The 57671-nt window shown below is 64.6% G+C and carries 47 protein-coding genes (2 of these 47 running past the window's edge); 24 read left to right on the forward strand and 23 right to left on the reverse strand.

Annotated elements, in window-relative coordinates; genetic code table 11:
- A protein-coding gene (locus AC3RCG_RS04060) for an autotransporter assembly complex protein TamA (protein WP_492404130.1) crosses the window boundary here: on the reverse strand, window positions 1–607 show its 5' portion. Its footprint begins 1301 nt before the window's first position; the window shows 607 of its 1908 coding nt (coding positions 1–607); its start codon is at window positions 605–607; its stop codon lies off the left edge, out of view.
- 223 nt (window positions 608–830) lie between these two features.
- On the opposite strand from AC3RCG_RS04060, the gene queC reads away from it, so the two are divergent.
- Together queC and AC3RCG_RS04070 are read left to right on the forward strand one after the other, a co-directional pair.
- Window positions 831–1556 (forward strand): 7-cyano-7-deazaguanine synthase QueC, encoded by a 726-nt coding sequence (queC, locus tag AC3RCG_RS04065; RefSeq protein WP_492404128.1) that lies wholly within the window; start codon window positions 831–833, stop codon window positions 1554–1556.
- Between the two features lie 78 nt (window positions 1557–1634).
- On the forward strand, window positions 1635–2528 hold the full coding sequence (locus AC3RCG_RS04070; protein ID WP_492404126.1) for a sterol desaturase family protein: 894 nt from the start codon (window positions 1635–1637) through the stop codon (window positions 2526–2528).
- An 8-nt stretch (window positions 2529–2536) separates the two neighbouring features.
- Here AC3RCG_RS04070 and AC3RCG_RS04075 read toward each other — a convergent pair whose 3' ends face one another.
- Window positions 2537–3220 (reverse strand): helix-turn-helix domain-containing protein, encoded by a 684-nt coding sequence (locus AC3RCG_RS04075; RefSeq protein ID WP_492404124.1) that lies wholly within the window; start codon window positions 3218–3220, stop codon window positions 2537–2539.
- A gap of 259 nt (window positions 3221–3479) precedes the next feature.
- Here AC3RCG_RS04075 and AC3RCG_RS04080 point away from each other — a divergent pair, with 259 nt between their 5' ends.
- Window positions 3480–6518 carry a sensor domain-containing diguanylate cyclase gene (locus AC3RCG_RS04080; protein WP_070312565.1) on the forward strand — a complete coding sequence of 1013 codons (3039 nt, stop codon included), beginning with the start codon at window positions 3480–3482 and terminating at the stop codon, window positions 6516–6518.
- On the opposite strand, the gene AC3RCG_RS04085 is transcribed toward AC3RCG_RS04080, so the two are convergent.
- Window positions 6519–6893 carry a hypothetical protein gene (locus tag AC3RCG_RS04085; protein WP_099409218.1) on the reverse strand — a complete coding sequence of 125 codons (375 nt, stop codon included), beginning with the start codon at window positions 6891–6893 and terminating at the stop codon, window positions 6519–6521.
- Window positions 6894–7104: 211 nt separating this feature from the next.
- On the opposite strand from AC3RCG_RS04085, the gene AC3RCG_RS04090 reads away from it, so the two are divergent.
- Window positions 7105–7341, forward strand: a complete 237-nt coding sequence (locus AC3RCG_RS04090; protein ID WP_143449926.1) for a hypothetical protein — start codon at window positions 7105–7107, stop codon at window positions 7339–7341.
- 121 nt (window positions 7342–7462) lie between these two features.
- On the forward strand, window positions 7463–7972 hold the full coding sequence (locus AC3RCG_RS04095) for a hypothetical protein (RefSeq protein ID WP_492404121.1): 510 nt from the start codon (window positions 7463–7465) through the stop codon (window positions 7970–7972).
- Between the two features lie 543 nt (window positions 7973–8515).
- Here the strand turns inward: AC3RCG_RS04095 and AC3RCG_RS04100 are convergent.
- The 5 genes from AC3RCG_RS04100 to AC3RCG_RS04120 all read right to left on the reverse strand — a co-directional run bounded on the left by AC3RCG_RS04100 (window position 8516) and on the right by AC3RCG_RS04120 (window position 16189).
- Entirely contained in the window at window positions 8516–11656 is a 3141-nt protein-coding gene (locus AC3RCG_RS04100) for an efflux RND transporter permease subunit (protein ID WP_492404119.1), read from the reverse strand.
- A gap of 25 nt (window positions 11657–11681) precedes the next feature.
- Entirely contained in the window at window positions 11682–12899 is a 1218-nt protein-coding gene (locus AC3RCG_RS04105; protein WP_492404117.1) for an efflux RND transporter periplasmic adaptor subunit, read from the reverse strand.
- 12 nt (window positions 12900–12911) lie between these two features.
- Window positions 12912–14144: a TolC family protein gene (locus tag AC3RCG_RS04110; RefSeq protein ID WP_139143870.1), complete on the reverse strand. Its 1233-nt coding sequence runs from the start codon at window positions 14142–14144 to the stop codon at window positions 12912–12914.
- Window positions 14145–14249: 105 nt separating this feature from the next.
- Window positions 14250–14612, reverse strand: a complete 363-nt coding sequence (czcI, locus tag AC3RCG_RS04115; protein WP_070217748.1) for a cation efflux protein, CzcI family — start codon at window positions 14610–14612, stop codon at window positions 14250–14252.
- A gap of 29 nt (window positions 14613–14641) precedes the next feature.
- Window positions 14642–16189, reverse strand: a complete 1548-nt coding sequence (locus AC3RCG_RS04120; protein WP_070217746.1) for a C13 family peptidase — start codon at window positions 16187–16189, stop codon at window positions 14642–14644.
- A gap of 185 nt (window positions 16190–16374) precedes the next feature.
- On the opposite strand from AC3RCG_RS04120, the gene AC3RCG_RS04125 reads away from it, so the two are divergent.
- Window positions 16375–18321: a GAF domain-containing sensor histidine kinase gene (locus AC3RCG_RS04125; RefSeq protein WP_070217744.1), complete on the forward strand. Its 1947-nt coding sequence runs from the start codon at window positions 16375–16377 to the stop codon at window positions 18319–18321.
- A 522-nt stretch (window positions 18322–18843) separates the two neighbouring features.
- Here AC3RCG_RS04125 and AC3RCG_RS04130 read toward each other — a convergent pair.
- Window positions 18844–20355: a DUF3369 domain-containing protein gene (locus AC3RCG_RS04130; RefSeq protein WP_070292411.1), complete on the reverse strand. Its 1512-nt coding sequence runs from the start codon at window positions 20353–20355 to the stop codon at window positions 18844–18846.
- Between the two features lie 434 nt (window positions 20356–20789).
- Here AC3RCG_RS04130 and AC3RCG_RS04135 point away from each other — a divergent pair, with 434 nt between their 5' ends.
- Window positions 20790–21293, forward strand: coding sequence for a DUF3016 domain-containing protein (locus tag AC3RCG_RS04135; protein ID WP_070217741.1), 504 nt, complete (start codon window positions 20790–20792; stop codon window positions 21291–21293).
- Window positions 21294–21431: 138 nt separating this feature from the next.
- Window positions 21432–21974, forward strand: a complete 543-nt coding sequence (locus tag AC3RCG_RS04140; RefSeq protein ID WP_070217739.1) for a DUF3016 domain-containing protein — start codon at window positions 21432–21434, stop codon at window positions 21972–21974.
- On the opposite strand, the gene AC3RCG_RS04145 is transcribed toward AC3RCG_RS04140, so the two are convergent.
- From AC3RCG_RS04145 to AC3RCG_RS04155, 3 genes are all read right to left on the reverse strand, one after another.
- Entirely contained in the window at window positions 21975–22760 is a 786-nt protein-coding gene (locus AC3RCG_RS04145; protein ID WP_083287435.1) for a substrate-binding periplasmic protein, read from the reverse strand. It lies immediately after the preceding gene.
- 71 nt (window positions 22761–22831) lie between these two features.
- Complete coding sequence (locus AC3RCG_RS04150) at window positions 22832–23275, reverse strand: thioesterase family protein (RefSeq protein WP_070217768.1); 444 nt, start codon at window positions 23273–23275, stop codon at window positions 22832–22834.
- 132 nt (window positions 23276–23407) lie between these two features.
- A complete protein-coding gene (locus tag AC3RCG_RS04155; protein ID WP_070217737.1) occupies window positions 23408–24859 on the reverse strand; it encodes a PQQ-dependent sugar dehydrogenase in 1452 nt (483 codons plus the stop codon).
- A 216-nt stretch (window positions 24860–25075) separates the two neighbouring features.
- Between AC3RCG_RS04155 and AC3RCG_RS04160 the strand changes: the two genes are divergently transcribed.
- Window positions 25076–26182: an S-(hydroxymethyl)glutathione dehydrogenase/class III alcohol dehydrogenase gene (locus tag AC3RCG_RS04160; protein ID WP_070217735.1), complete on the forward strand. Its 1107-nt coding sequence runs from the start codon at window positions 25076–25078 to the stop codon at window positions 26180–26182.
- A 116-nt stretch (window positions 26183–26298) separates the two neighbouring features.
- Window positions 26299–26532: a hypothetical protein gene (locus tag AC3RCG_RS04165; RefSeq protein ID WP_070217733.1), complete on the forward strand. Its 234-nt coding sequence runs from the start codon at window positions 26299–26301 to the stop codon at window positions 26530–26532.
- Between the two features lie 12 nt (window positions 26533–26544).
- On the opposite strand, the gene AC3RCG_RS04170 is transcribed toward AC3RCG_RS04165, so the two are convergent.
- Window positions 26545–27549, reverse strand: a complete 1005-nt coding sequence (locus tag AC3RCG_RS04170; protein WP_070312576.1) for a GlxA family transcriptional regulator — start codon at window positions 27547–27549, stop codon at window positions 26545–26547.
- Window positions 27550–27664: 115 nt separating this feature from the next.
- On the opposite strand from AC3RCG_RS04170, the gene AC3RCG_RS04175 reads away from it, so the two are divergent.
- From AC3RCG_RS04175 to AC3RCG_RS04185, 3 genes are all read left to right on the forward strand, one after another.
- Window positions 27665–30607 (forward strand): DUF6701 domain-containing protein, encoded by a 2943-nt coding sequence (locus AC3RCG_RS04175; RefSeq protein WP_492404112.1) that lies wholly within the window; start codon window positions 27665–27667, stop codon window positions 30605–30607.
- An 89-nt stretch (window positions 30608–30696) separates the two neighbouring features.
- On the forward strand, window positions 30697–31395 hold the full coding sequence (locus AC3RCG_RS04180) for a dienelactone hydrolase family protein (protein WP_492404110.1): 699 nt from the start codon (window positions 30697–30699) through the stop codon (window positions 31393–31395).
- Window positions 31396–31535: 140 nt separating this feature from the next.
- Window positions 31536–31952, forward strand: coding sequence for an SRPBCC family protein (locus tag AC3RCG_RS04185; protein WP_492404108.1), 417 nt, complete (start codon window positions 31536–31538; stop codon window positions 31950–31952).
- A 118-nt stretch (window positions 31953–32070) separates the two neighbouring features.
- On the opposite strand, the gene AC3RCG_RS04190 is transcribed toward AC3RCG_RS04185, so the two are convergent.
- Complete coding sequence (locus AC3RCG_RS04190) at window positions 32071–33687, reverse strand: M28 family peptidase (protein WP_492404106.1); 1617 nt, start codon at window positions 33685–33687, stop codon at window positions 32071–32073.
- 135 nt (window positions 33688–33822) lie between these two features.
- On the opposite strand from AC3RCG_RS04190, the gene AC3RCG_RS04195 reads away from it, so the two are divergent.
- The 3 genes from AC3RCG_RS04195 to AC3RCG_RS04205 all read left to right on the forward strand — a co-directional run bounded on the left by AC3RCG_RS04195 (window position 33823) and on the right by AC3RCG_RS04205 (window position 39155).
- Complete coding sequence (locus AC3RCG_RS04195) at window positions 33823–34704, forward strand: alpha/beta fold hydrolase (protein WP_492404104.1); 882 nt, start codon at window positions 33823–33825, stop codon at window positions 34702–34704.
- Between the two features lie 200 nt (window positions 34705–34904).
- Entirely contained in the window at window positions 34905–37058 is a 2154-nt protein-coding gene (locus AC3RCG_RS04200) for a DEAD/DEAH box helicase (protein ID WP_070217721.1), read from the forward strand.
- 441 nt (window positions 37059–37499) lie between these two features.
- Complete coding sequence (locus AC3RCG_RS04205) at window positions 37500–39155, forward strand: methyl-accepting chemotaxis protein (RefSeq protein WP_492404101.1); 1656 nt, start codon at window positions 37500–37502, stop codon at window positions 39153–39155.
- Window positions 39156–39250: 95 nt separating this feature from the next.
- Here AC3RCG_RS04205 and bamE read toward each other — a convergent pair whose 3' ends face one another.
- The 5 genes from bamE to AC3RCG_RS04230 are packed head-to-tail and all read right to left on the reverse strand — an operon-like array spanning window position 39251 to window position 42695.
- Window positions 39251–39559: an outer membrane protein assembly factor BamE domain-containing protein gene (gene bamE / locus AC3RCG_RS04210; protein WP_230506525.1), complete on the reverse strand. Its 309-nt coding sequence runs from the start codon at window positions 39557–39559 to the stop codon at window positions 39251–39253.
- Window positions 39556–40353, reverse strand: coding sequence for a hypothetical protein (locus AC3RCG_RS04215; protein WP_492404099.1), 798 nt, complete (start codon window positions 40351–40353; stop codon window positions 39556–39558). Before AC3RCG_RS04215 ends, bamE begins: the two co-directional genes overlap by 4 nt.
- Window positions 40354–40402: 49 nt before the next feature.
- Window positions 40403–40762 (reverse strand): nucleotide pyrophosphohydrolase, encoded by a 360-nt coding sequence (locus AC3RCG_RS04220; protein WP_492404097.1) that lies wholly within the window; start codon window positions 40760–40762, stop codon window positions 40403–40405.
- Window positions 40759–41220, reverse strand: coding sequence for a GNAT family N-acetyltransferase (locus AC3RCG_RS04225; protein WP_492404095.1), 462 nt, complete (start codon window positions 41218–41220; stop codon window positions 40759–40761). The genes AC3RCG_RS04220 and AC3RCG_RS04225 overlap by 4 nt, the downstream gene beginning before the upstream one ends.
- A gap of 35 nt (window positions 41221–41255) precedes the next feature.
- The gene (locus AC3RCG_RS04230; protein WP_492404093.1) at window positions 41256–42695 is read right to left on the reverse strand and encodes a cytochrome P450; all 1440 of its coding nucleotides are present in this window, start codon (window positions 42693–42695) and stop codon (window positions 41256–41258) included.
- Between the two features lie 135 nt (window positions 42696–42830).
- On the opposite strand from AC3RCG_RS04230, the gene AC3RCG_RS04235 reads away from it, so the two are divergent.
- Window positions 42831–43688, forward strand: a complete 858-nt coding sequence (locus AC3RCG_RS04235) for a helix-turn-helix domain-containing protein (protein WP_492404091.1) — start codon at window positions 42831–42833, stop codon at window positions 43686–43688.
- Window positions 43689–43955: 267 nt separating this feature from the next.
- Here the strand turns inward: AC3RCG_RS04235 and ilvB are convergent, their stop codons facing one another.
- The gene (ilvB, locus tag AC3RCG_RS04240; protein WP_492404089.1) at window positions 43956–45704 is read right to left on the reverse strand and encodes a biosynthetic-type acetolactate synthase large subunit; all 1749 of its coding nucleotides are present in this window, start codon (window positions 45702–45704) and stop codon (window positions 43956–43958) included.
- 99 nt (window positions 45705–45803) lie between these two features.
- On the opposite strand from ilvB, the gene AC3RCG_RS04245 reads away from it, so the two are divergent.
- Window positions 45804–46265, forward strand: coding sequence for an Lrp/AsnC family transcriptional regulator (locus AC3RCG_RS04245; RefSeq protein ID WP_492404087.1), 462 nt, complete (start codon window positions 45804–45806; stop codon window positions 46263–46265).
- 106 nt (window positions 46266–46371) lie between these two features.
- Complete coding sequence (locus AC3RCG_RS04250; RefSeq protein WP_492404085.1) at window positions 46372–48861, forward strand: TonB-dependent receptor; 2490 nt, start codon at window positions 46372–46374, stop codon at window positions 48859–48861.
- On the opposite strand, the gene AC3RCG_RS04255 is transcribed toward AC3RCG_RS04250, so the two are convergent.
- Both AC3RCG_RS04255 and AC3RCG_RS04260 read right to left on the reverse strand, forming a co-directional pair.
- Window positions 48858–49505: a response regulator gene (locus AC3RCG_RS04255; protein WP_492404083.1), complete on the reverse strand. Its 648-nt coding sequence runs from the start codon at window positions 49503–49505 to the stop codon at window positions 48858–48860. The genes AC3RCG_RS04250 and AC3RCG_RS04255 overlap by 4 nt on opposite strands.
- An 8-nt stretch (window positions 49506–49513) precedes the next feature.
- Window positions 49514–50425, reverse strand: a complete 912-nt coding sequence (locus AC3RCG_RS04260) for a histidine kinase (RefSeq protein WP_492404081.1) — start codon at window positions 50423–50425, stop codon at window positions 49514–49516.
- A gap of 441 nt (window positions 50426–50866) precedes the next feature.
- On the opposite strand from AC3RCG_RS04260, the gene AC3RCG_RS04265 reads away from it, so the two are divergent.
- The 5 genes from AC3RCG_RS04265 to AC3RCG_RS04285 all read left to right on the forward strand — a co-directional run bounded on the left by AC3RCG_RS04265 (window position 50867) and on the right by AC3RCG_RS04285 (window position 57022).
- Window positions 50867–51682 (forward strand): NF038120 family PEP-CTERM protein, encoded by an 816-nt coding sequence (locus AC3RCG_RS04265; RefSeq protein WP_409027315.1) that lies wholly within the window; start codon window positions 50867–50869, stop codon window positions 51680–51682.
- A gap of 1 nt (window position 51683) precedes the next feature.
- Complete coding sequence (locus AC3RCG_RS04270; protein ID WP_492404079.1) at window positions 51684–54848, forward strand: S8 family serine peptidase; 3165 nt, start codon at window positions 51684–51686, stop codon at window positions 54846–54848.
- Between the two features lie 156 nt (window positions 54849–55004).
- Window positions 55005–55622, forward strand: a complete 618-nt coding sequence (locus AC3RCG_RS04275; protein WP_070217680.1) for an AIM24 family protein — start codon at window positions 55005–55007, stop codon at window positions 55620–55622.
- Between the two features lie 17 nt (window positions 55623–55639).
- Window positions 55640–56281, forward strand: a complete 642-nt coding sequence (locus AC3RCG_RS04280; RefSeq protein ID WP_034784288.1) for an AIM24 family protein — start codon at window positions 55640–55642, stop codon at window positions 56279–56281.
- A gap of 3 nt (window positions 56282–56284) precedes the next feature.
- Window positions 56285–57022: an AIM24 family protein gene (locus AC3RCG_RS04285; protein WP_070312592.1), complete on the forward strand. Its 738-nt coding sequence runs from the start codon at window positions 56285–56287 to the stop codon at window positions 57020–57022.
- 135 nt (window positions 57023–57157) lie between these two features.
- Here the strand turns inward: AC3RCG_RS04285 and AC3RCG_RS04290 are convergent, their stop codons facing one another.
- On the reverse strand, window positions 57158–57671 hold the 3' portion of the coding sequence (locus AC3RCG_RS04290) for an enoyl-CoA hydratase (RefSeq protein ID WP_492404076.1). Its footprint extends 284 nt past the window's final position; the window shows 514 of its 798 coding nt (coding positions 285–798); its start codon lies off the right edge, out of view — the gene reads right to left on this strand; it ends in the stop codon at window positions 57158–57160.

Raw genomic sequence — 57671 nt, forward strand, 5'->3', positions numbered from 1 at the left:
GCGTATCGACCAGCTGGGCGCGCGGGTAGCGCGTCTGCACCACTTCGCGCAGCAGTGCGCGCTTGGCCGCTTCCCATTCCGCCTGGCGGAACACGCTGCCCGTCTTCAGGGCCCAGCTGCGCTTCAGTGCTTCCGTATCGTAGGGTTCGGAAGCGGCCAGCGGCGGCGTGGGATCGAAGCCGCGCAATTCCAGCTCGACCTTGTCGATGGTCACCGGCTGGCCCGGGTCGACGTCGACGATGACGACGGGTTTGGCGCCCGTCGTGTCGACGCGCACCGTGACGACGGGCGTGTAGTAGCCGGCCGTGGCGATGAGGTTTTTGGCTTGCTCGGGCGTATCGCGCACGAGGCGCTGCAATTGCTCGCGGTCCATGCGCGGGTTGCCGCGGAAGCGTTCCAGGTCCAGGTTTTTTTCCAGCAACTCATCGAGGTCGCCGGGCGCGTTGACCTTGACCTCGTACTGCAGCGGGGCGGGCGCCGTTTCCGTGGTGGGGCTGTCCGCAACGGCATCTTGCGTGCGTTCCTGCGTACCCTCCTGCGCGCCGGCATGGGCGATGGGAAACAGCGAGATGACACTGCCGGCGGCCGCCAGTGTCAGTTGACCCATTGCTTTTGTCACTACTTGTGCCAAAATTCGTGGTCGTATCGCCTTGCCGGCAGCCGTATGCCGTATGGGTCGTGCAGAAAACATGGTGCTCCAGATGAGTAAATGCTGACTGCATGTTACCGGAATAGGTAAACTGATGGCGGACGAATAAGTATTTTTTGCGCTGGGAATCATGTTTCTCCGCGCACAATTGGAACAGAATCAAACTGAAAAGAAAGAAATTATGCTAGCAACGGACTCCGCACTGGTGCTCTTTAGCGGTGGACAAGATTCCACCACCTGCCTGGCCTGGGCTCTCAAGCACTATAGCCGCGTCGAAACCATCGGTTTTGACTATGGACAGCGCCATGCGATCGAGCTGACCGTGCGTCCCGGCGTGCTCGAGCAGATGCGCCGGCAGTCGCCCGAGTGGGACAGCCGCCTGGGCCAGGACCACATGATCGATTTGTCCCTGATTTCCGCCATTTCCGATACGGCCATGACGCAGAACGTCGAGATCGTCATGCAGGAAAACGGCTTGCCGAACACCTTCGTGCCCGGCCGCAACTTGCTGTTCATGACGGTGGCCGCCACCGTGGCCTACCGCCGCGGCTTGACGGTGCTGGTGGGTGGCATGTGCGAGACGGATTTTTCCGGCTACCCGGATTGCCGCGACGACACAATGAAGGCGCTGCAAGTGGCCCTGAACCTGGGCATGAATACGCGCCTGAAGCTGGAAACGCCGCTGATGTGGCTGGACAAGGCGCAAAGCTGGGACCTGGCGGAAGACCTGGGCGGCCAGCCGCTGGTCGACCTGATCCGCAGCGGCACGCACACCTGCTACCTGGGCGAGCGGGGCGAATTGCACGACTGGGGCTACGGCTGCGGCACTTGCCCCGCCTGCGCCCTGCGCGCGAACGGTTACCAGCAATATGCGGCGAGGAAGGCGGCGAAACCGGCCCTGAAATAATCAGTTTGCGCCGTTTCTTCAAGCGGCGCGGCAGGGGGACAAGCCATGCTGTGGTTTTTGCCACAGGAGCGCCTTGCCATGACATCCCTCTTTGCCGCGCTGTACGGCCCCGTCTTCTGGGCCGGCTTCATCGGCGCCGCCGCTTGCCTGATCGCGGTGTGCCACTATTCCCTCTGGGTCTTGCCGCCCTTGCTGCTGCTGGCCCTGCTCACGTCCTTTCTTGCCGAACGCTACCTGCCGTATGACGGCGCGTGGAACCATGCGCACGGCGACGGCTGGCGCGATGTCGTGCATGCGCTCGTCAACGAGGCGCTGTACCTGCTGGGCCTGGCTGCCTTTCCCTTGCTGGCAGGGCACCTGGCGCTGGGCGCATTCTGGCCAGTCCAGCTGCCGTTCTGGGCGCAACTGCTGCTGGCCATCCTCATCGCCGACTGCGGCATTACCCTGGTGCATTACCTGAGTCATCATTATTACTTTCTGTGGAAACTGCATGCCGTGCACCACAGCGTGCAGCGCCTGTATGGTTTCAATGGCTGGATGAAACACCCGCTGCATCTGCTGCTGGAAGCGGCGGGCGGCATGCTGCCCTTATTGCTGCTGGGCATACCTGAGCGTGTCATGGCCGTGCTGGCGTTTGCCGTAGCGATCCAGCTGTTGCTGCAGCACGCGAATGTCGACATGCGCATGGGGCCGCTGCGCCACGTGTTTGCCTGGGCGCCGCTGCACCGTTTTCATCACATGAAATACGGCACGGCCGGCGACGTGAATTTCGGCCTGTTTTTTACGTGCTGGGACCGCCTGCTGGGCACCTGTTTCGACGCCCCGGGCTACCGCATGCGGAGCGAGGACCTGGGCATCGGCAGCCGGCCCGATTACCCCGTCGCATATGGGGCGCAATTGATCGAGCCGTTCCGCGCGGAAGAGGGCGTGCGCGCGCCCGAGCTGCCGGCCGGCTTGCGCCACGGGTCGTAGCCGGCAGGTCAATCGAGCAGCTTGACGTCGAGCTGGCGCAAGCTGCGGTCGGCGCGCACGCCGAACAGGCTGCGCATGGTGCGCGAAAAATGCGCGGCATCGGCAAAGCCGGCGCCGTGGGCCGCGTCCGTCAGAGTGCTGCCGAGCAAGATGAAACGGATGGCCAGGCGCAAGCGGCGCCACAGCACCAGCCGCCGCACGGGCAAGCCCAGCTGGGCGCTGAACAGGCGTTCCAGCTGGCTCAGCGACAAATGCGCGGCCCCGGCCACGGCGGCCGCGCTGACCTTGCCCGACAACAATATGTCGACCTGCTCCAGCGCGCGCCGCACGCGGGCGTCGGACAGGATTTCCCGGGGCTGGGCCTGCAGGGCGGCGGCGATGCCGTCCAGGGTGGGAGCGCCTGCGCCGCCGGCGGCCGCCAGCAAGGCGTCACCGCCCAGGCGCTGCGGTTCCGCATAGATGGTCAGCATGGGCGCCGGTGCGGCGACGATGGCGTGCGTGCGCAGGCTTTCGACCAGCAAGTGCCGCGCTGTGTGGACGATGCCGTCGAGCTCGACCGTGAAGGGCGCTCCCGTGCTCAGCATCAGTTGGTGCGCATAATGGGCGTGGCTGTCCGTGGCGCCCGCTGCGCCATGCAAGATGGCAAAATCCGGCGCCAGCCACAGTGTTCCCTGCCAGCTATCGTGCTGCAAACGCGGCTCCCTGATGATGGATGACGGGGCGATCATAGCAGCCGGCGGGAATGGTTTTCATGGCATTGAATTTTCCTGGAGTACACATCATTGCATCGATGAAATATGTGGTCTTTTTAATACAATATTCGGCATTGCAAGGCCGCCCGCTGTAACGTACTATCATTCTCATCGACTACCGATGGTAATCGTGCAGCCCGCTGCCAGCCATGTTGCCGGCAGTGTCGCGGTTTGATGTCGTCCTGCCTGTCAGCCTGCCATGTCTACACGCGCGTCTTCGTCGTGGTTTTCCCGGCCAGTGTCGCACTGGGTGGGGCCGCGCGCCTTGGCCACGCTGGTGCTGGCGCTGTGCCTGGGATTGACGTATGGCGCCTGGCGCAATGCCCACGACGCCAGCGAACAGCAGGTGCAGGCTGATTTCGATTTCCGCGTGCGCGAACTGGTGAACAACATCGCCGGCCGCATGCGGACCTATATCCAGGTGCTGCACGGGGTGCAGGGACTGTATGCCAGTTCGCAGGAAGTCACGCGCCGCGAATTCCATGCCTATCTGGCGGTGCAGCAGGTCGACCGAAACTTTCCCGGCATTCACGGCATCGGCTACCTGCCGCTGGTGCCCGGCGCCGCCCTGGCGCGGCACGAGGCCAGCGTACGCGCGGAAGGCTATCCCGGCTATGCCGTGCGTCCACAAGGCCAGCGGGTCTGGCATGCGCCCATCACGTATCTGGAACCTTTAAGCGACAGCAACCTGCTAGCCTTCGGCTATGACATCTGGTCCGAATCCGTGCGCCGCACCGCGCTCGAGCAGGCGCGCGACACGGGCCAGGCCGCCATGACAGGCAAGATACACCTGGTGCAGGATGGCGGCAGCGACCAGGCGCATGGTTTCCTGGTTGTGCTGCCCGTGTATGACAACGGCTTGCCGCATGCCAGCGTGGAGCAGCGGCGCGCCGCCTTGCGCGCCTGGGTGTTTGCGCCGTTCCGCATGGGCGACCTGATGGCGGGCGTGGGCGGCGAGGCGGCGCGCCAGCTGGACCTGGAAATCTATGACGGCGCGCAGCTGGCCGAGGCGGCCCTGATGTACGACAGCCTGCCGGGCGGCTTGTCCTCTGCCGCCTCGGACAGCCTGTTATCGCGGCAAGTCATCACCATCGCCGGCCGGCCGTGGACCTTGCGCGTGCGCGCCATGCCGGGCTTCGATGGCGAGCTGCTGGCGCGGCCGCGCCTGGTGGCCTGGACCGGTTTGCTGGCCAGCATCGTGCTGGCGCTGGCGGCCTGGCTGCTGGCGGCGGGCCGCGCCCGCGCCCAGGCGGCGCTGGCGCGCTCGAGCGAGCTGGCCGGCCAGCTCGAGCAGGGGCAGGCGAGCGTGCTGGCGATGGCCGAGGCGGCGCAACGGAGCCAGGCCATGCTGCGCAGCATCCTCGATTCGACCATCGACGGCATTCTGGTCGACAATATCAATGGCCGCATCTTTACCTCGAACCGGCGTTTCCGCGACCTGTGGCAAGTGCCCGACGCGCTCGACTGGCAAGCCGATGGCGCGGCGCTGGTGCGGCATGTGGAAGGCCTGCTGGAGCAGGCGGCGCCTTTCCTTGGAGCACGCGCCCATGCGCCGCACGGCCACCGCGAGCGGCGCGACGTGCTGCACCTGCGCGATGGACGGGTGGTCGAACAATATGTGCGCAGCATGCAGTTGGGCAATGAGCAGGCGCGCCTGTGGACCTTCCGCGATATCAGCGAGCGCAGCCAGATGGAGCGGCGCGAGCATACGCGGCGGCAAGTGCTGGAAATGCTGGCCACGGGCGCGCCGCTGGAACGGGTGCTGGAAAGCGTGGTGCTCAGCGTGCAAGCCGACCATCCCGCCATGCTGTGCAGCATCTTGCTGCTCGATGAAAGCCGCCACCGCCTGGTGCTGGGCGCGGCGCCGAGCTTGCCCGCGTTTTTCAACCTGTCCAGCCATGGCCACGACCTCGACACCCTGCAGGGCGTGCATGGCATCGCCGCGCAAGCCGTGCGCGACGGCCAGCGCGTGATCGTGGGCGACCTGCATGCCAATGTGCAGGAAACGATGGAACTGGCGTACCGGGCCCAGCTGCAATCATGCTGGGCCGAGCCCGTGCGTGGCGGCTCGGGCAAGCTGCTCGGCGTGCTGATGGCATATCACCGCCAGCCGACCTTGCCGGGCGCGGCGCATCTGGCGCGGCTCAGCGAGGCGGCGCACCTGGCCGGCATGGCCATCGAACAGGCGCAGGTGGCGCTGGCCCTGCGCGCCGGCGAAGCGCGTTTCCGCAGCCTGTACGACCATGCGCCCGTGGCCCTGTGGGAACAGGACTGGTCGGCCGTGCGCGCCGCGCTCGACGCGCTCGAGCAGGCGGGCGTGCGCGACCTGGGCGCCCACTTCCAGGCCAATCCGGATGCGCTGCGGAAGCTGGCGGGCCTGGTGCGCATCATCGATGCGAACGGCGCCGCGCTGGCGCAGGTACGCGCCAACGAGGACGACCAGCGCCGCGGCGCGCTGAGCCTGGCACAGAATTTCGATGACAGCGCCTTGCCCCGTTTCGGCGATGCGTTGCTGGCGCTGGCTGGCGGCGCCCACCTGTACGAGTGCGAAAGCAGCTTCGTGCGTCTCGACGGCGCGGCGCGGCAAAATGAATTGAGCCTGCTGGTGATGCCCGGGCATGCGGACAGCCTCGATTTCGTCATGGTGTCTTCGCTCGATATCACCGAGCGCAAGCGCATGAACGCGGAACTGCTGCAGCTGGCCACCACGGATTTCCTGACCGGCTTGCCGAACCGCCGCCACTTCATGGCGTCGCTGGAAAACGAACATGCCCGCTTGCAGCGCGAGCTGGCCAGCTGCGCCAGCGTGCTGATGCTCGACATCGATCACTTCAAGCGCGTCAACGACGAGCATGGCCACGCCGTGGGCGATGCCGTGCTGCGCCACCTGGGCGCGCTGATGTGCCAGGCGCTGCGCAAGGTCGACGTGCCGGGCCGCGTGGGCGGCGAGGAATTCGCCATCTTGCTGCCGGGCACGGATCTGAGCGCCGCCGCCGTGTTTGCCGAACGGCTGCGCCGGCGCGTGGCGGAAAGTTCGCTGACCATCGATGGCGGCATTGTGCTCACCATCACGGTGAGCATCGGCATGGCCGCCATGGTCGGTACCGATGCCGATTGCGACGCCGTGCTGGCGCGCGCCGACGAGGCGCTGTACCGGGCCAAGCGGGGCGGGCGCAACCGCATCGAACAGAATGACGGCGGCGGCGACGGCGTGCTCAGCAAGTTCATGGCGCAGTGATTACAGGCTGTGCTGACGCGTCTGCGCCTGCTTGCGGTTGCGGCTGACGATCAGCCAGACGATGGCGACGGGAATCAAGAGCGGCAGCAGCACGGGCGTGCTCAGCGCCAGTGCCAGCGCCACGCACAGGGCCACGACGGCGATCAGCACCACGCCCACGCCGGCCAGTACCACGCCCGTGACGACGGCGCCGCACACCAGCGCAATGGCGGCGATCAGCAAGCCGCCGCCGGCAAACACCAGGCCGAACAGCCACTCCAGCGGTCCGTCGATCTCGTCGCCGTTGAGCTGCATGTGCATGTCGCTGCCGCCGATCTTGTCGAGGAACAGGCAGGCGAGCATGACGATGAGGACGAAGGTGAGCAATTTTTTCATGGTAAGCCTCGCTGTGTGGGTGATGGGGTATTGCATGGTCACACTGTAGGCGCGCGCCCCGCTTGCCGCCAGCGGCGTGCGACAGGCCGTCATTTTCACGGTATGGAAGGCGCTGGCGGCCAGAAAACACTGATTTGGAACAAGATTTCTTTTCTTGTAATGTGCGCAAGCCGTCCTATACTGAACACCTCAGTCTCGCAAGGAGGGCAACATGCTTTTGTTTGCAGATACCGGGGATCAATCGCTATCCCTTTTTCACCATCGAACCACGCGCCAGCGTAGCGCCACGCAGTCCTGCGCCGAGCCTGTCGGCGCGCCATCGGCGATACCGCCGATCATCATCAATCCTTTTAATTATCATGCGCCGCTGCCGGCCATCGACCCGCGCTGGATACCGCCCGGCCCGCCGCTGACCTGGCCCAACCGGCCTGCCATGTCCATGTGCTGACAGTTGCCTGGGAAGATGCCGGACGGAAGCGTTGAAGGTTCACCGTTGCCGCCGGCAAGGCGGCACGGGCGGGCGTTTTCGACTATCATGCTAGCCCCGACCTTCCATCACGAGCACCGCCATGAGTACCGATTTCCCCGACTTTCCCGACGAAGCAGCCGAGCAGGACAATGACGCCCCGATCCAGGAGCCGCGCCTGTGGGTAGGCAATGGCTGGACGGCGCGCGTGATCAAGAACGAGGAAGATGAAGGCTGGGCCGTGGCCATGATCAAGGATGGCGAACCGGAGCCGGCCCTCGTGGGCCCGTGGACCATGGGCCGCGACAAGAAAAACCCGAAGCCGCTCGACGTCAACGCCTTCAACACGCTGGTCAAGACGGCGTCCGAGGTGCTGCGCCGCCACGAGCAGCAGCTGCATGCGCAACTGCACAAGAACCTGTTCGTCGCCACCGACGAGGGGCAGATCAAGGTGATGTTCGACATCGTGCCCGACGAAGACCACCCGTACGCGGAACTGAGCGCCTACGACGCCGACGGCGAACAGATCGCCAAGGTGCGCACCTCGGCCGCGTTCAAGTTCAACGCCACGTCCGCCGCGAACTGGATCGAAGGCGGCTACCGCCGGCCCTAAGCTGCATATTGTTGGCGCCGATGCTGGTGTCGGATGACGCTCCTTCGGAGCTAATCCGACCTGCGTCCGCGGAACCGACGCATGGCCAGGCGGGTCGGATCAGGCCTGCAAGGCCGTCATCCGACGTTACCGCCAGCGTCAACAATGTGTCGGATGACGCTCCTTCGGAGCTAATCCGACCTGCGTCCGCGGAACCGACGCATGGACAGGTAGGTCGGATCAGGCCTGAAAGGCCGTCATCCGACGTTACCGCCAGCGTCAACAATGTGTCGGATGACGCTCCTTCGGAGCTAATCCGACCTACGCCCGCGGAATCGACGCATGGCCAGGTAGGTCGGATCAGGCCTGCAAGGCCGTCATCCGACGTCACCAGCAGCGTCAACAATGTGTCGGATGACGCTCCTTCGGAGCTAATCCGACCTGCGTCCGCGGAACCGACGCATGGACAGGTAGGTCGGATCAGGCCTGCAAGGCCGTCATCCGACGTTACCGCCAGCGTCAACAATGTGTCGGATGACGCGCTTGCGACCTCGGCGGCCCCCGCTAATCCGACCTGCCTCTTACGGCATACACCAGCCGGTACAACAGCGGCAGCACCAGCAGCGTCAATGCCGTCGACGATAAAATGCCGCCGATCACCACGGTGGCCAGCGGACGCTGCACTTCGGCGCCCGTGCCCGTGGCAATGGCCATCGGCACGAAGCCGAGCGATGCCACCAGCGCCGTCATCAAGACGGGCCGCAAACGCGTGATGGCCCCCTCGCGTATCGCATCCTGCAAGGGCATGCCCTGTTCGCGCAGCTGGCGGATGTAGGCGATCATCACCAGGCCGTTCAGCACGGCCACGCCGGACAGGGCGATGAAACCGACAGCTGCCGAGATCGACATGGGAATGTCGCGCAGCCACAGGGCGACGATGCCGCCCGTCAAGGCGAACGGGATGCCGCTGAAGACCAATAGCCCATCCTTCACGTTGCCGAACATGGCGAACAGCAACACAAACACGAGCGCCAGCGCCACGGGCACCACCAGTTCCAGGCGTTTCGTGGCCGATTGCAGCTGCTCGAACTGGCCGCCCCAGCTGGTCCAGTAGCCTGCCGGAATAGCCACCTGCGATTGCAACTGCTGCGTGGCGTCGGCCACGAAGGAGCCGATATCGCGCCCGCGCACGTTGGCGCTGATGACGATGCGGCGCTTGCCGTCTTCGCGGCTGATCTGGTTCGGCCCCGGCGCCACTTGCAGGCTGGCCACTTCACCGAGCGGGATGAAGCGGGCACGGCCTTCCGCCGCCGCGCCCAGGGGCAGGGCGATGGGCAGGCGTTTGAGTTGCTCCAGGTCGCTGCGCAGGCTGTCGGGCAGGCGCACGACGATGTCGAAGCGGCGGTCGCCCTGGAACAGGGTGCCCGCCTCTTGCCCGCCGATGGCCGTGGCGATCGCCGCTTGCACGTCGGCAATATTGAGGCCGTAGCGGGCCGTCTGCTCGCGGTCGATCTGCACCGTCAGCATGGGCAGGCCCGTGGTCTGCTCGACTTTTACCTCTGTTGCGCCCGGTATCTTGCCCAGCACGCCCGCAATCTTCGCCGCCGTGCTGTCGAGCACGCTCATATCGTCGCCGAACAGTTTCACGGCCACGTCGCTGCGCACGCCGGAAATCAGTTCATTGAAGCGCAGCTGGATCGGCTGCGAAAACTCATAGTTATTGCCCGGCAAGCTCGTGGCCGTCGCTTCGATTTCCGCCAGCAATTGCTCGCGCGACTTCTTCGGTTCCGGCCATGCGTCGCGGGGTTTCAGCATGATGTAACCGTCGGAGATATTCGGCGGCATGGGGTCAGAGGCGATCTCGGCCGTTCCAGTGCGGGCGAACACGCGCGCGATTTCCTTGTGGTTTGCCATCAGCTTGCTTTCCAGCTGCTGCTGCATGGCCAGCGATTGCGTCAAGCTGGTGCCGGGGATGCGCAGGGCCTGGATGGCGATGTCGCCCTCGTTCAGGCTGGGCACGAATTCGCTGCCCATGCGCGTGGCCAGCAAGCCGGACAGCACGACGGCTACCGCCGCGCCCGTCAACACGACGGGCGTGTTGCGCATCACCTGGTCCAGCAGCGGCGCATACCAGCGCTTGGCGGCGCGCATGATGGCGTTTTCCTTCTCCGCCACCTTGTCGCCGATAAACAGCGCGACGGCGGCGGGAATGAAGGTGATCGACAGCAGCATGGCACCGAGCAAGGCAATCACCACCGTCAGGGCCATCGGCGTAAACATGCGGCCCTCCACGCCCGTCAGCGCGAAGATGGGCAGGTACACGACCATGATGATCAGCTGCCCGTACAGCAGGGGCCGGCGCGCCTCTTGCGATGCCGCAAACACTTCATGAAAACGTTCCTGCAAGGTCAGCGGCCGTCCCAGTTTCTGCTGCGCATGGGCCAGGCGACGCACGCAGTTTTCCACGATCACCACGGCGCCATCGATGATGATGCCGAAATCGAGCGCCCCCAGACTCATCAGGTTGGCGCTCACATGGTATTGCACCATGCCCGTAAACGTGAACAGCATGGCCAGCGGAATCACCATGGCCGTGATGACGGCCGCACGGATATTGCCGAGGAACAAAAACAGGATGGCGATCACCAGCACGGCGCCTTCGAGCAGGTTTTTCTTCACCGTATTGATGGCCTTGTCGACCAGCACCGTGCGGTCATACACGGTGACGGCGTGCACGCCTTTCGGCAGGCTGCGGTTGATCTCGATCATCTTTTTATCGACGGCTTGCGACACGGCGCGGCTGTTCTGCCCGATCAGCATGAAGACGGTGCCGAGCACCACTTCGCGGCCGTTTTCCGTGGCCGCGCCCGTGCGCAGCTCGCGCCCCAGCACCACGTCGGCCACGTCGCGGATGCGGATGGCCACGCCCTGCACATTGGCGACGACGATGTTGCCGATGTCATCCTTGGACGCCACCTGGCCCGGCGCGCGTATCAGCAACTGCTCGCCCTGCCGTTCGATGTAGCCGGCGCCCACGTTGCTGTTGTTGCGCTCGAGCGCCGTCACCACGTCTTGCAGGCTGATGCCGTAGGCGGCCAGTTTTTCCGGATACGGCGCCACCTGGTATTGCTTGGCGTAGCCGCCGATGGCGTTGATTTCCGTGACACCCGTGACATTGCGCAACTGCGGCTTGATGATCCAGTCCTGGATTTCGCGCAAGTCCGTCGGCGTGTAGGGCGTGCCGTCCGGCTTTTTCGCGCCGCTTTCCGTTTCCACCGTCCACAAATAGATTTCACCGAGGCCCGTGGAGACGGGCCCCATCTTCGGCGTGATGCCGGCCGGTAAGCTTTCCTTCGCTTCCTGCAAGCGCTCGTTGATCATCTGGCGGGCAAAATAGATGTCCGTGCCATCCTTGAAGATCACGGTCACCTGCGACAGGCCATAGCGCGACAGCGAGCGCGTCTGTTCCAGGTTCGGCAAGCCGGCCATGGCCGTCTCGATGGGGAACGTCACGCGCTGTTCGGTTTCCAGCGGCGAATAGCCGGCGGACTGGGTATTGATTTGCACCTGCACGTTGGTGATGTCGGGCACGGCGTCGATGGGCAGCTTTTGATAGCTATAGATGCCCAGGCCGGCCATCGCGGCCACGGCCAGCATCACCAGCCAGCGCTGGTCGATGGCGAAGCGGATCAAGCGTTCAAACATGATGGTTTCCTTAGCTTTGACGTGATCAATGTTCGTGGCCGGCAGAATCTTTGCCCAGCTCGGACTTCAGGACAAAACTGCCTTGCGCCGCGTACGGCGTGCCGGCGGCCAGGCCCTGCTTGATGTGCGTCAGATTGCCATCGCTGCGGCCCAGCACCACGGGCGTGGCCTGGTAGCCGTCCTTGATCTGCACGAAGACGACGGGCTTGTCTTCCACCGTCTGGATGGCCGTGCTGTGCACGGTGACGGGCGCGTCCGCTTCACCGGACACCACTTCCACCGTGACGAACAGGCCCGGGCGCCAGGCCATGTCCGGGTTCTGCAAGCTGATGCGTGCCTTGGCCGTGCGCGTCTGCTCGCCCAGCAGTGCGCCCACGTAGGTGATCGTGCCTTGCGCGCTGGCATCGAAAGCGCTGGCTTTCACCTCCGCCTTGCCTCCCATGCGCACGGTGGCCAGGTCTTTCGCCGGCACGGCGATTTCCGCCCACACGGTCGACAGGTCGGAAATAACGAAGATGTTCGCGTCTTCCTTGACGGCTTCGCCCAGGGTGATGTGTTTTTCCAGCACCATGCCGTCGAACGGCGCGCGGATCTCGTAGCGGTTCAGCGGCCCTTTGCTGGCCCCGGTCCCGGCGCCGCTGGCGCCCAGCGCGCTGAGTTTTTGCTGCGCATTCTGCACGGCGATTTCCGCCTCGCGCCACGCCTGCTGCGCCTGCAGGTAATCCTGTTCGGCCGAAATTTTCTCGCGCCACAGTTTTTCTTCGCGCTCGTATGTAGAGCGGGCCAGGGAGAGCCGCCGCTGCGCCGACAGCAGCGCGCTGCGCTGTTCCGACAGTTCCGTGCTGGCGATGACGGCCAGCACTTGCCCCTTTTTCACCAGCTGGCCCAGGTCCGCCTGCACGGCTTCCACCACGCCGGCCAGACGGGGCACGACGTGGGCCGTGCGGTCTTCATTGAAACGGATTTCGCCGGGCAGGGCGACCGTCGTCTTGATGCGGCCGGGCGCGGCCGTGGCGATGACGACGCCGGCTGCCTTGCTTTGCGCCGCCGTCAATTCCAGCCTGCCTTCCACCTCTTCGTGGCCGTGTTCGTCTTTCTTTTCAGCGTGGGCTTCCGCCTTGGCGGCGGCGGGCGGCGCGGTCCTGGAATTGCCCGTGCCCAGGATGAGGATGGCCAGCACGATGCCGGCGGCCGCGATGGAGGCGATGGCGATCGCCTGCTTTTTGTTCAGTGTGATGTTCATGGAAGGTATTCCTTACAGGGGAGCTGGTGTGCCCAGCAGGCGCTCGATCTCGGCGGCGGCGTGCTGCGCTTCCGTCAGCGCGCGCAGGTATTGGTTTTTGGCTTGCAGCAAGGTGCGCTGGGCATCGAGCACGTCGAGGAAGGCGAACTTGCCGAACTCAAAGCCCTTGCTGGCCGCGTCGTAGGCGCTTTGCGCGCCGGGCAAGATATCCAGGCGCAAGCTTTCCACGTCGAGCCGGGCCGTGGCCAGGCGTTCGCTGGCGGCGGCCACGTCCGTCTGCACGGCGATGCGGGCGGCGGCCAGCTCGTCGCTGGCCTTGTCGCTGCGGCGCAAGGCGTCGAGCTTGTTGCCGGCATTGCGGTCGAACAACGGCAGCGGCAAGGCCAGGCCGATGATGGCCTGGTTGCGGCCCAGTTCTTCCGAGCGCTTCATGCCGATGCTGAGCGTGACGTCGGGCGTGGCGCGACGCTGTTCCACGTCCAGCATGGCTTGCCGTTGCGCCAGTGCGCTGCGCGCCTGGCGCACGGCCGGCGCCTGCTCCAGCCGTGCCGCCAGTTCGCTGCGTGGCGGCAGCTCGGGCAAGGTTTCCAGCCGGCCCTCGGCTACGCTAAAGCGGGGCGCGGCATTGCCCCACAGGGCGGCCAGGCGCTTGCGGGCGCTGGTCAGCGTGCTGCGGGCCAGGTTCAGTTCCAGCCGCACGCTCGCTTCGGCAACCCTGGCGCGGGTTTCCTCGACAGGGGAGGCCTTGCCGGCCGTCACCCGGCGCGCCGTGATGTCGCTGGCGCGCGCGGCCAGGGCTTGCGCGCTGTCGGCCAGGCGCAAGCCTTCCTGCGCCGCCAGCACGTCGACAAAGGCGGTGGTCACTAGCGCGCGCGTGTCGGCTTGCTGCAGTGACAGGCCGGCCTGCGCCAGTTCCTGGCCCTGCTGCGCGACGGCGGCGCGCGCACCCCGCTTGCCGCCCAGTTCTATGAGCTGGTTCAGTTGCACGGTGGTGCTGCGCGCGCCGCGCCGCGTGTCTTCCAGCACGGTTTGCAGTTCCGGGTTGGGCAGGGCGCGCGCCTGCTGCAGGGCGCCGCCCTGGGCCGCCAGTTCATGGCGGGCGGCCGACAGGGTGGCGTTGCCGTCTTCGGCCAGCAGCAGCGCGGCGGGCAGGGTCAGGGGACCGGCGGGTTCCGCAGGTGTTTGCGCGTGCGCAAAGTTGCCGGCCAGTAGGCCAGCGGAAAGTAACAAGATGATTTGGTACATCGAATTCTCCAGGGAATGGAAAAAGAATTCGACGGGACGCGCAGGCTGGCGCCTGCTTTAGTCAGGCCCGCATATTGCGATCAGTGAAAGAAACGTCCCGTCGGCCTAGATGGCCGACGACCAGTCAGGGCGCTTGGGAGCGTCCGGGATGTGGGAAGCGTAAAAGAAGGGGGACGTGTCCGCGTTGACGGACGCCATGTCGCCGACGGGCAGGCTGGAGCCGGCCGGCAGCCATGCGTGGCCGATGCCATGGCAGACATTGCAATCGCTGTGCGGCTGGCCTTTTTTCTGCTGCTCAGCTTTATCGCCGGCGGGTTTTTTGTCCGCATCGGCCTTGTGCTGGTGGCTGTGGTGGCCCAGGTGCTGCGCCGCCTTGCCTTCCTCGTGCAGGCAATACGCGCTCGCCGCGGCCCAGGACATCTGGAGCGGAAGCACGAACAGCAGCAAAATGAGGAAGAATCGTCGCATGGTGACGCCTATTGTACAGAAAGTAGCGCTTAGCGTGGCTGGGCGCGCCACGCCTTCAGCTGCGCGGCGATGGCCTTGCCCTGGAATAGCTGCGGCTCGGAATGCTCTTCCGCCTCCATGCCGCCTTCGAGGAAATCGGCCGCCTCGCGCGCCTGCACCAGCACCTTGGCCTTGTCGAAGGCCTCGGCAAAGCCGGCGCTCTTGGGCAAGGCTTCCTTGAAATACGCTTCGCTGAAGTAAGTAAAATCGTTCTGGTCGTCGCAGCCGAACGAGGTGCGGTCGCTGCGCGCGGCCGTGATGATGAGGGTGTTGTCATCTCTCAAAGGCGCAATGAAGCCGCCCGCGTAGCAGGCCGAGATCACGATGACTTTCCAGCGGATGCCGCTGTGCTTGAGCATGCCCGCCAGCTCTTGCGCGGGCAGGCTGTGCAAGTCCATGCCGTTTTGCGCCAGCGCCAGTTCGTGCTCGGGCGAGCCGTGGCTGGTGAGGAATAAAAACAGGATGTCGTTGGCCTTGTCCATCTTCGCGCCCAGGGCGTCGAGGCTGGCGGCGATGCTGGTGCGCGTGGCCATCGGCTGCTGCGCCACCGTGTTGCGGCTATTGACGAGCATCAAGGAGCGGCCCACGGTGCCGTAATCGCGGTCGAACTGGCGCTGCACGAAGGCTGTTTCGCGGTGAAACACTTCCTGCGCGCCATCGCCGGCCACGCCCAGCAGGTACAGATTGATCTTTTTCGCCGCATCGCGCGGCGCGATCCGGGCCAGGGCGCCGTCGAGCAGGCTGCGCTGGTTGTACAGGGCCAGCTCGATATTGTCGCGCGTGAGCTTGTCTGCGGCCGGGTCGTCCAGCTGGCCTTCCGTCCAGTTGCCGCTGTCTTCGCGCCGGCCGTCCGCCTGCGCCACGGCATAGCGCAGCACGCCCTTGCCGTCGAACTGGCCATTCTTGAAGCCGCCCCGGTATTCGTCGCCGTCGGCCGTGCGCAGCACGCCTTCGCCCTCGAATTTCCAGTCTTTCAGCTCGCCTTCATAATGGATGCCGTCGCTGGTGGTGACCTTCGCCTTGCCCTGCACCTGGCCCTGGACGAATTCGCCTTCGAAGACGGTGCCGTCCGTGTCGGTCAGCTTGCCGGCGCCGTGCGGGCGCCAGTGCTTGAAATGGCCCTCGAAGGTGGCGCCGTCGGCGCCCTGGAAGCGGCCTTGCCCCTCGAAGCTGCCGTTGACGAAGCTGCCCGCATAGATTTCGCCCTTGGGCGAGGTGTAGCGGCCGATGCCGTCGAAGGCGCCCTGGCGGAAGGCGCCCGTGTATTCGACGCCGGACGCCTGGCGCAGCTTGCCCTGGCCGGAAAACACGCCGCGCGCGAAGCCCCCTTCGTAAAACGCGCCGCTCGCGTATTCGAGCCGGCCCTGGCCGTGCATCTTGCCCGCGACGAGGGGACCGAAATAGCGTCCGCCATCGGCCGTTTCCGCCGCCGGCGCCTTGGCTGGCGCGGCGCACAATGGCGGCATGCCCAGCGCGGCAAAGGCCAGCAGGCCGGCGAGGGTGTAGGGGCGAAGCGAGGCGCGTAGCGTGGCAGTCATGAGGACGGTCTGGTCTGTAGGAAGGGGCCTAGTCTGCCACTGTATCGGCCAGGTGGCAAATGCGCGCGTGGCGAGTGTTGCTATCGCTCAAGGCAAGATTCTGCGTTTTATGCCGTGCCAAGGCTGGGCTGAACTGATAATATTGATTTTCAGAACATATACTTGCACAAGGTACATAGTCACCCATGGAAAGCCGTCTCAGCCGCCTGGAAGCCGTTCAAACCGTGTTGCTGGAAATCGGGCAGCGCTCGAGCACCTGCAGCGATATCAGCGAATTCCTGCAGGCGGTGCATGCGGCGCTGGGGCGCATCATGTATGCGGCGAACTTTTACGTGGCGCTCAGCGACCGCGACGACGGCCTCGTGCGCTTCCCGTATTTTGTCGACGAATTCGACGCCGCGCCCGATCCGGACGAGGGTGTGCGCCTGGCCAGCGCCGCGCAGTCGCCCACGGCATGGGTCATCGTCAACCGCAAGCAGCTGGTGATGACGGCCGACGACGACGCCATGCGCGCCATCGGCGGCGGCGCCTGGGGCGGCGGCACGGCGGCCGAGCACTGGATAGGCTGCCCGCTGCTGGACCAGCAGCACCAGGTGCTCGGCGCCATCGTCATCCAGAGCTACGACGCCCAGCACCGCTTCAGCCTGGAAGACCAGGCCCTGTTCGCGCTGATCGCCACGCACGTGTCGAGCGCCCTGCAAGGCATGCAAAGCATGGACCGGCTGGAAAAGGCGGTGCAGGAGCGCACGGCCCTGCTGGCGCACGAGGTGGCCGAGCGCCGGCGCGCGGAAAATCTGCAGCACGCGCTGTATGAAATTGCCAACCTGTCGGCGCAGGCGGCCGACGCGACGACCCTGTATGCGCGCCTGCACGCCATCATCAGCGAACTGGTGACGGCAAAGAATTTCCTCATCGCCCTGTACCACCCGGACAACAAGGACATCACGATCCCGTATTTCGTCGACGAGAAAGATGCGCAGGCGCCCGTAAAACGCTTTCATTACGGCATCGGCATGAGTTCCTATGTGCTGGCGCGCCGGCAGGCGTGCCTGCTGGATGCGGACAGCTATGCGGCGCTGGTGGCCAGCGGCGAGATGGACGAGCCGCTGGGCAATGTGGGCATCGCCAGCTGGATGGGCGCGCCCATGCTGCTGGGCGAGAGAAAGTATGGCGTGATCATCGTGCAAAGCTACGACGAATCCGTCGTGTATGGGCAGGCGGAACTGGACGTGCTGGCCTTCATGGCCAGCCATGTGGCCGTGGCGATGGCCCGCATCCAGGCCGACAGCGCCATGCGCCAGGCCAAGGAAGCGCTGGAAGAGCAGAATGCGGCCCTGAACAGCGCCTTGAGCGCCTTGCAGGAAGCGCAGTCGGAACTGGTGCGCCAGGAAAAGCTGGCATCCCTGGGACGCCTGGTGGCGGGCGTGGCGCATGAAATCAATACGCCGCTGGGCATCTGCGTGACGGCCACCAGCCACCTGGTGCAGGAATTGAAGCTCACGCGCGAAGACCTGGACGGCGGCCAGCTCGATGAAGACGGCTTGCGGCAATTTTTCGACATCATCGACCAGACCCTGCGCATCATGACGACCAACACGCAGCGCGCCGCGGCGCTGGTGCGCAGCTTCAAGCAGGTGGCCGTGGACCAGTCCTCGGATGAGCTGCGCAGCTTTAACTTGCGCAAATACCTCGATGAAATCCTGCTGTCCTTGCAACCCAAGCTCAAGGGCAAGCCGGTCAAGGTGGAGATCGATTGCGCGCCCGAGGTGCAACTGCGCAGCTATCCGGGCGCCGTCTCGCAGATCGTCACGAACATGGTGGTCAATTCACTGGTGCACGGCTTTGCGGAAGGCGAGCCGGGCAGGATCAAGATCAGTGCCAGGACGGCTGGCGACATGCTGGAACTCGACTACAGCGACGACGGCATGGGCATGGACAGCGCCACCCTGGGCCAGTTGTTCGATCCCTTCTTCACGACCAAGCGGGGCTCGGGCGGCAGCGGCCTCGGTGCGCACATCCTGTACAACCTGGTGACGGGGCCGCTGGGCGGGACGGTGAAGGTGGTCAGTGCGCCGGGGATGGGGTTGCATTACAAGATACGCTTTCCGCTGGAGCCACGTAGGTCGGATTAGCGGCAAGGCCGCGTAATCCGACGCCGGCGGCTAGGCTAAAAACGGCGGGCCGGAGACGCGGGCCTGAGAAAATGCCGATGGCGGCGTTGCGGCTCCTTGCCGTACATGCGTACTGTCTGCGTCGCCGCGCCTTGCCCTCGACATTTTTCAGGCTCGCTTGGCCCGGAATACCTGTGTTGGGGGCTTGGGCCGAGGCGTGTTTTGCTGGTGTGCAGATCGCGTAATCCGACAACACCGTTGGCGTGGCCGGTGGTGGTGTCGGATTACGGCCTGCGGCCTAATCCGACCTACGCCAGCTTTTTATCGGGGAAGCGTTAGTTCAAGGCATGCCACGTAGGTCGGATTAGCGGCAAGGCCGCGTAATCCGACACCACCGTTGGCGTGGCCGGTGGTGGTGTCGGATTACGGCCTGCGGCCTAATCCGACCTACGCCGGCTTTTAATCAGGGAAGCGTTGATTCAACGCCAGCCAGGTAGGTCGGATTAGCGGCAAGGCCGCGTAATCCGACACCACCGCCAGCTTTTAATCGGGGAAACGTTGATTCAGCGCCAGGGCCTCGTCCAGGTTCGCAATCAGCAACTCCACATACTGCGGGTCCAAATGGCTGCCGCTCACTTCGCGCAGGTAGCTGACCACGCGTTCCAATGGCCAGGCATCCTTGTAGCAGCGCTTGTGCATGAGGGCGTCGAAGACGTCGGCGACGGCGGCGATGCGCGCGTATTTGTGGATGTTTTCGCCCACCAGGCCTTGCGGGTAGCCGCTGCCGTCGAATTTTTCATGGTGCTGGTGGGCGATCACGGCGGCCGCCTTCAAGAGCGGGCGCTGCGAGCCGTCGAGGATGGACATGCCCACCGTCGGATGCTGCTTCATGATTTCCCACTCGGCCGCGTCGAGCTTGCCAGGTTTCAGCAGCACGGCATCGGGCGTGGAAATCTTGCCGATGTCGTGCATGGGCGCCGCGTGGCGCAGCACCATGGTTTCCTCTTCCGACATGCCGGAGGCCTGCGCCAGCAGCTGGCACACTTCGGCCATGCGGCGCACGTGGTTGCCGCCTTCGTGCGAGCGCGATTCGACCACGTCGCCCAGGCGCAGGATCAGCTCGGCCTGGGTGTCGGTGATTTCCTGCGTCAGCAGGATGTTGTCGAAAGCGATCGCCACGCCGGAACAAAATACTTCCAGCAATTGCGCGTCGAGGTCGGAAATCTCTTCCACGCCCTTGAGCACCAGCAGGGAGGCCTTGCCGCTGCTGTTGGGGAAATAGCCGACATAGGTGTCGCCATGCAGGCGCGAAATTTTATTGCTCTTGGCGTCGTCCAGCTGCGACAGCAGGGACGGGCTGAGGATGCCGCCATCGGCTTCATGGTCGCCGATCTGCGCGAGGATTTCATAGTCCTGCTCGCCCGTGATGGCGCTGGCGCCGCGCAGGCGCAGCAGCATGCTCGTTTCCAGGCGCAGCAGGGCGACGACTTGCTGCAGCAGGCCGCTGGCGAAGTCGCGCAGGTTGCGCTGTTTGAAAATGTGCGCCGAGGCGGCGATGACGCGCTCGAGGCCTTCGCGGTAGTGCAGCTGGGCCTGGCGCGCCTCTTCCACCTTCATGATGTCGCGGTAGGCGCGCAGGGCGGCAAAGGTGGTGGTAAACAGCTTGGTGCGGTCGAGCTCGGTTTTTTCCTTGTAGTCGTTGATGTCGTAGTTGACGATCACCCGTTCTTCCGGCGCCTGTCCCGGCTGCCCCGTGCGCAGCACGATGCGCGTAAACTGGTTGCCCAGGTCTTCGCGCATCCAGCGCGCCACCTCCAGGCCGCTGTCTTCGCGTTCCATCACCACGTCGAGGAAGACGAGCGCGATGCCTTCTTCGCGCGCCAGCACCTGCTTGGCCTCGGCGCCGCTGTACGCATGCACAAAGCTCAGGGCGCGGCCCTCGAGACGGAAACGGCTCAGCGTGAGTTCGGTGATGTCGTGGATGTCGGGTTCATCATCGACGAGCAGGACTTTCCAGGGAGGTAACTTGGGCGATGCAGATGACAAAAATGACATAAGGGCGAGTTCCGCTAAAAGGCATAACTGACGCAATGCTGAGACGCCCGCGCCAGGAATTCCTGTGCGCCATGACCGGCGTTGCGCGTTTTTCGGGCGCATTCTGTCGATTGTAGACCGACCGCTAAGTATTAACAATAAGCAAGAACAATTGACTAAAATCATGCAACACACGTGCTAAAAAAGCACTTTAAATCCATGCTGTCTACACTATCTATACTTTATCGCTTAGGCAACTATATTTTCAAGACAATACTTTGTTTTAATTAATATTGCTAATGAATCTGCAAAAAAATACGGCGTCTTTCCTTCTTGGCGAAAAACCGGAAAAGTAACAAGGTATGAATTACGCGCCAGAAGGGACTGGAGCGCGCTATATTGGACAGGCATAAGAAGTGGCTCCATGCCACTCACATTTCCTGAAAGGGTACATCATGCAAAAGCAAACGACGCGCGCCCTGATCGCCGGCCTGGCCTTGCTGGCCAGCAGCGCGGCCTGGGCAGGAACTGAAGTGCGGTTCAGCAAACCGGATCAATACACGGACGTTCCGTTCAACCCGCAGGACCGTGACGAGGTATTGAAGGAACTGAGCCGGCATTTCGAGAAACTGGGCGCCTCGCTGCCGCCCGGGCAAACCTTGAAAATCGACGTCACGGACGTGGACCTGGCGGGACGTGAAAATCCATCGCTGCGTGCCGGCCAGGATATCCGCGTCATGAACGGCCGGGTCGACTGGCCGCGCATGCGCCTGCACTATGTGCTGGAACAGGATGGCAAGGTCATCAGCAGCGGCGATGCTGCCCTGTCCGACATGTCGTACCTGACCCGTCTCAATCCTTACTTCAGCAATGAAAAGTTGCGCTATGAAAAGTTGATGATCGATGACTGGTATGCCGATACCTTTGGCATCAAGGTAAAGCGCCACGCGCGCAAGTAAGCGGCCCGGTCAGCCGCGTGGCGCCACGCGAAACGTATTGCGCTACGGAAATGTTCACTTCAGGCTATAGTCAGGCAGGGTAGGCAGAGGCCGGCATGGAGCTGCCGCCGGGCCGTGAACTTTCTGGAGGGAAGGCATATGCGTATTTCCACGATGGCGAAAACATGGATAGCCGCCTTGGCGCTGGCTGCGGGCAGCAGTGCCTGGGCGGGCGTCCAGGTGACGTTCGAAAAACCCGACGACTATTCTGACGTGCCGTTCAGCTCGCGCGACAGGGAGCAGGTGCTGGCGGGCCTGGCGGATCACTTCAGCTGGTTGGGCAAGAGCTTGCCCCCCGGTCAGGACCTCAGGATCGAAATCACCGATGTCGACCTGGCGGGACGCGAAGACCCGGCCCGCCGCGGCGCCTTCGATGTGCGCGTGATGACGGGCCGTGCTGACTGGCCGCGCCTGCGCTTGCGCTATACGCTCGAGCAGCATGGCAAAGTCATTGCCAGCGGCAACGCTTATCTGTCGGATATGTCCTATTTGCAACATATCAACCGTTATTCCAGCAACGATGCCTTGCGCTATGAAAAGCGCATGATCGACGAGTGGTTCAAGAATACCTTCGGCGTCAAGCCCCAGGGCCGCAGCAGTCCCGTCCTGACCTTGCAGCCGCGCGCCGTTCAGCGCAGGTAATCAACGCAAATAAGCGTCTTCGATGTGCGCCAGCTGGCCGTTCTGCCGCATGGCAAGCAGGGCGGCATTCATTTTCTCGATGAAATCGGTCTTGTAGGAAGGCGTGTTGCGCGCGCTGTAGGCGATGTAGGTGGCTTCGGACGACAGTTCCAGCACTTCGCGCAAGTGAAAACCGTAGCCGGCCAGTTCGCCTTGCAGCCGGCGCGCCGTATGGCGTGCCGCGCCGCGGTCGCTGGCGTAGCAATCGATGCGCCGCAGGGCCAGTTTCTTCAGATTCGCCTCATTGCCCTTGGCCGCATCCAGGCGCAGCAGCCCCTGGCGGGCGGGCGCCATTAACTTTTCTGACAGTAAAAATCCTGTGTTGACGCCGATGGTCAGGCCCGCAAAGTCGGCCGGGAAGTGCGTGCGCGGCGTGCGCATGACGGCGTCATGGCAAAACAGCACCACCGATTCGCGGTGCAGCATGGCCGAGTACGGCTGCACGTATGGCCGTTCCGTCTTGCGTCCGGGCGGGAACAAGCCGAAAACCTTGCCTTTTTCCAGCGCATCGAGCCCCCGTTTCCAGGGGCGCGGCTGCAGTTCCAGCCGGTACCCGGGCATCCGGCTGGCCGCCTGGCGCAGGATATCGATGTACATGCCCTTGAAAGCGCCGTTTTCCACATAGCTGTACGGCGCATAGTCATCGTCGCCGTACAGGATCACGGTTTGCGGCGCGGCCAGGGCGGGCGGCAACATGCCCAACAGGGCCAGGGCCAGGCAGAGTCTTGCCGTGATTGCTGATTGCATGCCGCTCCAGATTTAATGTCTTCCTGATAAGCATACAGCATGGCGGCATGACGGCCCGTTTAATCGATCCTTCAATCGATCCAGTTCACCAGTGGAAACTTGCTTGCGAACTCTTCCGCCATGGGCACGACCTGGCTGCGCTTGTAGTTGAAGAAGACAAAGCCGGACTTGGCCATCGCGATCAGGGTGTTGTCGCGCGGACGCGTGATGCGGAAGGTGATGTCGCCGCCATACTTGTTGAAATCCATGACGCCCACTTCGAACAGCAGCTGGTCGCGCGCATGGGCTTCGGCGCGGTAGGTGGTGGCCAGGTCGGTGACGATGATGCCGGTGCCGTCCGCTTCGATGTCGCGCACGCCATATTCGAACAGGAAGCGGGCGCGCGCCTCGGAAATCATGGAAATCATGGAATCGTTGCCGAGATGGTTGCCGGCGTTGATGTCCGTCGTGCGTACCGTCAGTTGCGAGGAATAGCAGTACTGGTCTTCGGGGAATTCAAGTTTCAAACGGGCCATGGTGTTCTCTTGGGCTGGTGCGCAGGGCGCGGCGAAAAAATCCAATTCTAGCCGGTTCGCCGTGCCCCGTCGAAAAACACCGCCTCAGGCGTGCGCTGCCATGACTGCTTGCGCACGCTGACTGGCCTATGCTTATTTACGGACAATCCGGTACACCTTGCCCGTGCCGCTCAGCATGTACAGCTCGTTTTGCGCATCCTGGCCAAACGACAGGATGTTGCCCACGTTCGTGATGCCCCAGTCCGTCACAGCGGAGGCGGCGCCATTGCTGTAGCTGAAACTTTTCAGCCAGCCGCCGCAGTAGTCGGAATACAGGTATTGTCCCGCCAGTTCCGGCAAGGCCGTGCCCCGGTACACATAGCCGCCCGTGATGGAGCAGTTGCCCGCACTGCCGGTGTCGTATTCGATAACGGGCAATACCAGACCCGCCTGATTGCAACTGGCGCTGTTGTAACAGTGCGCGCCTTCCATGATGTTCCAGCCATAGTTGTTGCCCGCCTGGCCCACGGGACGCACATCGACTTCCTCCCAGTTGGCCTGGCCCACGTCGGCGATGTACAGCAGCTGGGCCGGCACGTCGAAGGCGTAGCGCCACGGATTGCGCAAGCCGTAGGCCCAGATTTCTCCGCGCCCGCCCGCCGTGCCGGTAAATGGGTTGCCGGGCGGAATGGCGTAAGGCTGGCCTACCGTGCTGGCGTTGACATCCAGGCGCAGCAGCTTGCCCAGCAGCACATTCGTGTTTTGCGCATTGCGGGGCGGGTCGCCGCCACCGCCGCCGTCGCCCGTGCCCGCATACAGATAGCCTTCCGGCCCAAAACTGAGCAAGCCGCCATAGTGGTTGCTGAACGTGGGGTGGGCAATCGTGAGGATGGTCAGCGCGGACAGGGGATCGGCCACGTTGGCGTTGCCGGCCGACACTTGCCTGCGCTCGATGACGATATCGCCGGCCAGGTTGGTGTAGTAGATGAAAAAATAGCCATTGCTGGCGTACTGCGGATGGAAGGCCATCGACAGCAAGCCCCGTTCGCCGCTGGTGGTGGTGAGCGTGCTGATGTCGAGGAAGGGCGTGGCCAGCAGGTTGCCGTTCTGCACCACGCGGATGCGGCCGGGACGCTCCACGATGAAAAGGCGGCTGTCGCCGGGCGGCGCCGTGAGGAAGAGGGGGGAGCTCAAGCCGCTGGCCACTTCCTGCAGGCGCAGGGCCAGCGGCGCGGCCGCCGCATACAGGACGCTGGCGCTGGCCGTGGTGCCCGCATTGACTTGCACCTGTTGCGTGACGGGCGTGGGCGCCAGGCTTCCCGTGCCTTGCGCCACGCTGGTGGCATTGATGGTGTAGGCGCCGGGCGCCAGGCTGGTGAGCGTGGTGGTGGCCGTCAATGTCTTGCTGTACGACGCAGGCCCCGTGACCGTGACGGCGCCCGCCACGCCGGCCGGCAAGCCGCCGATGGTGACGGTCAGATCGCCCGTGGTCGCGCCGGGCACAGGGTGGTGATGGCCGCCGCCACAGGCGGCCAGCAGGGCCAGGCAGCATGCCAGCAGCAGGGCCAGCCAGGGGCGGGCAGAGCGGTGAAGGAAAGGGCGCATGTCAGTCTCCTGCGGGAACGCGGCAATGGCTGCTCGATCGGTGCTGGGCTTGTGCCAAGAATGCGCGTCTGTAGGGCGGGAAGATTGAGCTGGCACAAACGTGCGGCGCCATCGGACAAATGCGCCGCGTTTTCAGACAAGCGCGGGGTCCCTTGCGCCGCCCCGCTCACCGGCGTCCGATAATGGCGCATCTGAAACCGAGCAGGAAGACACCCCATGAAAACCAAAGCCGCGATTGCCTGGAAGGCGGGTGCCCCGCTGACCATCGAAGAAGTCGACCTGGCCGGCCCGCGCGCCGGCGAAGTACTGGTCGAGCTGAAAGCCACGGGCATTTGCCATACCGATTACTACACCTTGTCCGGCGCCGATCCGGAAGGCATCTTCCCTGCCATTCTCGGCCATGAAGGCGCCGGCGTCGTCGTCGACGTGGGCCCGGGCGTGACGACCCTGAAAAAGGACGACCACGTCATTCCCCTGTACACGCCGGAATGCCGCCAGTGCAAATTCTGCCTGTCGCAAAAGACGAATCTGTGCCAGGCCATCCGTTCGACCCAGGGCCGCGGCCTGATGCCGGACGCCACCAGCCGCTTTTCGCTGAATGGCCAGCCGCTGTTCCATTACATGGGCACGTCCACCTTTTCCAATTACATCGTCGTGCCGGAAATCGCTCTCGCAAAAATCCGCGAAGACGCGCCGTTCGACAAGGTCTGCTACATCGGCTGCGGCGTGACGACGGGCGTGGGCGCCGTGCTGTTCTCGGCCAAGGTCGAGGCGGGCGCTAACGTGGCCGTGTTCGGCCTGGGCGGCATCGGCCTGAACGTGATCCAGGCGGCGAAGATGGTCGGCGCCGATAAAATCATCGGCGTGGACATCAACCCGGCGCGCCAGGCCATCGCGCGCAAGTTCGGCATGACGCATTTCATCAACCCGAACGAAGTGGACAACGTGGTCGACGCCATCGTGCAACTGACGGACGGCGGCGCCGATTATTCGTTCGAATGCGTGGGCAACACGACCCTGATGCGCCAGGCGCTCGAGTGCACGCACAAGGGCTGGGGCAAATCGTTCATCATCGGCGTGGCGGCGGCCGGGCAGGAAATTTCCACGCGTCCGTTCCAGCTGGTGACGGGGCGCGAATGGCGCGGTTCCGCCTTCGGCGGCGCACGCGGCCGCACGGACGTGCCGAAGATCGTCGACTGGTATATGGAAGGCAAGCTCAACATTGACGACCTGATCACGCACCGCTTGCCGCTCGAACGCATCAACGAAGGCTTCGACCTGATGAAGAGCGGCGAATCGATCCGTTCCGTCGTGTTGTACTAATCGTATCGGATGTCCTCATTGCGCAACACTTGACGGACGGGGTTGGGCGGCAGGCTGTACTTCGCTGCCTGCCCCTGCTAGTGTGAAGACATCATGTCTTGCTTTGGGAGCCGTCCATGTTTGCCACTGCCTATCTCGCGACCTTGCGCCGCATGCTGCCCGTCTTCCTCGGCGCGGCCCTGTCTTCCCTGCTGGCCTTGTGGTGGAGCAATGTCGCCATCCTCGCCACGCCCGCCATCTGGCTGGCGCTGCTGGCCACCTATCTGCTGTGTGCGCTGATGTTCACGCCGCTGGCCCGGCAAAGCCGCCAAGTGGCCACGCGCCACGTGCGTCACGGCAAGCCGCGCTGACCTTCGTTGCGCCTAGCGCGCCGTGCTGGAAAAGCGCTCGCGGTAGTCGCGCGGCGTGATGGCGAGTTTCTTTTGAAACAGGCGCCGCAGCCTGTCCTCGCTGTGCAGACCCGCCTGCACGGCCACCTGTTTTAAGGAAGACACATTGTCTTCCAGTAAGCGGCGCGCCACTTCGAAGCGCGCCGTGTCGATGAATTCCGTGGGACTGGTGCCCGTTTCGCGCTGGAAGACGCGCGTAAAATTGCGCTCGCTCATGGCCAGCCTGGCTGCCAGCAGCGGCACCGTGAGCTCGTCGGCAAGATGCTCCATGATCCAGCCCTGCAACTGGCGGATGGTGGGATGCGTCGTCATCTGGCTCGACAGGTGGACGGAAAACTGCGACTGGCCGCCGGGCCGCTTCAGATACACGACCAGGTCGCGCGCCACTTCGAGCGCGATATCGCGGCTGAAATCGTCTTCCACCAGGGCCAGCGCCAGGTCGATGCCGGCCGTCACGCCGGCCGACGTCCAGAATTTCCCTTCCCGCACGAAAATCGCATCCGCATTGACCTGTATCTGGGGGTAGCGCTGGCGCAGGCTGTCCACGGCGCTCCAGTGCGTGGCGGCGCTCTTGCCGTCGAGTACACCGGCCTCGGCCAGGAAGAAGCAGCCCGTGCACAGCGCCGCCAGCGTATCGATGCGGGGCGCCGCCTCGGCCACCCAGGCGGCCAGGGCGGGAATGTCCTGCAAGACTTGCTCGACGTGGTGGCAGCCGACGATGACGGCCAGGTCGGGCAGGCGGCTGGCGTCAAGCGCCTTGCTCGCGTGCAGCGACATCAGGGTGTCCGACTCGACGGGGCCGATGGCCGTCGAGGCGATGCGCACGTCGTAGCCTCCAGGCAGATTGCGCAGGCGCAAATGGGTGTTGGCGTAGTCAAACACTTTCATGGCGCCGATAGCTTCGAGCGCCTTGAAGCCCGGGTAGACGATGATGTCGACGGTGCGCAGGGGAAATTCTTTGGGACTTTGCTTGATCATGCGATATGCGTGAAGGAGATAAATACTGCCATAATGCAATAACAGCGATGGCGTAGATTAGCATGGAATAATCCGCGCGCCCGCTGGCTCCCCACCCACCGGATTCCTCGATATCGTGCGCTTACTTCACTTTTTTGCCGCCCTGACATTGCTGCTGGGCTCCTCGCTTGCCCACGCGGCCACGCTCAACTTCAATGGCGGCACCGTCAGCGGCTGCAGCCTGAGCACGGACGGCTTGCAATACACGTGCGCCTCGCTGGCGCTGGGCTCCACCGACGTCATCGTCATCGGCAGCGCGTATGGCGTGACGGTCAACAGTTCCCTGGCGATGAGCTACAACCAGGGCTTGACGATGAGCGGCAATGCCGCGCTGACGGTCAAGGGCAATCTCGACATCAAGGACATCAATCCGTCGAACCTGAAAGTGACGGGGGGCAGCTTGAGCGCCGAGGGAGGCACTTTCCTCATGGGCGCGCAGGAACAGACCATTACGGCAAATATTTCCGCCACCACCATCAAGATGGGCTCGAACAACGTCAAGGTGACTGGCAAGATCAGCGCCAAGGGCCCGGTGGAAATCGCTTCGGGTTCCGTCATCAACGGTCCCATCAGCGGCACCGTCGTCAATATCCTGGCTTCCAGTACCCGCATCCAGGGCGATATCACGGCGACCACCTCGCTGACCATCGGTTCCGGCAGCCAGGTGACGGGCAATCTGAAATCGCCGACGATCGACTTGAAGGCATCGGGCCTGCTCGTCACGGGCAACGTGGACGCCAGCAATTCCTTGTCGATCGCTTCCGGCAATGGCATCAAGGGCAATGTGGACGCCGGCGAGGTGACGCTCGACTCGTCCAACGCCTATATCACGGGCAACGCCAAGGTCGATCACATCACCCTGGGCTGGCAGGGCCGCGTGCAGCAGACGATCACTTGCAAGGCGTACACGCCGTCGAACCCGTGCAGTTGCGTGACGAACAACAGCGGCTGGGCTTTCAATGAGCCGATGGGGCCGAAGTGCGGCCCGGGCACCCAGGCCGGGCCGGATCACTTCCAGATCACGCATCCGCCTTCGGCGCTCAGCTGTGCGCCCGCGCCCGTGACCGTGACGGCCTGCGCCGACGCGGCCTGCAGCACCGTCTACACGGGCGCGGCCCAGGTCACGCTGACGCCGGGCGGCGCCGTGGCACAACTCAACGCGACCCTACCGGCGACAGGCACGGCCGCGTCCAGCGTGGCGCAGACCACGCCGGCCAGCAACGTTCCCTTGGGCCTGAGCAGCACGCCGGCGACGACGGGGGCGCTGGTCTGCAAGAGCAGCGTCGACGGCAGCGTGACCAATTGTCAGATGGCATTTGTCAGCAGCGCGCTGCAGGTGAGCGGCCTCCCCCGTTATGCCGAGGCCGAGGGGCCCATCGCCATCAGCGCGCTGCAGGTGTCGCCGTCGAACCCGCGCGCCTGCGTACCCTTGTTTGCCAACCAGAACAAGACCTTGCAGCTGCGCTGCAACTACGCCAATCCCGGCACGGGCACCTTGCCCGCGCGCATACAGGACAAGGATGGCACGTATAAACCCCTGGCCGCCAACGCGGGCAGCGCCTGCAGCGCGACCGGTGCGCCCGTGCAACTGGCCTTCGATGCCGACGGCCTGGCCACGCCGAACATGCTGTACGCCGATGCAGGCGCACTGGGCCTGACGGCCACGTATGCCCCGACCAGCGGCAGCGACAGCGGCCTGACCATGACGGGTAGCGGCACTGTCATCGTGGGGCCCCGGCGTTTCGTGTTCAGCGCCATCGCCACGCCGCAGCGGGCGGGCCTGGCCGCGTTGCCCGTGGCGCCCGCCACCCGCATCAGCGTGTCGGCCGTGAACGTGGCCGACGCCGTGACGGCCAATTTTGGCAGGGAAACGACGGCGCAGACGGTGCTGCTGGGCAGTAGTCTCGTCGCGCCCACCTTTTCCGGCGCCGCCAACCCCGCAGTCGCGGGCAGCCTGACTTTTAACAACGGCATCGGCACCGCCAGCAACCTGAGCTGGGCGGAAGCGGGCACCATCCAGTTTACGGCGACGATGGCCACCTACCTCGGGGCCCCGCCGCCCGCCGTCAACGGCGTCATCCCGCCGTTCACCACGGGCGCCAGCAACAGCGTGCAATTCATCCCGCACCACTTCGTCACGGAGGTGCCTGGCACTGAGCCCATGCCTTGCAAGGCGCCATTGTCCTGCGCGGCGGGCAGTTTCATCTATGCGCAGCAGCCGTTCAAGCTGCGCGTCACGGCGCAGAATGCCGCGAACGGGACGACGCTCAACTTCGACGGGCGCGACACGGCCCTGACGGCCCAGGTGGCCTTGCGCGCCTACGATGCCGCCACGGGCCTGACGGTCTTTCCGCCGGCGGCGCCGTCGGGCAGCCGGCTGAGCGACGGGACTGCCGCGCAAACGACCGTGACGGGCATCGCGCCGGCCAGCTTCACGGCGGGCGTGGCCAGCAGCCAGATCGCCTACCGCTTTCCCGGCGCATTTGCGGTACCGGCCGGTACGGTCGCGCTGGCGCCGCCGACCGACGTGCTGTTCCGTGCCACCACTACCTATGCCGGCGGCACCGCCGTGACGTCGGCGCCGTCCGATGCCGGCACGGAAGCGAAGCTGACCATACTTACGGGCCGCATCATGGTGCCCCATAGCTACGGTTCCGAGCGCCTGCCGATACGCCTGCCCGTACAGGTGCAATACTGGAATAGCGGCTGGCTGGGCAATGTGTCCGATAGCGTCACGCAGTTCGGGAGTGCCGGGGTCACGCTAGCCAACTGCGGCAAGGGATTTACCTCGGGCGCTGGCGCGTGCAATGGCGTTCTGAAAGTGCAGGGCGGCACCTATGCATTCAAGCAAGGCGCCTTGCCTCCACCCAATGGGCAACTGGTCTTGCTGGCACCCGGCGTGGCGGGTAGCGTCGACGTGTCTGTCAGCGGCTTGCATTACCTGCCCAGCACCCTGGGGCACGTCGTCTTTGGCATCCTCAGATCGGGTCCCGTGATTTACCTGCGCGAGATGTATTGAGCCTGGACCAAGGGCGGGCGCAGACACGGCGAAAAACCAGTAACATGCCTGCTTGTGGCATCCTCCCCCAACCTCAGACTGGAGTTTCTATGAGCACAACTTCGCAGTGGATCGATATCGCCGGCCCGGACGGCACTTTCCAGGCTTACCTGGCCGTGCCGCACGTGGGCAAGGGCCCCGCCATCATCCTGTTGCAGGAAATTTTCGGCGTCAACGAGCATATCCGCGCCGTGGCCGACCAGTACGCGGCCGATGGCTATGTGGTGCTGGTGCCGGACCTGTTCTGGCGCGCCGGCGCGCACATCGAACTCGGCTATGACGCGGACGGCTGGAAGCGTGCCGTCGAACTGATGCAGGCCACCGACAATCCGCACGCCGACGCCGATATCGCCGCCACCGTCGCCGTCCTGCGTGCGCGTCCGGAAGTGACGGGCAAGCTCGCCTCGGTCGGCTACTGCTTCGGCGGCCGCCTGTCGTTTCAAACGGCCGCGGCCGGCCTGGTCGACGCCGCCATCGCCTATTACGGCGGCGGCATCCAGAACAAGCTGGACCTGGCTGACAAGATCCAGGTGCCGCTGCTCATGCATTTCGGCGGCCAGGACAGCCATATTCCGCCGGAAGCCGTGCAAACGATCGCCGAGCGCTTCGAAGACCGGCAAGACGTGGAAATCCATATCTACCCGGGCGCCGAGCACGGTTTCAACTGTACCCACCGCGACAGCTACCAGCAGCGTGCCGCCGCCCACGCGCACGGCAATTCCTTGATTTTCTTGGCGGAAAATCTGTAAGGCAGCCACCCCAGGCTGGCCAGTTGCCATGCTTTGCTCAGCAGCAAAGCCGCATGGGCGCTAAAATAGCGGCTGTGCCGGGCAACTCCGGCCGGCCGGGCGCGGCGCCCGGCAAACCTGGATGAGGAACCGAATTAAAGATGGCCCAAGTAATTGTTTCTGTAACATTGGCGGCAAGCGCCGAACGCGTGTGGGATTTTATCGGCGGCTTCCAGTCGCTGAATGAATGGTCGAGCTCCATCAAGACCAGTTTGTCCGAGCATGGCGGCCGCGTGCGCCGCCTGAAAACCACGGACGGCGCCATCATCGCCGAACGCCTGCAAAGCTACAGCGAAGCGGACAAGAGCTACAGCTACACCATCGTCTCGGGCCCGATCCCCGTCAAGAACTACCGTTCCACCCTGCGCGTCACGGGCGAACCGGGCGCCGCTTCCTGTGTGGCCGAATGGTCGAGCGAGTTCGATGCGGCCGAAGGCGTGGAAGAGGTCATGGTGGGCGCGTTCCAGCATTTGTACGAGACGGCATTCGTCGACCTGAAACGCATCATGGCGATTTGAATCAAGGAGCGTAGGTCGGATTAGCGGCTACGCCGCGTAATCCGACACCACCAACTCTGCTGACAATGTTGTCGGATTACGCGGGGCGATGCCCCGCTAATCCGACCTACGCTTGACGTCAGCGCTTCACTTTTCCAAACGCCTCGCCCTTGTTCCACACCGGCAAATTCTTGTCGTTCGCCACTTCGTAGCCCAGATTCAGGGTGAACTGCGCCTGCTGCACCATGCCGGACAAGTCCCACGACGGGTGATACTCATCGGTGACCTGGTGGTAATCCTTTTTGAACGCAACCAGACGCTCGCTGGACGCTGTCGGCTCCTTGACGAAGTCGAACGAGCCGTCGCCGGAAAACACGGCCGAGCCCACGTTGAAGGCGGGCACGCCGGCCTTGGCGAAGGCAAAATGGTCGGCCCGGTAAAAGGCGCCGGACAGGTCGGGGATGGTCGGCGCCAAACGCAAGCCCATGCGCTTGGCGACCTTGGCGGCGCTTGCGTACAGGCTGCTGCGCTCGGCGCCGGCCACGCCGATGTCGTGCGTCTTGCCGACGAAATTCATGCTGTCGAGGTTCAGGTCGGCTGCCGTCTTGGCCAGCGGCCACAGGGGCGCGCGCGTGTAAGCCGTGCTGCCCAACATGCCCGTTTCCTCGCCGGCCGGCCACAGGAAGATCTGCGTGCGCCGCGCCGGCTGTTTCACGGCCACTTGCGCCATGGCCAGCAGGGCCGCCGCGCCCGAGGCATTGTCGATGGCGCCGTTGTAGATATGGTCGCTCTGTCCTGCGCGGGCGCTGCCTTCCTCATCCTTGCCCAGATGGTCCCAGTGGGCCGAGTAAATGACGGCTTCGTCCTTGAGCTTCGGGTCCGTGCCCGGCACGATGCCGGCCACGTTGAATTGCTCGATGCTGCGCACCTGGCTATTCAGTGCCACCCTGACCGTCGCGTTCAGGGCCACGGGGCGGAATTCGCGCGTTTCGGCCTGGGCGCGCAAGGCGTCCAGGTCCTGTCCGCCCGCCTGGAACAGGGCGCGCGCCATATCTTCCTGCAGCCAGCCTTCCATCGCATTGCCCGCGCCGGCCAGGTTGAAGCGTTCATGGCCGAAACCGTTGGCGGGCACCGACCACGGGTAGGAAGCGGACTCGGTCGTGTGGATCAGCAAGACGCCGGCGGCGCCCTGGCGCAGCGCTTCCTCGTACTTGTAGACCCAGCGGCCGTAATACGTGAGGGACTTGCCGGCAAAACGGTTTGGCTCGGCGGCGGTCGGCTGCGGGTCGTTGACCATCATGATGACGAGCTTGCCCTTCAAGTCGATGCCCTTGAAATCGTCCCAGCGTTCCTCGGGCGCGCGGATGCCGTAGCCGGCAAACACCACGGGCGCGTCGAACGCCACTGTCTGCTGGCCATTCGCCGCGCCAAAGACGATGTCCTTGCCGAAGGCGGGAGACAAGGTCTTGCCGCCTGCGCTGAAGGTCACTGTGCTCGATGGCAAGGCCTTGCTGCCGACGATGGTCAGCGCCTGGCGGTAGCTGCCATCTTTCAATGGCTGCAAGCCGGCCACGGCCGCCTGCGTTTCCAGGTAGCGCACGGCCAGGTCGCCGCCGCGCTGGCCCGTGCCGCGTCCTTCGAGCAAATCGTCGGCCAGGAAGGACAGATGGGCGCGCAAGGGCGCTTCGGCAACGAGCGGTTGGGCGAGGGCAGCCGTGCTGAACAGGCTGGCGGCGAGGACGACGGGAAAGCGCATGACAACTCCAAAAGTGAATACGGGAAAGCAAAGCAGCGGCAATCTTACTCTACCGCAATGCTCTGGCGTAGCGCGCGGCGTGCGCAAGCCGATTGCGGCCACAATGGCCGCTGGCCCACCGACAAGGAGCGTTCCATGACTACCCCTGACTTGCATTCAACCAATACTCTGCGTACCGCCGACGGCACCTTGATTTATTACAAGGACTGGGGCAGCGGCCCGCCCGTCGTCTTCAGCCACGGCTGGCCATTGTCGTCCGACGCCTGGGAAGACCAGATGTTTTATCTGGCCGCGCGCGGCTACCGCGTCATCGCGCACGACCGGCGCGGCCATGGCCGCTCCAGCCAGCCCTTCGACGGCAACGACATGGATACCTATGCCGACGACCTGGCCGCGCTGATAGCCGCGCTCGACCTGACGGGCGCCACCCTCGTCGGTCACTCGACGGGCGGCGGCGAAGTGGCGCGCTACATCGGCCGCCATGGCACCGAGCGCCTGGCGGGCGCCGTGCTGGTGGGCGCCGTGCCGCCGCTGATGCTGCAAACCACGGAAAACCCGCTGGGCTTGCCGCTGTCCGCGTTTGACGCCATCCGCGCGGGCGTGCAGGCCGACCGCAGCCAATTCTTCCGCGACTTGAGCGAGGCCTTTTATGGCTACAACCGGCCCGGCGCGACACCGTCGCAGGGCGTGCGCGACAGCTTCTGGCGGCAAGGCATGCAGGCGGGCATGCCGGCGTCCTACCTGTGCATCAAGCAATTTTCCGAGACGGATTTCACGGGCGACCTGGCCAAATTCGACGTGCCGACCCTGGTGATCCATGGCGACGACGACCAGATCGTGCCGATCGCCGCCTCGGCGCGGCGCACGGCTGAGCTCATCATCGGCAGCAAATTGCTTGTGTATGCGGGCGCGCCGCACGGCCTGGCGACGACGCACAAGGACCGCCTGAACGAGGACTTGCTGGAGTTCTTGCGCCACTCGGTCGATGCGGCAAGCAATATCGAGGCGCATCTGTAAAACAGCCGAATCTATTGCAAAACACATAATATTGCTTGGTTTTTGCACCAATTGCGTGCGGATCGCCGATTTTTCTGCGTTTTAGAATGCAAAAAATGGCGTTCTGCCGCCTCGTTCCACCCGGTAAGGTCCAGTAAAGAGTAAACTAGCAGATACACTCTTTCGCATTGGGCGATTCGAGCGAACTTGTGAGTGATTTCATGTCTGATACACCAATTTCCTTATTTTCCGACCTTAACCTGAGCGAGCCGCTGATTCGCGCGCTCAAGGATGTCGGTTACGAAACACCGTCGCCTATCCAGGCGGCCACGATTCCATTATTGCTCGCCAACCGCGACGTGCTGGGCCAGGCGCAAACGGGCACGGGTAAAACCGCCGCCTTCGCCTTGCCTATCCTGTCGCGCATCGATCTGAAACAAAGCTCACCCCAAGCCCTGGTCCTGGCACCGACGCGCGAACTGGCCATCCAGGTCGCCGAAGCGTTCCAGGTGTACGCCGCCCACATTCCCGGCTTCCACGTGCTGCCGATCTACGGCGGCCAAAGCTACGGCCCGCAGCTGTCGGCCCTGCGCCGCGGCGTGCACGTCATCGTCGGCACGCCTGGCCGCGTCATCGATCACCTGGACAAGGGTTCGCTGGACCTGTCCAAGCTGAAAACCCTGGTGCTGGATGAAGCCGATGAAATGCTGCGCATGGGCTTTATCGACGACGTCGAACGTATCTTGAAAGAAACGCCAGACGGCCATCAAACGGCCCTGTTCTCGGCCACCATGCCTTCCGTCATCAAGCGCATCGCCACCACCTACCTGGTGAACCCGGCCGAAGTGACGGTCGCCGCCAAGACGGGCACGGCCGACAACATCCGCCAGCGCTACTGGCTGGTGTCGGGCATGCACAAGCTCGACGCGCTGACGCGCATCCTGGAAGCGGAAGCGTTTGACGGCATGATCATCTTCGCCCGCACCAAGCTGGGCACGGAAGAGCTGGCCAGCAAGCTGCAAGCGCGTGGCTTCTCGGCCGCCGCCATCAATGGCGACATCCAGCAAGCTCAGCGCGAGCGCACGATCCAGCAGTTGAAAGACGGCAAGATCGACATCCTCGTGGCAACCGACGTGGCCGCCCGCGGCCTGGACGTCGAGCGCATCAGCCACGTCGTCAACTACGACGTGCCGCACGATCCGGAAAGCTATACCCACCGCATCGGCCGCACGGGCCGCGCCGGCCGCAGCGGCGAAGCGATCCTGTTCATCACCCCGCGTGAAAAGAACTTGTTGAAAGCCATCGAACGCTCGACCCGCCAGCCGATCGGCATGCTGGAATTGCCGACGATCCAGGCCGTCAACGACGTGCGCATCGCCAAGTTCAAGGAACAGATCAGCGAAACCTTGGCCCTGGGCGAACTGGAGCAGTTCCAGTCGCTGATCGAGGATTTCGAGCGCGAACAGAACATTCCCGCCATCGAGATCGCCGCCGCCCTGGCGAAGATGGCGCGTGGCAATACGCCGCTGCTGCTGGACAAGAACAAAGCGCGCGAGCAAGCCACGTGGCAAGACGACCGTCCTGTGCGCCAGGACCGTTTTGAGCGCAACGACCGTCCGGAACGCGGTGACCGTTTCGACCGTAACGAGCGCAGCGAACGCCCGGCCTTCCCGAAAAAGGAACGCATCCAGCGCCCAGCCGACGCCGGCATGCAGACCTTCCGTATTGAAGTCGGTCATCAGCATGGCGTGAAACCGGGCAATATCGTGGGCGCCATCGCCAACGAAGCGGGCATCGATTCGAAAAACATCGGCCGCATCGAAATCTATGACGACTACAGCGTCCTGGACTTGCCAGACAGCATGCCGAAAGAATTGCTGGATCAGCTGAAGACCGTGTGGGTCGCGGGCCAGCAGCTGCGCATCAGCCGCGATGGCGACGCGCCGGACCTGGCGCCGCCAGCCGCGCCGCGCAAGCCGTTCGCCGCCAAGTCCGCGCCAGCGTTCAAGGATGCGCCAGCGGACGCGGGCGACGCAGCACCTGCACCGCGCGCGCCGAAGAAGGAACGTCCACGTCCAGGCGTGACGGCTTACCGCATCGAAGTGGGCCGCGAGCACGCCGTGACGCCAAGCAACATCGTGGGTGCCATCGCCAACGAAGCGAACCTGGAAGCCAAGCATATCGGCCGCATCGATATCTTTGACAACTACAGCGTGCTGGACCTGCCGGAAGGCATGCCGCCGGAAATCCTCGACCACCTGAAATCGGTCGTCGTGTCGGGCCAGAAACTGCGCATCAGCCTCGATGACGGCACGACGGAGCGCAAGCCTGCGCCGCCGCGTCCGAAATCGCCACCGCGTAAATCATTCAAGTAAGCTGTCCCTGCACAGGCGCCTCCCCGGCGCCTGTGTAGCGGATTGGAGACAGTTCCCCCACTGGCGCGTTCGCGCCAGTTTTTATTTTCCCTCAAGAAATGTTCGTGGTTGCGGCGTTATGGTTGGCGGCAGGTCCCGTCATGGGCCGGCGCATATTGCGGCGCTTGCGCGTTTTTTTATCGGCGCAAACACCATATTTATTGGCTGCCGCATCGATACATAATTTTTTATTAATTATTGTGTCTGCGTTCAATTTGAATTTTACATTCAATAAAATCAATCTAGTTGAATCAAAGTAAATTCTAAAACATAAATGAATTGGTTTTTATTAAATTTTTTGACCAGTGTCACTGCCGCCGGGGCGATATATCATGGGTGCTTGATGTGGTATATTGTTTTTATGATTTTGTTATGCTAGTTGATAAAAATAGAGGAGCGACGATGCGGGTCAATACGCCTATCACGCAAAATGAATACGTATTAAATGAAGGCATGACGATTGTTTCCACCACGGATTTACAGGGAAACATCAATTACGCCAATCAGTATTTCATTGAGGTCAGCGGTTTTTCAGAAATGGAACTGCTGGGTGCGCCACAGAATATCCTGCGTCATCCCGATATGCCGGCTGAAGCGTTTGCCGACCTGTGGGACACCATCAAGACGGGCATGCCGTGGACCGGCATGGTCAAGAACCGCTGCAAGAATGGTGACTTTTACTGGGTCTTCGCCAATATCACACCCGTCATCGAAAACGGCCGCCCGATCGGCTATATGTCCGTGCGCACCAAGCCCACGCGCGAGCAGATCAACGAAGCGGCAGCTCTGTATAAAAGTTTTAAAGACGGCAATAGCGCGAACCTGGCGATCCGCAATGGCCGCGTCGTGCGCCAGGGCTGGGCCGCCAAGCTGGCCGAGTGGCGCAAGCTGAGCCTGTCGCAGGACATCGCCCTGCATTGCATCATCTTGGGCGTGGTGCTGGCCATCCTTGGCTGCGCCGTGTGGAATATCGACGGCGACACGAGCACGGCCACGCGCAGCTGGCTCAGCGGCGCGGCCGCCGCCGCCGTGGCGCTGATGCTGTATTTCTGGGCCCATCTGCACAACTCCATCGTCGCGCCGCTGGGCGACGCCATCACGGTGGCGCGCAAGATGGCCGGGGGCGACTTGACGGGCGTGATCGACAAGGTGCGCGACGATGACATGGGTCAATTGATGGCGGCCTTGCGCCAGACCAATATCAACTTGCACAGCATCATCGGCGACGTGCGCGCCAACTTCGAGGATATCCGCATCACCACGGCGGAAATCGCCACGGGCAATATGGACTTGTCCAGCCGCACGGAATCGCAGGCGTCCAGCCTGGAGCAGACGGCGGCCAGCATGGAAGAGCTGACATCGACCGTGCAAAACAGCGCCGACCACGTGGCCACGGCCAACGACCTGGCGGTGCAGGCATCGACTATCGCGGCCAGGGGCGGCACCATCGTCAGCGAAGTGGTCACCACGATGGACGAGATCAGCTCGTCGTCGCGCAAGATTCTCGACATCATCGGCTTGATCGACGGCATCGCCTTCCAGACGAACATCCTCGCCTTGAACGCGGCCGTGGAAGCGGCGCGCGCAGGCGAGCACGGCCGCGGCTTCGCCGTCGTGGCGGGCGAAGTACGCAGCCTGGCGCAGCGTTCTGCCACGGCGGCGAAAGAGGTGAAAAACCTGATCGACCATTCGATCGCCACCGTGAATGCGGGCAGCGTGCTGACCAGCAATGCGGGCGCCACCATGACGGAAGTGATCGCCTCGGTGGCCCGCGTGACGGAAGTGATGGACGAGATTTCCTCGACCACGCGCGAGCAGAACCAGGGTATCGGCCAGGTCAACCAGGCCGTCATCCACATGGATGGCATCACGCAGCAGAATGCGGCCCTGGTCGAGCAGGCGGCCGCGGCCGCCACCAGCCTGGCGCAGCGCACCGAGAGCGTGGCCCAGTCGATCGGTATCTTCAAATTGAAGGCCTCGCCCAAGCGCAAGGCTGCCGGCGTGGGGCGTAGCGCGGGCGCGGGCGTGGCGGCACGGGCCTTGCTGAAGGCAAGATAATTACCCCAACGGCGAAAGGCTGGGGTCAGTCACTGCGTGACCGGAATGCTTCCCATTGGGAGCATTCCCCCCGGGTTTTGTCTGTGGGGTTACTCTTACTTCTTCACCCGGTACACGTCCCCGCTGCGCACCTTCTTCACCACCCCATCCCCGCCAAACAAAATGACATATTCTCCCTGCGCGCCAGAGGCGGCCGGGTAGGTGTACATCCACACTTCATTGCCGCTGTCGAAACGGATGGCCGTGCTCTCGCCCAGCGCGGCGCGCACCTGTTCGCGCGTGCTGCTGCCAAGGTGTACCGTCTGTTCCAGCGTAGCGTAAGGTACGTTCTTGCTTGCCTGCAAGGCGCGCGTGCCGGAACAGGCGGCCAGCAATGCCAGCACGGGAAATACCAGCCACTTCATGGCGCCACCTCGTCCATATAGTCAAATTCCAGCAGGGTATTGTCGGGCCAGCTGGCATCCCACAGGGGCGCGTAATACGTGCGGTCAAGCAAGACCTGGCAATCGCAATAGGGCAGCGAGGCGGGCGTCTGCTCGCCGCCCGCATACAGCATTTTGAACGGCAGGGCCAGGCGCCGCTCCCCATGCACGAGGGTCACGCCGAACAGGGGCCGGTCCGTGAAGAACAGATAATTGCCGTCCGGCTGCGAGCAGACCTTGTCGGTGCTGTAGAGCATGCTGGACAGCCAGGCGATGATTTGCGGGTCGTTCGAGATCAGGCCCGAATCCATGCCGGCGCGGCATTCCAGGCGCAGGTCGCCCAGGCGCCGCGTGCCGGGCGGCAAGCCGGGCGTGATGACCTGCGCGCGCCAGCTCATGGTGGTCGCCTTGCGGTTGGCGATCAGCACGGCATCCTCGCGCGCGGCCTGTGCATTGCGCACGGGGGCAAAGCTGTTGTCCTCGGCCAGCGGCAAGGGGATGCTGACGGTGTCGCCGGCGATGCGCAGCTGCACGCCCGTCATGTCCACGCCGGGCTGGCGCGGCAGCAGACGAAAGCGCAGCACGGCCTGCGGCGCCAGCGCATGGTCGCGCTCGAAGCGGTCCACGCCCTGCAGCATCTTGCGATACGATTTATCGACGGGGTCGCGCGTGGCGTCCACCTTGACTTGCGGCACTGGCGCGGTTTGCGCCAGCGCAACAGTGCCATGGAACAGCATTGCCAGCAGGGGCAGCAGAAGAGGGCGGTAAGTAGGCATGGCTTGATGCTACGCCTTTTTGGGCGGCAGCCACGCACGGGTGGGCCTATCAGTACTCGCTATATTTGCGCGCGTCGCCACGTACCTGCTGCGCCGGGTATTTTTGCGCGTTCAGTGCCATCTTTTCCAGCACGGCCGCATGCAGGTCGACGCCGCTCTTGTCGGCCAGGCGCACCAGATACATCAGTACGTCGGCCAGCTCGTGGCGGATGCCCGTGCGTTTCGCTTCGTCCAGTTCGCCATCCGCGCCCGTGGACAGCCACTGGTAGTGCTCGGCCAGTTCCGCCACTTCCACGGACAGGGCCATGGCCAGGTTTTTCGGCGTGTGGAACTGGTCCCAGTCGCGCTCGTCGGCAAAGGCGCGCAGGCGCGCGCGGATGTCGAGCAGGCTGTCGGATGGGGCGCTCATGGCGCCGCCTGCAGCGGTTTTTCCATGAACACGCTGAACGGATCGTCGGGATAGTCGCCGTACGGCCCGCGCCGCTGGTAGCCGTGGCGCGCGTACAGGGCGATGGCCTCGGGCTGGTGGATGCCCGTCTCCAGGGTCAGCAGGCGGCAGCCGCGCGCCAGCGCCTGCTCTTCCAGCACGGCCAGCAGGCGCTTGGCCAGGCCCAGGCCGCGGCTGTCCGGGTGCACATACATGCGCTTGACCTCGCCGAAAGCGGGCGTGACGACGATGGCGCCGCAGGCGCGCGCTGCGCCTGCCGCATCGCGGGCGACGGCAAACAGCAGGGTTTCCGGCGGCAACGATGCCAGGTCCAGCGAGTAGACGCATTCGGCCGGATACAGCGTTTGTTGATAGGCATCCAGCTCGGCGATCAGGGTTTGCACGTCCGCTTGCTGCGGCGATTCCAGGTGAATTTGCATGGGGAAAGCACGTTGACTGAGATTCCCCCATGGTATCACTGCGGCCGCGCCAGGCGCATCGTCAGGCCGATGGGCGACATCACAAACCCCATCAGTTCCTGCGCCTCGCCGCCATCGGGCGTGTCGACGCCGGCGATGTCGAAGCTGCCCAGCAGCATGGCCATGGCAATCTTGATTTCCAGCAAGGCCAGGTAGCGGCCCGGGCACGTGCGCAAGCCGGCGCCGAAGGGCATCGAAGCGCGCTTGTTGTTGGCCTCGCCGCTGTCCGCCAGCCAGCGCTCGGGCTGGAAGGCCAGCGGGTCGGGAAAGTGCGCATCCGATACGGTGTCGTTGCGCATCACGCACCAGACGAGGGTGCCGGCCGGCACGGCGATGTCGCCGATGACCGTGTCGCGCAGCGCCTCGACGGGAAGGAAGGGCGCCACCGGCTTCAAGCGCATGGCTTCGCTGGCGCAGGCGCCCAGGTAGTCGAGGCTATCCATCTGCTCGATCGTGAACTGGGCCGCGTCGGGCGCCAGGCGCCGCACTTCCTCGCGCGCCTTCGCCAGAGTCTGCGGATTGCATTGCAGCAAATAAATCATCCAGGACACCGTGTTGGCCGTTGTATCCTCGCCCGCCAGCAGCATGGTCAGCACATTGCCGGCCACGTTGCGGTCCGTCACGCCGCTGTCTTCCAGATCGGCGGCGGCGATCATGGCTTCGAGCAGGTTGGGCGGATGCGCGCGGCGCGCCGGGTCGTGCGCCATGCGCGCGCGCGCCTGCTGCACCAGGTCCGCCACGGCGGCGGACAGGGCCGCCACGTCGCGGTCCAGCCGGCGGTCGATGGGCAGCTTGACATAGCGCCAGTACGGGAACATGGACAGGCTGCGCCGCGCCACGGCGGGCAGGATGTCGTCCATGTGGCGCTGGATCACGTCTTCGCCCGATTCGAGCGTATTGACTTCCGTGCCGAAGGCCAGGCCGGCGATGATGTCGACCGTGTAGCGTTTCAGGTCGCCATCGAGGTCGATCGCCTGGCCTTGCGTGGCGGCCAGATGCCAGCGCCGCTGCAGGCGCTGCGCCACCGTCACCAGCGCGGGGAAGTAGGCCTTGATGGCGCCCGGCGCCATGCCGGCCATGACCATGCGGCGCTGATTGCGCCACTCCGTGCCCTCGGCCAGGAACAGGCCGGGCACGCCGCCCATTTCGTCGGAGACCACCGAACTGCTCAGGGGGCGGCGAAAACCGTCGGGCCGGTCGCGCAGCACGGCGCCGACGGCCTCGCTGTCGGCCACCACCAGTACCAGGGTGCGGCCGAACCAGGCGCGCATGAAGGGGCCGTAGCGCTGTACCCATTGTTCCACGTCGCGGTGGATGCGCGTGAGTTTGAGCTGCAGGCTGTTGCCGACGATGGGCAAGGCGAAGGGCCCCGGCAGGCGGCGGATCTGGCGCAGGGGCGTGGCGACGGCGGGGGCGGCGTGGTCGAGTGGCGGCATGAACATCTCCTGTCGATACGGTAAAAGTACGAGGATTGCTTGCAATAATGGCCACACTCTACGCGATTGCGGCCCGTTTGTATTGAACGAATACGACATCGTGCGCGGCCAGAAATTGCCGGTACAATCGTCGCCATGCCAGCCGCCCCTAAGCCCCTGACCCGTTTGATCTCCCCGCGCGCCGCGCTCGCTTCCTGCGTGCGCGCCATCCTCGTGCGCGACACCACGGGCTGCGCGCCCTTGCCGCCGGCGCAGCGCCTGAACCGGTTTCCCGCCGCGCCCATGTGCAGCATCGTCTGGACCGTCGCCGGCGACGTGGAAGCGGCCGCGCCGGGCCTGTCGCTGGCGGACGTGCGCATGCCGCCCGCGCTGTTCGGCGGCCCCCGTTCGTATCCGCTGGTCAGCTACAACCCCGGTCCCGTGCACTCGTTTGTCGTGATGTTTTATCCGGCCGCCCTGCATGCGTTGACGGGCATATCGATGGATGCCTTGCTGGACCAGTTCCGCCCCCTCGGCGCGCTGTTCGATGCCGACTGGCTGTCCCTGTCCGACGCCGTGCTGGCCGCGCCGGACGACGCGGTCCGCGTCAGGCTGGTGGAGGATTTTCTGGCGCCGCGCTGGCTGCTGGCGCGCAAGAATGGCGACCAACCGGCCGGCGCCGTGCAAGACTGGGTGCGCCGGCTGGGCGTGCAGGCCGCATCGACGGGCCTGGCCAGCAGCGCGCGCAACATCGAGCGCCGCATCAAGGCCTGGGCCGGCCAGCCCATGCGCACCTTGCGCCGCATGCGCCGCGCGGAACAGCTGTTCCTCGACGAGCGCGGCGCCATCCTGCAGGGCACGGCGTCATGGTCCGACGTCGCCGCCAGCGGCGGCTACGCCGACCAGGCGCATTTCTGCCGCGAGACGCGCGAAATCACGGGCTTGAGTCCCACGGAACTGGCGCGCGCCATGAAAGAAGATGAAAGCTACTGGATCTACCGGATATGGGCGTAGGTCGGATGAGCTCGTAGAGCGTAATCCGACCACATCGTTGGCGCGGCCGGTGGTGGTGTCGGATTACGCGAGGCGTTGCCCCGCTAATCCGACCTACCGGCCGCTGTACATTTTGCCCTTATAAGGCAGCTTCATGGCGCCTCGTGCCGGGCGCCATCATGGGAAAGCTGGCGTAGGTCGGATTAGCTCGTAGAGCGTAATCCGACCACATCGTTGGCGAGGCCGGTGGTGGTGTCGGATTACGCGGCGTCCCGCCGCTCATCCCACCTACCGTTCCTTGTACACCTTGCCCTTGGATAAGGTCACTTCATGGTGCCCCGCGCCGGGGGCCATCATGGGGAAGCAGTTTTCCGCGCCGTGCACGCGCACGTCGAGGAAGTACGGGCCTTCGGACGCCAGGCAGGCCGCCAGTGCCCCGTCGAGGTCTTCGCGCCGGCTCACCGTGTGCGCCTGCCAGCCGAATGCGCGCGCCAGGGCGACGAAGTCGGGCAGCGCTTCGGTGTAGCTGTGGCTGTAGCGCCCGCCGTGTATCAGTTCCTGCCACTGGCGCACCATGCCCATGTAGCCATTGTTCGACAGCACCACTTTCACGGGCAGGCGGTGCTGCACGGCCGTGGCCAGTTCCTGGATATTCATCAGGATCGAGGCGTCGCCGCTGACGCACACGACGCACTTGTCCGGGTGGGCGATCTGCGCGCCGATGGCGGCCGGCAAGCCATAGCCCATGGTGCCGGCGCCGCCCGAGGTCAGCCAGCGGCGCGGCTGCTCGAAGCGCAGATGCTGCGCCGCCCACATCTGGTGCTGGCCCACGTCGGTGGAGACGATGGCGTCGCCGCTGTCCATGCTGTCGAGCGCCGCCTGCAGCCGCCGCATCAGCGCCTGCGGCGCGATGACGTCGGGCGTGTCGTCGAACGCCAGCGAGTCCTGCGTGCGCCAGCCGTCGATGCGCTGCCACCACGGCTGGCGGTCCGCCAGCAATCGCCCGCGCAGCTGCACCAGCAGAGCCGCCAGCACGGGCGCGCAGTCGCCGCGCAGGGCCACGTCGGCGCGCACCACCTTGCCGATCGACGCCGGGTCGATATCGACGTGGATGATTTTCGCGCCGGGACAGAAGGCATCGAGACGTCCCGTCACCCGGTCGTCGAAGCGGGCGCCCACGCAGACGATCAGGTCTGCATGGTGCATGGCCAGGTTCGCTTCCAGCGTGCCGTGCATGCCCAGCATGCCCAGGAAGGCCGGATGCGAGGCGGGAAAGGCGCCCAGGCCCAATAAGGTCAGGGTGCACGGCGCGGCCGCCAGTTTCACCAGTTGTTGAAACGCGGCGCAGGCCTCCGGGCCGGAATTGACGAGGCCTCCGCCGCCATAGAACACGGGCTGGCGCGCGGCGGCGATCAGGCTGGCGGCCCGTTCAAGATCGGAGGCTGCCGGCATCGGCACCGGGGCCGGCGTGGCAGGGGCCAGCACCGTCGCTTCCTGCACCGGTGCCAGCTGCAGATCCTTGGGAAAGTCGACCAGCACAGGGCCGGGCCGGCCTTGCGTGGCTTGCGCATACGCCTCGCGCACGACGGCCGCCGTTTCCTCTGCCGCGCGGATTTGCCGGTTCCACTTGGTGACGGGGCGCGAAATGCCCAGCGCGTCGCATTCCTGGAAGGCATTCGTGCCGATGCTGGTGGTAGCCACCTGGCCGCTGATGCAGATGACGGGTATCGAATCGCACAGGGCGTCGAGCAAGCCCGTGGTGGTATTGCTCATGCCGGGGCCGGACGTGACGAAGACGACGCCGGGCCGGCCCGTGCTACGTGCGTAACCTTCGGCCGCGTGCACGGCCGCCTGTTCGTGGCGCACGAGAATATGGCGCAGGCGGGGCTGGGCGTGCAGCGCGTCGTACAGGGGCAGCACGGCGCCGCCCGGATAGCCGAAGACGGTATCGACGCCCAGCGCCAGCAGGGTGTCGATCAGGGTGCTGGCGCCGTTGTGGGATGCGTGAGCAAGGAGGGGAGCGGGATCGGGTTTCATGGCCTTATTTTCTGCCTGATGCGGCAGAAAAGGCTGCTGGTTTTCTCGTATAGAATGCAGTATTCAGCAAAATTTGCTGTGAAATAAGGAATTAACAGAATGAAGCTCGACAAATTCGACCTCGCCATCCTGAGGGCCCTGCAGCAGGACGCCCGTATCAGCCTGCACGACCTGAGCGCCAAGGTGGGCCTGACCTCGTCGCCATGCTGGGCGCGCATCAAGCGCATGGAAGACGATGGCGTCATCGAGGGTTATACGGTGAACGTCAACGCGGCCAAGGTGGGATTGGCCGATACCGTCATCGTGCAAGTCACCCTGGACGACCATTCCGACCAGGCCCTGTTTGAATTCGGCCACGCGCTGGCCATGATCCCGGAAGTGCTGGAAGCGTTTCTTGTGTCCGGCGACTACGACTACTACCTGCGCATCGCCGTGAGCGACACGCGCGACTATGAACGGCTGCTGCGCGAGCGCCTGTATAAAATTCCCGGTATCCGCCACAGCAAATCGAGTTTTGTCTTGCGCCAGCTCAAGCAAAGCTATCTTCCCTTGCAGCGCTGACTTTTGTTATCCCTTCCCAGCACGGCGGGAGTTTTTCCCTAGGCCATCCCCCGGTGGCTGTCCGATACTGGGCAGTAATAAAAAACACGATAAATCGGGGACCTGCATGAGACTGACCTTATTCGCGGCCGCCGCCATGGCGCTGTGCCAGGCGCAAGCCGCCGAGCTTGCCCATCCTGCCAACCTGGAGCCGGCGTACGATTTGCCCACCGTCATTATCACGGGCAGCATGCCGCTGCCCACCGTGGAGCGGCCGCGCGATGCCTTTGCCGCGCCCGTGCAGACGGCCAGCGCGCAGCAGATCACCGGCAGCGGCGCGCTCGACATTTCCGCCTTCCTGCGCCGCAACCTGGGCAGCGTCTATGTGAACGAGGTGCAGAACAACCCCTTCCAGCCCGACGTCAGCTACCGCGGCTACACGGCCTCGCCCCTGCTGGGCACGCCGCAAGGACTTTCCGTGTACCTCGACGGCATGCGGCTGAACCAGCCGTTTGGCGATGTCGTCAGCTGGGATTTGATCCCGCGCATGGCCATCGCCTCGCTGACCCTGATGCCAGGCTCGAACCCCCTGTTCGGCCTGAATACCCTGGGCGGCGCGCTGGCCCTGCAGACCAAGGATGGCAAGAGCAATCCCGGCACAGCCGTCGAGGCGCGCCTGGGTTCGCATCAGCGGCGCGCCGTCGAATTCGAGCATGGCGGCAGCCATGCCAGCGGCTGGCACTGGTACGTGACGGGCAACCGCTTCAAGGAAGACGGCTGGCGCGATGATTCCCCGTCCGACGTGCGCCAGATCTTCGGCAAGCTGGGCTGGAGCGATGCGCGCACGGACATCGCCGTCACCGTGGCCCACGCGGACAATGCGCTGACGGGCAACGGCTTGCAGGAGCAGCGCCTGCTGGCGCGCGATTACCGCAGCGTCTACACCAAGCCCGATTTGACGGAAAACAGGTCGACCCTGCTGAATGTGACGGGCAAGCACCAGGCCGGCGCTGGCTTGCTCTTGTCCGGCAATGTGTACTACCGCAAGATCGACACGCACACGTTCAATGGCGACTTGAACGACGAGTCGCTCGACCAGTCCGTCTACCAGCCCGGCGCGGCCGAGCGGGCGGCCCTGGCGGCGGCCGGCTACACGGGCTTTCCCGCCAGCGGGGCGAACGCGTCGAATACGCCTTTCCCGAAGTGGCGCTGCATCGGCAACGTGCTGCTGAACGATGAACCGGCCGAAAAATGCAACGGCATGCTCAACCGCAGCCATACGCAGCAGGAAAACTATGGTTTGTCGGGTCAGTTCACGGCGCTGGCCGACCTGGCCGGGCAGCGCCACGCCGTCACGGTCGGCGCCGCCTTCGATGCCAGCCACGCCACGTTTCGCCAGACCAGCCAGTTCGGCTATCTGAACCCGGACCGCAGCATCACGCCCGTCGACTTCTTTGCCGACGGTACGGAAATCGACGACGACGGCACGCCCGTCGATAACCGCGTCGACTTGAGCGGGCGCATGCGCACGTGGAGCGTGTATGCGAGCGACAGCATGGCGCTGAATCAAGCATTGACCCTGACCATCTCCGGCCGCTACAACCGCAGCACCGTGCGCAACCGCGACGCCATCACGCCCGGCGGCGGCAGCGGTTCGCTCGATGGCGACCACCGTTTCAGCCGCTTCAATCCCGCCATCGGCCTCGCTTATGCGCCGGAGAAGGGCGTGGGCGCCTATCTCGGCTACAACGAAGGCAGCCGCACGCCGACGGCCATCGAACTCGGCTGCGCCGACCCGGACAATCCCTGCCGCCTGCCCAACGCCATGGCGGGCGACCCGCCCTTGAAACAGGTCGTCACCAAGACGTGGGAAGCGGGCCTGCGCGGCAAGCTCGCCGACGTGGCCCGCTGGAGCGCGGGCGTGTTCCGCGCGGAAAACCACGACGATATCCTGTTCGTGGCCAACAATCAGGCCGGTTTCGGCTACTTCAAGAATTTCGGCAAGACGCGCCACCAGGGCGTGGAGCTGGCGGCGGGTGGCAAGGTCGGTGCGCTGGACTTCGGCGTCAACTACACGTGGCTGCAGGCGACGTATCAAAGCCGCGAGCTCGTCAACGGCAGCGCCAACAGCAGCAGCGATGCGCAGGCGCCCGGCCTGGAAGGCAATATCGTCATCACGCCCGGCAACCGCATTCCGCTGACACCGAGCCATATCTTCAAGGCGCACGTGGATGTTCAGGGCGGACGCGACTGGACGGTGGGCCTGGCCATGACGGCCGTATCGAGTGCCTACGCGCGCGGCAACGAGAACAACCGGCACCAGGCGGGCGGCCCGGCATACCTGGGTTCCGGCAAGAGCGGCGGCTACGCCGTGGTCGAGCTGAACGGCAAGGTTCAGCTGACGCCACGGCTCAGCGTGTTCGCCCAGGTGAATAACCTGTTCGACCGCCAGTACGCGACGGCGGCGCAACTGGGCGCCACGGGCTTCGACGCCAGCGGCAATTTTGCCGCCCGCCCGCTGCCCGCCGTGAACGGCGACTATCCGATGGTCAATGCGACGTTCTATGCGGCCGGCGCACCGCGCAGCGTGAATGCGGGTCTGCGCTACGCGTTTTAAGGGAGGATATGCTCGATGACGCCATTGCGTAAGGCCATGTGCACGAGGGCGGCGGGGCCGGGCACGTCGAGTTTTTCCTTGATGCAGGTCTGGTGGTTGGCCACCGTCTTGCTGCTCAGGTGCAGCAGGCGGGCGCAGTCGGCGGCGCTGCGCCCTTCGGCCAGCAGGCGGAAGATTTCGAATTCGCGCTGGCTCAGGCTGCTCAAACGGTCCGCTTCCATGCGGGCCGTACCGTGCAGCACGCCCGGTGCGCTGTGCGGATCGAGGTAGCGGCGGCCCGCGTGGGCGGCGCGCACGGCGTCGACCAGGTGTTCCGGGTCGGCCTGCTTGCTGACGAAGCCGCAGGCGCCGCCGTCCAACGCACGCGCGATCAGCTGCGGCGTGTCGTGCATGGTAAACACGAGCACGCGCGCGCCTGCGTCGCGCGCGAGCAGCTTGCGCAGCAATTCCAGGCCGCCGATGCCGGGCATGGACAAATCCGTCACGCAGACGTCGGGCGCGTGCTCCTGGTGCAGGCCATACGCCGTTTCGCCATTGCCGGCCTCGGCCACGACGGCGATGTCGCCGCCCTGTTCCAGCAGCCGCCGGTAGCCCGTGCGCACCACCGGGTGGTCGTCGACCAGCATCACGCGGATCGGGGTCATGGCCGCGTTCATGCCGCACCGGCCGCCAGCGGCATCACCACTTCGATGCGCAAGCCGTTGCCCAGCGCGCTGATCCAGCGGATATGGCCGCGCAGGCCGGCCACTCTTTCGCGCATGCCCAGCATGCCGAAGCCATCTGCTGGCGTTCTATCCGGACCAAAACCCTGGCCATTGTCTTCGATGGCCAGGTGCAGCACGCCGTGCGCATCGGCGCGCAATTCCACCGTGGCACGGTCGGCGCCCGCGTGGCGCGCCACGTTCGTCAAGCCTTCCTGCACCAGGCGGTAGACGGCGGTGGCGGTGCAGTCGTCGAGGCTGGCGGGGACGGCGTGCGGCGCGAAATGGCAGGCGATGCCGTGCTGCTGGGCCCAGCTGTCGCACAGCGCCTGCAGGGCCGGCGCCAATCCCAGGCTGTCGAGCACGGGCGGACGCAGCCGGCGCAGCATCGTGCGCACCATCGCATGCAGCGCTTCCGACGAGCGGGCGATGCTGGCCGCGCAGGCCTGCACGTTCGCCTGGTCGCCGTCGCGCGCGCGCAGGATGTAGCTGGCGGCGGCGCGGATGGCCGTGCAGTCCTGTCCCACTTCATCGTGCAGCTCGCGCGCCAGCGCGCAGCGCTCCTCTTCCTGCGCGCGCAGCAGGCGCTGCGTGAGGGCGCGGTTTTGCGCCAGCAGCAGCGCCACCTGGCGTCCGCGCCGCACGGCAAAGCCGGCCAGCGTCAGCGCCAGCAGCAACAGGCTCAGGGCCAGTTCATCGAGTTGCCAGCGTTCCTGGCGCCAGAGCGCGTGCATCAGCCGTTCGGCCAGGTCCAGCCTGGCGGCCAGCAGGAAAAAAGCCAGTGCCAGCGCGCAGCACACGAGGATGCGCCGGGCCGGCCGCGTGCCTGCGCGGCCGCTGCCGGCCAGTTGGTAGTGTTCCATGATGCTGCTCCCTGAGCACGGTCGATCTCTTTGTTGTGCAAGCTTCATGCCATCGGCGCAGGGGCCTCTGGGGGCGCGTCATGCGGGGCAGGGGAGGAGATGACTGTTCCAGGATGGAACAGGTGTACCGCGATGTGACGGTGGGCGCTTGCGCTGGCCGCAGGCACGGTTTTCGAGCTTATCTGAAGTCGCGCCGGCACGCTGGCGCGCACGCCTGCAGTGCGATGCATTGTTGTTCCAATGTAACGTTGAGCTTACTCAAACTTTCATAGATAAAACAAAACAAAGTTTCGCAGGCTTAGATAAAAAATAAATAAATGATATTAAAAATATGATATTTGTTTTATGCGATTTGCTATATTTGTTGACACTTTTGTGAAAAAGCTGAAAGCGGGCACCAGACCTGCCGACCTATCTATCCACAACAAACAAGGGAATAGAATGAATCGTCCATCACATGCGCGGGTATCACCCGCCACCGTTTATCCGCCCGCTACCCGCGGCCGCACCACCGTCCTGGCCGCGCTGGCCGCCGTGTCCGTGCTGGTCTCGGCGCCGGCCATGGCCGATGTCCTGACCTTCGATAATTTGCGTCCCGACGTGTATGAAAGCGGCCAGACGCTCAATACGTCGAGCTACAACCTGCGGTTCCTGGCCGACCCGACCACGGCGGCCGGCGGCGGCGTCAGCGGCGTGGGCGCCATCCTCGATGGCCGCGCGGGTTCGTCGTGCGATATCGCCGCCTGCCCGCAGGGCGCCACCGGCAACTACCTGGCCATCCTCAACGATGGCGGCGTGAATTTCGCGCGTGCCGACCGCCAGGCGTTCAGCCTGGCCGGATTCGACTATTCCTTCATCGCGCCCGTCTCCGGCTTGCCCAACATGCAGTGGGGCGAACTGCAGCTGAGCGGTACACTCAGCAACGGCCAGGTGGTCAGCACCTCGCTGGCGTTTCCCGGCCAGGGCAGCGATGGCAATTACCATTTCCAGGGCGCTTCCCTGCTGGGCGGTTTCAGCAACTATGCGTTCACGGGCCTGACCTTCAACGCCTGCATTTTCAATGACACTGGCGTGTGCAGCAATTCCATCGATTTCCCCGCCTTTAACCAGGGCCAGTTTGCGCTCGACAATATCAACGTCAGCGCCGTGCCGGAACCGTCGACCTACATGCTGCTGCTGGCCGGCCTGGGCGCCATCGGCATGCTGTCGCGCCGCCGCAGCGGCAAGGTCGCCGCGTTCACCGTGCAAGGAGCGTGAGATGAAGTTACGTCCCGTTTCACTCGCCATCCTCCTGCTGGCCGCCAGCCTGGCGCAAACGGCGCAGGCGCAGGAACGCCGTTCCTACATCGTGCAGCTGGTCGACAAGCCGGCCGCCACCTATACGGGCCAGGTTGACGGCCTGGCCGCCACCAAGCCGGCCCCGGGCGCGCGCATCAATGTGGGCGCCGCCGACGTGCAGGCCTATTTGAGCTACCTCGACAGCAAGCAGGCCGCCGTGGCCGGCACCGTCAGCGCGGCTGAAATCACGCACCAGTACAGCGTCGTCTTCAACGGCTTTTCCGCCTTGCTGACGGACGATGAAGTGCGGGCCCTGAAGAAAAACAGCGGCGTGGCCAGCATCAGCGCCGACTCCATCCTGCAGCTCGACACCACTTACACGCCCAGCTTCCTGGGCCTGGACAAGCCGGGCGGCCTGTGGGAGCAGCTGGGCGGCAAGGCGCACGCGGGCGAAGACATCGTCATCGGCATCGTCGACAGCGGCATCTGGCCCGAGAACACGGCCTTTGCCGACCGCCTCGACGAAAACGGCGTGCCCAGCCACAGCGGCAGCAATGTCGTGTACGGCGCGCCGCCGGCCAGCTGGCAAGGCACGTGCCAGACGGGCGAAGGATTCTCCGCCGAGAATTGCAACAACAAGCTGATCGGCGCGCGCTACTACCGCGCTTCCACGGCGGCGCTGCACTGGACGGAATTCCTGTCGCCGCGCGATTCCGTCGCCGGCCTGACGGGGCACGGCGGCCATGGCACGCACACGGCCTCCACGGCCGGCGGCAACAATGGCGCCATCGCCACCTCGAACGGCGTGTCGCTGGGCAAGGCCTCGGGCATGGCGCCGCGTGCCCGTATCGCCGCCTATAAAGTCTGCTGGACGGCCGCGTCGACGGGCCGCAACGGCTGCGCCACGGCCGACAGCGTGGCCGCCATCGACCAGGCGGTCAAGGATGGCGTCAACGTCATTAACTTCTCCATCGGCCCGAACGCGGGCGGCGGCGCCTTCGACGAACCGACGGAAGTCGCCTTCCTTGGCGCGGCGGCGGCCGGCGTGTTTGTCGCCACCTCCGGCGGCAATTCCGGTCCATCCACGCCGGCGCCCGACGTGCCGGCGCCCGTCTCGCACATCAGCCCCTGGCTGGCAACGGTGGCCAATTCCACCCACAACCGCCTGTACGCGGGCAACGTCATCCTCAGCAACGGCAGCAAGCTGGAAGGCGCATCGAGCAACGCGAAGACGCCGGCGCTGCCGCTGATCCGCTCGCGCGACGCGGGCCTGGCCGGCGTGCCGCCGACGGACGTCAATCTGCTGCGCTGCTTCGGCGCGGCCGATGCCGCACCGGCTTATCTGGACCCGGCGAAAGTGGCGGGCAAGATACTCGTGTGCGACCGCGGCGGCAATGTGCTGGTCAACAAGAGCGCGAATGCCAAGACGGCGGGCGCGGCGGGCGTGGTCATCGCCAACGTGGCCGGCGGCGCCAATACCATCATCAATCAGGCGCACGTGCTGTCGACGGTGCACCTGGCGCAGGCGCAGGGCGACGCGCTGAAGGCTTTCATGGCGGCCAATCCGGACGGCACGGCGGCATTGGGCGAAATCCACACCATCGCCGACACCACGGTGCAGGCGCCGATCGTCAGCGACCGCTCCTCGCGCGGGCCGAACGTGGCCAACGCGAACATCCTGAAACCCGACCTGTCGGCGCCCGGCACCAACATCCTGGCCGGCGTGACGGCCGACCTGACGCCGGCGCAGCGCGATGCCGTGGCCGCCGGTGGTGTGGCGCCAGCAGCGGAGTGGGATTTCTATTCCGGCACCTCGATGGCCAGTCCGCACGTGGCCGGCGTGGCGGCGCTGCTCAAGCAGCAGCATCCGAGCTGGTCGCCCGCGGCCATCAAGTCGGCGCTGATGACGACGGCGTTCAGCACGTATCCCGATGGCTTGAACGGTTCCGTGTCGTGGGATGCCACGGCGAAGAACTCGGGCCAGTTGCCGTGGGGCCAGGGCGCCGGCCACATCGCGCCGAACGGCGCCGCCGATCCCGGCCTCGTGTACGACGTGTCGGAAATCGACTATGCGCGTTTCTTGTGCGGCCTGAACCTGAAGGTCTACAGTCCCGCCACCTGCCAGGCCGTCGGCACCATTCCCGCCTACAACCTGAACCTGGCGTCACTGACGGCGGCCAACGTACTGGGCACGCAAGTGCTGACGCGCACGGTGACCAACGTGGGTGCCAGCAGCGCCGTCTACAACGTCTCGGCCAGCCTGCCCGGCTACACGGTGGCGGTGACGCCAACGAGCCTGAGCCTGGCGCCGGGCGCCAAGGCGCAGTACCAGGTCAAGCTGACGCGCACCACGGCGCCGGCCAATACCTGGACCTACGGCGCCCTGAGCTGGACGGATGGCACGCACACGGTGCGCAGCCCGCTGACGGCGCGCGGCACTTCGCTGGCCGCCATTCCGCTGGTCAGCAGCGAAGCGGCCACGGGCAGCAAGGTGCTGACCCTGGGCACGGGCTTCTCGGGTGCGCTGGTCGGTGTCAAGTCGGGTCTCGTCGAAGCCGTGCGCCAGACGCGCACGATCGGCCAGGCGACGACGGGCGCTGCCGCATCGGCTGCCTGCAAGGCGGGCGGCGCCACGGGTGTGAACGTGCACAACGTGGTGATCCCGGCCGGCACCCTGGCGGCGCGCTTTGCCACCTACGACGCGGAAACGACGGGCGGCGCGAATACCGACATGGACATGGAGGTCTACAACGCCGCCAATGTACTGGTCGGCAGCAGCGGCAATGAAAGTTCCAATGAGCAGGTGGAACTGCGCCTGCCGGCCGCCGGCACGTACAAGGTGTGCGTGATCGGCTTTGCGCCGCAAAACGGCCAGGCCGACTACACCCTGTCGTCGTGGGTGCTAGCGCCGGGCTTGAACAACGGCAACTTCAAGGCGCTGATGCCGGGCACGGCCTACACGGGCGGCACGGCGACGGTCTCTCTGAGCTGGTCCAACCTGGCCGAAGGCAAGCGTCACCTGGGCGCCGTCGGCTACCAGGTCGCTGGCGTGGTGCAGGGCGTCACGGTGGTCGAGGTCAATACCAACGATCCCGTGCCGCTGTTCCAGAACGCGCGCGCCGCCAGGCCGGTGCTGGCTGAATAAACCGTTCTTTTCGTGAACGCAAGGCGTGCCTCCTGGCACGCCTTTTTTTTATGCACCCCCCCGTTCGGGAGGAATAGCACTTGCATGGCGGTAACGCCCCCGGTATCTTGTCGGATAGCCATGGCTTTGTGTCCTGGCATTCTTGGGGAGTCGCGCGTGACCAGTTTCCGCACCAATACCGACCGCCTGCTGGAAGTGCGCCTGCAGGATGAAAAAGTGCTGGCGATTGCCGGCGCGATGGTCGCCTATACGGGCAGCATCAAATTTGAAAAATCCCTGCTTGGCGGCGAGGGCCTCTTCGGCGCGCTCAAGCGCAAGGTGACGAACGAAGGCATGCAGGTGATGCAGGCCGCCGGCACGGGTACCGTGTTTTTCGCGCAGAACGCGGCCGAAATCACCGTCATGGCGCTGGCCGGCGAAAAGCTGACCATCGAAAGCAGCAGCCTGCTGGCCTACGACACGAGCCTGAAGACGGGCACCAGCTTTGCGGGCCTGCGCGGCGCCAGTTCCGGCCAGGGCCTGTTTTCCACCACCGTCGAAGGCCATGGCAACCTGGCCGTCATTTCGCGCGGCAACCTGATCATGCTGGAAGTGACGCCGGCGCACCCGCTGCGCGTGGACCCGGACGCCTTCGTCGGCTTCAAGGGCGATATCCGCCAGGAATTCGTTTTTGATGTCAACTGGCGCACCATGATCGGCCAGAGCTCGGGCGAATCGTACCAGCACAAATTCACAGGCCAGGGCGTGGTGTTCATCCAGCCCGCCGAACGTTAAGTCAGCGAGGACCCGCGATGCCTGTCTATCAGCAAATCAATGAAAAGATGCTCGAGGTTAAACTCGGCAATGAAGAAGTGTTCGCCCGCAAGGGCGCCATGGTGTCCTACCAGGGCGACGTGGCGTTCAGCCGCTCCTTCCTGGCCGGCCAGGGCGTGCAAAGCCTGGCCATGCGCGCCGTCACGAACGAGGGCTATGCCCTGATGTCGGCGCGCGGCACGGGCAGCGTGTTTTACGCGCAGGGCGGCCTGTTCGTCACCATCGTGCCCGTGCGCGGCGAAACGTTCTATGTGGAAAGCGACTCCCTGCTGGCCTTCGATGCGCGCCTGACGGCCGGCACCATGTTCCTCGGCAACCAGGGCGGCGTGCAGGGCGTGGTGCGCGGCATGGCCTCGGGCCAGGGCTTGTTTACCACCACCCTGCAAGGCACGGGCGAAGTGGCGATTTTGTCTGATGGCAATGCCATCGGCTTGCCCGTCACGCCGGACGTGCCCGTGTTTGTCGACCCGCAAGCGTATATCGGCCACACGGGCCAGCTGAGCTCGACCATCGTCACGGACCTGAACTGGAAAACCTTTGTCGGCCAGGCGTCCGGCGAATCGTACCAGGTGAAGTTTACGGGCCAGGGCACGGTCTACATCCAAGCGAGCGAAAGGTAAGCCATGACGATTTACAACCCCGATACCTTGCCGAAGAACGATAACCTGAACCGTTTTTCGTATGTCATCGACGTCAAGGAACAGATCTTCATTCGCAAGGGCAAGATGATTGCCTTCTATGGCGAGCTGCGCTTCGAAGCCATGGGCAGCAGCGTGCTCGACTTGATCGTGCGCAATGCCTTCAATGCGCCGAAGTATGTGCACCACTTTGTCGTGGCGCAAGGGCAGGGTCAATTGATTTTGGGCGACAACGGCAACGACCTGGCGTGCTACGACCTGGACAACGCCAACATGACCATCCGCGCGAAAAACCTGCTGGGTTTTACCAAGGACGTGATTTGCCAGGAATCGACCTTGCCCGGCTATCTGACCATGATAGGCACCGGTAAAGTGATCGCCTCGTCGAACGGCCCCGTGCACTTCCTGGAATTGCCGTGCCGCGTGGACGAGCAGGCCGTGCTGGGCTGGGCCGATTGCCCCAGCCCTTCCTACCACTACGACTACGCCCACGTGCAGGGCTGGGCCTCGGCCGCCGGCGCGCTCACGGGTTTTACCCTGTCGGGCGAGGAAAAGCAGATTGACTTCACGGGTGCCGGCACGGTGCTGGTGCAGTCGTCCGAGCTGGACGTGACGGGCAGCTCGGCCCTGATGCAGCTGCTGGCGCAATTGCCGCTGCTGGGCAAGGAAGACCTCGGCACCTTGAGTCTTTCCGTGCAGCAGCAGATGAAGGACAGTCGTTAAGACCAGGAAGTCCAAGAGTACCTGACAGAACCGTAGCGAGCGGAAGGGAGAGGTAGCCGAGAAGCGCAACCGTACTGAAGTACGGTGAGCATCGCAGGCTGCCTATACCGACGCGCAGTAGGTTCGGTCAGGTACTCAAGGCCGCGCCCAGCCGGGCGGCCGCTTCTCTAAAAAGGCGCTCACGCCTTCCTCCGCATCCTCTTCCATCATATTGCGCGCCATCACGTCGCCCGCGTACGCATACGCCTCGTCCAGCGGCAGCTGGCGCTGCCGGTAGAACATCTGCTTGCCGTAGCGGATGGCCGTCGGGCTTTTCGCCATGATCTGCTGCGCCAGGCGCGCCACGGCCTCGTCGAGCGCCGCGTCGGCCACCGTTTCATTGATCAGGCCCCAGTCGGCGGCCGTGTCGGCGTCGATGAAGCGGCCCGTCACCAGCATGTCGAAGGCGCGCTTGGGCGACACATTGCGCGACAGGGCGACGGACGGCGTGGCGCAAAACAGGCCCACGTTGATGCCGGAGACGGCAAAGCGGGCGGACGCGCCCGCCACGGCCAGGTCGCAGCTGGCGACCAGTTGGCAGCCGGCCGCCGTGGCGATGCCATGCACGCGGGCGATCACGGGCACGGGCAAGGTTTGAATGGCTTGCATC

The sequence above is a fragment of the Janthinobacterium sp. GW823-FHT01H08 genome (genome assembly GCF_058797855.1).

Excerpts from the sequence above, each read along its gene's own strand:
- AC3RCG_RS04070 (WP_492404126.1), top strand. The coding sequence starts at position 1,635 with ATGACATCCCTCTTTGCCGCGCTGTACGGCCCCGTCTTCTGGGCCGGC.
- AC3RCG_RS04215 (WP_492404099.1), bottom strand. The coding sequence starts at position 40,353 with ATGCCTACTTACCGCCCTCTTCTGCTGCCCCTGCTGGCAATGCTGTTC.
- AC3RCG_RS04185 (WP_492404108.1), top strand. The coding sequence starts at position 31,536 with ATGGCCCAAGTAATTGTTTCTGTAACATTGGCGGCAAGCGCCGAACGC.
- AC3RCG_RS04285 (WP_070312592.1), top strand. The coding sequence starts at position 56,285 with ATGACGATTTACAACCCCGATACCTTGCCGAAGAACGATAACCTGAAC.
- AC3RCG_RS04140 (WP_070217739.1), top strand. The coding sequence starts at position 21,432 with ATGCGTATTTCCACGATGGCGAAAACATGGATAGCCGCCTTGGCGCTG.
- AC3RCG_RS04250 (WP_492404085.1), top strand. The coding sequence starts at position 46,372 with ATGAGACTGACCTTATTCGCGGCCGCCGCCATGGCGCTGTGCCAGGCG.
- AC3RCG_RS04150 (WP_070217768.1), bottom strand. The coding sequence starts at position 23,275 with ATGGCCCGTTTGAAACTTGAATTCCCCGAAGACCAGTACTGCTATTCC.
- AC3RCG_RS04230 (WP_492404093.1), bottom strand. The coding sequence starts at position 42,695 with ATGCCGCCACTCGACCACGCCGCCCCCGCCGTCGCCACGCCCCTGCGC.
- AC3RCG_RS04105 (WP_492404117.1), bottom strand. The coding sequence starts at position 12,899 with ATGAACATCACACTGAACAAAAAGCAGGCGATCGCCATCGCCTCCATC.
- AC3RCG_RS04265 (WP_409027315.1), top strand. The coding sequence starts at position 50,867 with ATGAATCGTCCATCACATGCGCGGGTATCACCCGCCACCGTTTATCCG.
- AC3RCG_RS04080 (WP_070312565.1), top strand. The coding sequence starts at position 3,480 with ATGTCTACACGCGCGTCTTCGTCGTGGTTTTCCCGGCCAGTGTCGCAC.
- AC3RCG_RS04200 (WP_070217721.1), top strand. The coding sequence starts at position 34,905 with ATGTCTGATACACCAATTTCCTTATTTTCCGACCTTAACCTGAGCGAG.
- AC3RCG_RS04100 (WP_492404119.1), bottom strand. The coding sequence starts at position 11,656 with ATGTTTGAACGCTTGATCCGCTTCGCCATCGACCAGCGCTGGCTGGTG.
- AC3RCG_RS04130 (WP_070292411.1), bottom strand. The coding sequence starts at position 20,355 with ATGTCATTTTTGTCATCTGCATCGCCCAAGTTACCTCCCTGGAAAGTC.
- AC3RCG_RS04110 (WP_139143870.1), bottom strand. The coding sequence starts at position 14,144 with ATGTACCAAATCATCTTGTTACTTTCCGCTGGCCTACTGGCCGGCAAC.
- czcI (WP_070217748.1), bottom strand. The coding sequence starts at position 14,612 with ATGCGACGATTCTTCCTCATTTTGCTGCTGTTCGTGCTTCCGCTCCAG.
- AC3RCG_RS04120 (WP_070217746.1), bottom strand. The coding sequence starts at position 16,189 with ATGACTGCCACGCTACGCGCCTCGCTTCGCCCCTACACCCTCGCCGGC.
- AC3RCG_RS04160 (WP_070217735.1), top strand. The coding sequence starts at position 25,076 with ATGAAAACCAAAGCCGCGATTGCCTGGAAGGCGGGTGCCCCGCTGACC.
- ilvB (WP_492404089.1), bottom strand. The coding sequence starts at position 45,704 with ATGAAACCCGATCCCGCTCCCCTCCTTGCTCACGCATCCCACAACGGC.
- AC3RCG_RS04135 (WP_070217741.1), top strand. The coding sequence starts at position 20,790 with ATGCAAAAGCAAACGACGCGCGCCCTGATCGCCGGCCTGGCCTTGCTG.
- AC3RCG_RS04090 (WP_143449926.1), top strand. The coding sequence starts at position 7,105 with ATGCTTTTGTTTGCAGATACCGGGGATCAATCGCTATCCCTTTTTCAC.
- AC3RCG_RS04190 (WP_492404106.1), bottom strand. The coding sequence starts at position 33,687 with ATGCGCTTTCCCGTCGTCCTCGCCGCCAGCCTGTTCAGCACGGCTGCC.
- AC3RCG_RS04260 (WP_492404081.1), bottom strand. The coding sequence starts at position 50,425 with ATGGAACACTACCAACTGGCCGGCAGCGGCCGCGCAGGCACGCGGCCG.
- AC3RCG_RS04280 (WP_034784288.1), top strand. The coding sequence starts at position 55,640 with ATGCCTGTCTATCAGCAAATCAATGAAAAGATGCTCGAGGTTAAACTC.
- AC3RCG_RS04270 (WP_492404079.1), top strand. The coding sequence starts at position 51,684 with ATGAAGTTACGTCCCGTTTCACTCGCCATCCTCCTGCTGGCCGCCAGC.
- AC3RCG_RS04220 (WP_492404097.1), bottom strand. The coding sequence starts at position 40,762 with ATGAGCGCCCCATCCGACAGCCTGCTCGACATCCGCGCGCGCCTGCGC.
- AC3RCG_RS04205 (WP_492404101.1), top strand. The coding sequence starts at position 37,500 with ATGCGGGTCAATACGCCTATCACGCAAAATGAATACGTATTAAATGAA.
- bamE (WP_230506525.1), bottom strand. The coding sequence starts at position 39,559 with ATGAAGTGGCTGGTATTTCCCGTGCTGGCATTGCTGGCCGCCTGTTCC.
- AC3RCG_RS04255 (WP_492404083.1), bottom strand. The coding sequence starts at position 49,505 with ATGACCCCGATCCGCGTGATGCTGGTCGACGACCACCCGGTGGTGCGC.
- AC3RCG_RS04085 (WP_099409218.1), bottom strand. The coding sequence starts at position 6,893 with ATGAAAAAATTGCTCACCTTCGTCCTCATCGTCATGCTCGCCTGCCTG.
- AC3RCG_RS04170 (WP_070312576.1), bottom strand. The coding sequence starts at position 27,549 with ATGATCAAGCAAAGTCCCAAAGAATTTCCCCTGCGCACCGTCGACATC.
- AC3RCG_RS04145 (WP_083287435.1), bottom strand. The coding sequence starts at position 22,760 with ATGCAATCAGCAATCACGGCAAGACTCTGCCTGGCCCTGGCCCTGTTG.
- AC3RCG_RS04245 (WP_492404087.1), top strand. The coding sequence starts at position 45,804 with ATGAAGCTCGACAAATTCGACCTCGCCATCCTGAGGGCCCTGCAGCAG.
- queC (WP_492404128.1), top strand. The coding sequence starts at position 831 with ATGCTAGCAACGGACTCCGCACTGGTGCTCTTTAGCGGTGGACAAGAT.
- AC3RCG_RS04155 (WP_070217737.1), bottom strand. The coding sequence starts at position 24,859 with ATGCGCCCTTTCCTTCACCGCTCTGCCCGCCCCTGGCTGGCCCTGCTG.
- AC3RCG_RS04195 (WP_492404104.1), top strand. The coding sequence starts at position 33,823 with ATGACTACCCCTGACTTGCATTCAACCAATACTCTGCGTACCGCCGAC.
- AC3RCG_RS04125 (WP_070217744.1), top strand. The coding sequence starts at position 16,375 with ATGGAAAGCCGTCTCAGCCGCCTGGAAGCCGTTCAAACCGTGTTGCTG.
- AC3RCG_RS04095 (WP_492404121.1), top strand. The coding sequence starts at position 7,463 with ATGAGTACCGATTTCCCCGACTTTCCCGACGAAGCAGCCGAGCAGGAC.
- AC3RCG_RS04165 (WP_070217733.1), top strand. The coding sequence starts at position 26,299 with ATGTTTGCCACTGCCTATCTCGCGACCTTGCGCCGCATGCTGCCCGTC.
- AC3RCG_RS04235 (WP_492404091.1), top strand. The coding sequence starts at position 42,831 with ATGCCAGCCGCCCCTAAGCCCCTGACCCGTTTGATCTCCCCGCGCGCC.
- AC3RCG_RS04225 (WP_492404095.1), bottom strand. The coding sequence starts at position 41,220 with ATGCAAATTCACCTGGAATCGCCGCAGCAAGCGGACGTGCAAACCCTG.
- AC3RCG_RS04180 (WP_492404110.1), top strand. The coding sequence starts at position 30,697 with ATGAGCACAACTTCGCAGTGGATCGATATCGCCGGCCCGGACGGCACT.